General features: G+C 62.5%; 63 protein-coding genes and 1 pseudogene (1 of these 64 cut by a window edge). 32 read left to right on the top strand and 32 right to left on the bottom strand.

Going from position 1 to position 53941, the window contains the following annotated elements:
- The 6 genes from rsmG to hemE form a co-directional block, all read right to left on the bottom strand.
- Positions 1–151, bottom strand: the 5' end (the start) of a protein-coding gene (gene rsmG / locus DDE76_RS11900) for a 16S rRNA (guanine(527)-N(7))-methyltransferase RsmG (RefSeq protein WP_104892703.1). It extends 497 nt beyond the left edge of the window; 151 of the gene's 648 nt are visible here — the first part of the coding sequence; it begins with the start codon at positions 149–151; the stop codon falls past the left edge of the window.
- Positions 152–2014, bottom strand: a complete 1863-nt coding sequence (gene mnmG / locus DDE76_RS11895) for a tRNA uridine-5-carboxymethylaminomethyl(34) synthesis enzyme MnmG (RefSeq protein ID WP_104894836.1) — start codon at positions 2012–2014, stop codon at positions 152–154.
- A gap of 241 nt (positions 2015–2255) precedes the next feature.
- On the bottom strand, positions 2256–3548 hold the full coding sequence (gene mnmE / locus DDE76_RS11890; protein WP_104892702.1) for a tRNA uridine-5-carboxymethylaminomethyl(34) synthesis GTPase MnmE: 1293 nt from the start codon (positions 3546–3548) through the stop codon (positions 2256–2258).
- 23 nt (positions 3549–3571) lie between these two features.
- Positions 3572–4837 carry a transcription termination factor Rho gene (rho, locus tag DDE76_RS11885; RefSeq protein WP_104892701.1) on the bottom strand — a complete coding sequence of 422 codons (1266 nt, stop codon included), beginning with the start codon at positions 4835–4837 and terminating at the stop codon, positions 3572–3574.
- A gap of 281 nt (positions 4838–5118) precedes the next feature.
- Positions 5119–5547, bottom strand: coding sequence for a protoporphyrinogen oxidase HemJ (hemJ, locus tag DDE76_RS11880; RefSeq protein WP_104892700.1), 429 nt, complete (start codon positions 5545–5547; stop codon positions 5119–5121).
- A gap of 31 nt (positions 5548–5578) precedes the next feature.
- Positions 5579–6613 (bottom strand): uroporphyrinogen decarboxylase, encoded by a 1035-nt coding sequence (gene hemE, locus DDE76_RS11875; protein ID WP_104892699.1) that lies wholly within the window; start codon positions 6611–6613, stop codon positions 5579–5581.
- Positions 6614–7036: 423 nt separating this feature from the next.
- On the opposite strand from hemE, the gene DDE76_RS11870 reads away from it, so the two are divergent.
- The 4 genes from DDE76_RS11870 to dnaQ are packed head-to-tail and all read left to right on the top strand — an operon-like array spanning position 7037 to position 9810.
- A complete protein-coding gene (locus tag DDE76_RS11870; RefSeq protein WP_342748377.1) occupies positions 7037–7657 on the top strand; it encodes a Maf family protein in 621 nt (206 codons plus the stop codon).
- A 15-nt stretch (positions 7658–7672) separates the two neighbouring features.
- Positions 7673–8503, top strand: coding sequence for a shikimate dehydrogenase (locus tag DDE76_RS11865; protein WP_104892698.1), 831 nt, complete (start codon positions 7673–7675; stop codon positions 8501–8503).
- Between the two features lie 3 nt (positions 8504–8506).
- Positions 8507–9103 (top strand): dephospho-CoA kinase, encoded by a 597-nt coding sequence (gene coaE, locus DDE76_RS11860; RefSeq protein ID WP_104892697.1) that lies wholly within the window; start codon positions 8507–8509, stop codon positions 9101–9103.
- Positions 9103–9810, top strand: coding sequence for a DNA polymerase III subunit epsilon (gene dnaQ, locus DDE76_RS11855; protein ID WP_104894834.1), 708 nt, complete (start codon positions 9103–9105; stop codon positions 9808–9810). Before coaE ends, dnaQ begins: the two co-directional genes overlap by 1 nt.
- 73 nt (positions 9811–9883) lie before the next feature.
- Here the strand turns inward: dnaQ and secB are convergent, their stop codons facing one another.
- Both secB and DDE76_RS11845 read right to left on the bottom strand, forming a co-directional pair.
- A complete protein-coding gene (secB, locus tag DDE76_RS11850; RefSeq protein WP_104892696.1) occupies positions 9884–10405 on the bottom strand; it encodes a protein-export chaperone SecB in 522 nt (173 codons plus the stop codon).
- A gap of 84 nt (positions 10406–10489) precedes the next feature.
- Positions 10490–10954: an FxsA family protein gene (locus DDE76_RS11845; protein WP_157955774.1), complete on the bottom strand. Its 465-nt coding sequence runs from the start codon at positions 10952–10954 to the stop codon at positions 10490–10492.
- A gap of 172 nt (positions 10955–11126) precedes the next feature.
- Here DDE76_RS11845 and DDE76_RS11840 point away from each other — a divergent pair, with 172 nt between their 5' ends.
- Genes DDE76_RS11840 through DDE76_RS11830 form a run of 3 tightly spaced genes read left to right on the top strand, consistent with a single transcriptional unit; the run spans position 11127 to position 12817 of the window.
- A complete protein-coding gene (locus DDE76_RS11840; RefSeq protein WP_104892694.1) occupies positions 11127–11849 on the top strand; it encodes a Tim44/TimA family putative adaptor protein in 723 nt (240 codons plus the stop codon).
- 21 nt (positions 11850–11870) lie between these two features.
- Complete coding sequence (locus DDE76_RS11835; protein ID WP_104892693.1) at positions 11871–12452, top strand: Smr/MutS family protein; 582 nt, start codon at positions 11871–11873, stop codon at positions 12450–12452.
- On the top strand, positions 12449–12817 hold the full coding sequence (locus DDE76_RS11830; RefSeq protein ID WP_104892692.1) for a helix-turn-helix domain-containing protein: 369 nt from the start codon (positions 12449–12451) through the stop codon (positions 12815–12817). The genes DDE76_RS11835 and DDE76_RS11830 overlap by 4 nt, the downstream gene beginning before the upstream one ends.
- Positions 12818–12871: 54 nt before the next feature.
- On the opposite strand, the gene hslU is transcribed toward DDE76_RS11830, so the two are convergent.
- Genes hslU through hslV form a run of 3 tightly spaced genes read right to left on the bottom strand, consistent with a single transcriptional unit; the run spans position 12872 to position 15260 of the window.
- Positions 12872–14182 carry an ATP-dependent protease ATPase subunit HslU gene (hslU, locus tag DDE76_RS11825; RefSeq protein ID WP_104892691.1) on the bottom strand — a complete coding sequence of 437 codons (1311 nt, stop codon included), beginning with the start codon at positions 14180–14182 and terminating at the stop codon, positions 12872–12874.
- On the bottom strand, positions 14179–14703 hold the full coding sequence (locus tag DDE76_RS11820; RefSeq protein WP_157955773.1) for a GNAT family N-acetyltransferase: 525 nt from the start codon (positions 14701–14703) through the stop codon (positions 14179–14181). Before DDE76_RS11820 ends, hslU begins: the two co-directional genes overlap by 4 nt.
- A complete protein-coding gene (gene hslV / locus DDE76_RS11815; RefSeq protein WP_104892689.1) occupies positions 14700–15260 on the bottom strand; it encodes an ATP-dependent protease subunit HslV in 561 nt (186 codons plus the stop codon). The genes DDE76_RS11820 and hslV overlap by 4 nt, the downstream gene beginning before the upstream one ends.
- A gap of 439 nt (positions 15261–15699) precedes the next feature.
- Between hslV and hisB the strand changes: the two genes are divergently transcribed.
- From hisB to coaA, 8 genes are all read left to right on the top strand, one after another.
- On the top strand, positions 15700–16287 hold the full coding sequence (gene hisB, locus DDE76_RS11810) for an imidazoleglycerol-phosphate dehydratase HisB (RefSeq protein ID WP_104892688.1): 588 nt from the start codon (positions 15700–15702) through the stop codon (positions 16285–16287).
- Positions 16288–16478: 191 nt separating this feature from the next.
- The gene (locus DDE76_RS11805) at positions 16479–16829 is read left to right on the top strand and encodes a DUF2628 domain-containing protein (RefSeq protein ID WP_104892687.1); all 351 of its coding nucleotides are present in this window, start codon (positions 16479–16481) and stop codon (positions 16827–16829) included.
- Entirely contained in the window at positions 16826–17479 is a 654-nt protein-coding gene (gene hisH, locus DDE76_RS11800; RefSeq protein ID WP_104892686.1) for an imidazole glycerol phosphate synthase subunit HisH, read from the top strand. The genes DDE76_RS11805 and hisH overlap by 4 nt, the downstream gene beginning before the upstream one ends.
- Positions 17476–18204 (top strand): 1-(5-phosphoribosyl)-5-[(5-phosphoribosylamino)methylideneamino]imidazole-4-carboxamide isomerase, encoded by a 729-nt coding sequence (gene hisA, locus DDE76_RS11795; RefSeq protein ID WP_104894833.1) that lies wholly within the window; start codon positions 17476–17478, stop codon positions 18202–18204. The genes hisH and hisA overlap by 4 nt, the downstream gene beginning before the upstream one ends.
- Entirely contained in the window at positions 18201–18530 is a 330-nt protein-coding gene (locus DDE76_RS11790; RefSeq protein ID WP_104892685.1) for a hypothetical protein, read from the top strand. The genes hisA and DDE76_RS11790 overlap by 4 nt, the downstream gene beginning before the upstream one ends.
- A 94-nt stretch (positions 18531–18624) precedes the next feature.
- On the top strand, positions 18625–19422 hold the full coding sequence (gene hisF / locus DDE76_RS11785) for an imidazole glycerol phosphate synthase subunit HisF (protein ID WP_104894832.1): 798 nt from the start codon (positions 18625–18627) through the stop codon (positions 19420–19422).
- A 59-nt stretch (positions 19423–19481) separates the two neighbouring features.
- The gene (locus DDE76_RS11780; protein ID WP_104892684.1) at positions 19482–19799 is read left to right on the top strand and encodes a phosphoribosyl-ATP diphosphatase; all 318 of its coding nucleotides are present in this window, start codon (positions 19482–19484) and stop codon (positions 19797–19799) included.
- Positions 19799–20749, top strand: coding sequence for a type I pantothenate kinase (coaA, locus tag DDE76_RS11775; protein WP_104892683.1), 951 nt, complete (start codon positions 19799–19801; stop codon positions 20747–20749). Before DDE76_RS11780 ends, coaA begins: the two co-directional genes overlap by 1 nt.
- 10 nt (positions 20750–20759) lie before the next feature.
- Here the strand turns inward: coaA and DDE76_RS11770 are convergent, their stop codons facing one another.
- The gene (locus tag DDE76_RS11770) at positions 20760–21152 is read right to left on the bottom strand and encodes a VOC family protein (RefSeq protein ID WP_198650901.1); all 393 of its coding nucleotides are present in this window, start codon (positions 21150–21152) and stop codon (positions 20760–20762) included.
- Positions 21153–21220: 68 nt separating this feature from the next.
- Complete coding sequence (locus DDE76_RS11765; RefSeq protein ID WP_104892682.1) at positions 21221–21571, bottom strand: VOC family protein; 351 nt, start codon at positions 21569–21571, stop codon at positions 21221–21223.
- A 125-nt stretch (positions 21572–21696) separates the two neighbouring features.
- On the opposite strand from DDE76_RS11765, the gene dapB reads away from it, so the two are divergent.
- Both dapB and DDE76_RS11755 read left to right on the top strand, forming a co-directional pair.
- On the top strand, positions 21697–22509 hold the full coding sequence (gene dapB / locus DDE76_RS11760; protein ID WP_104892681.1) for a 4-hydroxy-tetrahydrodipicolinate reductase: 813 nt from the start codon (positions 21697–21699) through the stop codon (positions 22507–22509).
- A 61-nt stretch (positions 22510–22570) separates the two neighbouring features.
- A complete protein-coding gene (locus DDE76_RS11755; RefSeq protein ID WP_104892680.1) occupies positions 22571–23185 on the top strand; it encodes a 2,3-bisphosphoglycerate-dependent phosphoglycerate mutase in 615 nt (204 codons plus the stop codon).
- Here DDE76_RS11755 and DDE76_RS11750 read toward each other — a convergent pair.
- From DDE76_RS11750 to DDE76_RS11740, 3 genes are all read right to left on the bottom strand, one after another.
- Entirely contained in the window at positions 23175–24209 is a 1035-nt protein-coding gene (locus tag DDE76_RS11750) for an AI-2E family transporter (protein ID WP_104892679.1), read from the bottom strand. The two genes, DDE76_RS11755 and DDE76_RS11750, sit on opposite strands and share 11 nt — an antisense overlap.
- A gap of 322 nt (positions 24210–24531) precedes the next feature.
- Entirely contained in the window at positions 24532–25401 is an 870-nt protein-coding gene (locus tag DDE76_RS11745) for a methylated-DNA--[protein]-cysteine S-methyltransferase (RefSeq protein ID WP_104892678.1), read from the bottom strand.
- 87 nt (positions 25402–25488) lie between these two features.
- Positions 25489–25968 (bottom strand): DUF2244 domain-containing protein, encoded by a 480-nt coding sequence (locus tag DDE76_RS11740; RefSeq protein WP_157955772.1) that lies wholly within the window; start codon positions 25966–25968, stop codon positions 25489–25491.
- A gap of 48 nt (positions 25969–26016) precedes the next feature.
- On the opposite strand from DDE76_RS11740, the gene nth reads away from it, so the two are divergent.
- The gene (nth, locus tag DDE76_RS11735) at positions 26017–26691 is read left to right on the top strand and encodes an endonuclease III (protein WP_104892677.1); all 675 of its coding nucleotides are present in this window, start codon (positions 26017–26019) and stop codon (positions 26689–26691) included.
- A 58-nt stretch (positions 26692–26749) separates the two neighbouring features.
- Here the strand turns inward: nth and DDE76_RS11730 are convergent, their stop codons facing one another.
- Positions 26750–27199, bottom strand: coding sequence for a DUF2214 family protein (locus tag DDE76_RS11730; protein ID WP_104892676.1), 450 nt, complete (start codon positions 27197–27199; stop codon positions 26750–26752).
- Positions 27200–27258: 59 nt separating this feature from the next.
- On the opposite strand from DDE76_RS11730, the gene DDE76_RS11725 reads away from it, so the two are divergent.
- The gene (locus DDE76_RS11725; RefSeq protein ID WP_104892675.1) at positions 27259–27819 is read left to right on the top strand and encodes a TetR/AcrR family transcriptional regulator; all 561 of its coding nucleotides are present in this window, start codon (positions 27259–27261) and stop codon (positions 27817–27819) included.
- Positions 27820–27947: 128 nt separating this feature from the next.
- Positions 27948–28952: an adenosine kinase gene (locus tag DDE76_RS11720; RefSeq protein WP_104892674.1), complete on the top strand. Its 1005-nt coding sequence runs from the start codon at positions 27948–27950 to the stop codon at positions 28950–28952.
- 103 nt (positions 28953–29055) lie between these two features.
- Here DDE76_RS11720 and pyrF read toward each other — a convergent pair whose 3' ends face one another.
- Complete coding sequence (pyrF, locus tag DDE76_RS11715; protein WP_104892673.1) at positions 29056–29757, bottom strand: orotidine-5'-phosphate decarboxylase; 702 nt, start codon at positions 29755–29757, stop codon at positions 29056–29058.
- Positions 29758–29912: 155 nt separating this feature from the next.
- Between pyrF and DDE76_RS11710 the strand changes: the two genes are divergently transcribed.
- A complete protein-coding gene (locus DDE76_RS11710; RefSeq protein WP_157955771.1) occupies positions 29913–30350 on the top strand; it encodes a MarR family transcriptional regulator in 438 nt (145 codons plus the stop codon).
- Between the two features lie 6 nt (positions 30351–30356).
- On the opposite strand, the gene DDE76_RS11705 is transcribed toward DDE76_RS11710, so the two are convergent.
- Entirely contained in the window at positions 30357–30962 is a 606-nt protein-coding gene (locus tag DDE76_RS11705) for a histidine phosphatase family protein (RefSeq protein ID WP_104892671.1), read from the bottom strand.
- A 2-nt stretch (positions 30963–30964) separates the two neighbouring features.
- Positions 30965–31510: an NADPH-dependent FMN reductase gene (locus DDE76_RS11700; protein ID WP_104892670.1), complete on the bottom strand. Its 546-nt coding sequence runs from the start codon at positions 31508–31510 to the stop codon at positions 30965–30967.
- A gap of 117 nt (positions 31511–31627) precedes the next feature.
- Here DDE76_RS11700 and DDE76_RS11695 point away from each other — a divergent pair, with 117 nt between their 5' ends.
- Both DDE76_RS11695 and DDE76_RS11690 read left to right on the top strand, forming a co-directional pair.
- The gene (locus DDE76_RS11695; protein WP_104892669.1) at positions 31628–32035 is read left to right on the top strand and encodes a VOC family protein; all 408 of its coding nucleotides are present in this window, start codon (positions 31628–31630) and stop codon (positions 32033–32035) included.
- A gap of 68 nt (positions 32036–32103) precedes the next feature.
- Positions 32104–32313, top strand: a complete 210-nt coding sequence (locus DDE76_RS11690; protein WP_104892668.1) for a hypothetical protein — start codon at positions 32104–32106, stop codon at positions 32311–32313.
- A gap of 100 nt (positions 32314–32413) precedes the next feature.
- On the opposite strand, the gene DDE76_RS11685 is transcribed toward DDE76_RS11690, so the two are convergent.
- The 3 genes from DDE76_RS11685 to dnaK form a co-directional block, all read right to left on the bottom strand.
- Positions 32414–33268: a glycosyltransferase family 8 protein gene (locus DDE76_RS11685; protein ID WP_104892667.1), complete on the bottom strand. Its 855-nt coding sequence runs from the start codon at positions 33266–33268 to the stop codon at positions 32414–32416.
- Between the two features lie 129 nt (positions 33269–33397).
- Complete coding sequence (gene dnaJ / locus DDE76_RS11680; RefSeq protein WP_104892666.1) at positions 33398–34537, bottom strand: molecular chaperone DnaJ; 1140 nt, start codon at positions 34535–34537, stop codon at positions 33398–33400.
- A gap of 646 nt (positions 34538–35183) precedes the next feature.
- A complete protein-coding gene (dnaK, locus tag DDE76_RS11675; RefSeq protein ID WP_104892665.1) occupies positions 35184–37100 on the bottom strand; it encodes a molecular chaperone DnaK in 1917 nt (638 codons plus the stop codon).
- 243 nt (positions 37101–37343) lie between these two features.
- Here dnaK and pabB point away from each other — a divergent pair, with 243 nt between their 5' ends.
- Together pabB and pncA are read left to right on the top strand one after the other, a co-directional pair.
- The gene (gene pabB, locus DDE76_RS11670; protein ID WP_104892664.1) at positions 37344–39128 is read left to right on the top strand and encodes an aminodeoxychorismate synthase component I; all 1785 of its coding nucleotides are present in this window, start codon (positions 37344–37346) and stop codon (positions 39126–39128) included.
- Complete coding sequence (pncA, locus tag DDE76_RS11665) at positions 39125–39760, top strand: bifunctional nicotinamidase/pyrazinamidase (protein WP_104892663.1); 636 nt, start codon at positions 39125–39127, stop codon at positions 39758–39760. The genes pabB and pncA overlap by 4 nt, the downstream gene beginning before the upstream one ends.
- On the opposite strand, the gene DDE76_RS11660 is transcribed toward pncA, so the two are convergent.
- On the bottom strand, positions 39757–40941 hold the full coding sequence (locus DDE76_RS11660) for a penicillin-binding protein activator (protein WP_157955770.1): 1185 nt from the start codon (positions 40939–40941) through the stop codon (positions 39757–39759). The genes pncA and DDE76_RS11660 overlap by 4 nt on opposite strands.
- Before the next feature lie 103 nt (positions 40942–41044).
- Here DDE76_RS11660 and rsmI point away from each other — a divergent pair, with 103 nt between their 5' ends.
- Genes rsmI through DDE76_RS11635 form a run of 5 tightly spaced genes read left to right on the top strand, consistent with a single transcriptional unit; the run spans position 41045 to position 44179 of the window.
- Complete coding sequence (gene rsmI / locus DDE76_RS11655; protein WP_245891893.1) at positions 41045–41959, top strand: 16S rRNA (cytidine(1402)-2'-O)-methyltransferase; 915 nt, start codon at positions 41045–41047, stop codon at positions 41957–41959.
- The gene (locus tag DDE76_RS11650) at positions 41928–42314 is read left to right on the top strand and encodes a YraN family protein (RefSeq protein ID WP_198650900.1); all 387 of its coding nucleotides are present in this window, start codon (positions 41928–41930) and stop codon (positions 42312–42314) included. The genes rsmI and DDE76_RS11650 overlap by 32 nt, the downstream gene beginning before the upstream one ends.
- 8 nt (positions 42315–42322) lie before the next feature.
- Positions 42323–43273, top strand: coding sequence for a glutathione synthase (gene gshB / locus DDE76_RS11645; protein WP_104892660.1), 951 nt, complete (start codon positions 42323–42325; stop codon positions 43271–43273).
- Positions 43270–43494, top strand: coding sequence for a DUF2283 domain-containing protein (locus tag DDE76_RS11640; protein WP_104892659.1), 225 nt, complete (start codon positions 43270–43272; stop codon positions 43492–43494). Before gshB ends, DDE76_RS11640 begins: the two co-directional genes overlap by 4 nt.
- A gap of 58 nt (positions 43495–43552) precedes the next feature.
- Complete coding sequence (locus DDE76_RS11635) at positions 43553–44179, top strand: MarC family protein (protein WP_104892658.1); 627 nt, start codon at positions 43553–43555, stop codon at positions 44177–44179.
- 231 nt (positions 44180–44410) lie between these two features.
- Here DDE76_RS11635 and DDE76_RS11630 read toward each other — a convergent pair whose 3' ends face one another.
- The 3 genes from DDE76_RS11630 to galE all read right to left on the bottom strand — a co-directional run bounded on the left by DDE76_RS11630 (position 44411) and on the right by galE (position 47864).
- The gene (locus DDE76_RS11630) at positions 44411–45589 is read right to left on the bottom strand and encodes an SGNH/GDSL hydrolase family protein (protein WP_157955769.1); all 1179 of its coding nucleotides are present in this window, start codon (positions 45587–45589) and stop codon (positions 44411–44413) included.
- 75 nt (positions 45590–45664) lie between these two features.
- Positions 45665–46867: a lytic murein transglycosylase gene (locus DDE76_RS11625; RefSeq protein ID WP_104892656.1), complete on the bottom strand. Its 1203-nt coding sequence runs from the start codon at positions 46865–46867 to the stop codon at positions 45665–45667.
- A 10-nt stretch (positions 46868–46877) separates the two neighbouring features.
- Positions 46878–47864: a UDP-glucose 4-epimerase GalE gene (galE, locus tag DDE76_RS11620; protein ID WP_104892655.1), complete on the bottom strand. Its 987-nt coding sequence runs from the start codon at positions 47862–47864 to the stop codon at positions 46878–46880.
- A gap of 110 nt (positions 47865–47974) precedes the next feature.
- On the opposite strand from galE, the gene galU reads away from it, so the two are divergent.
- Positions 47975–48859, top strand: a complete 885-nt coding sequence (gene galU / locus DDE76_RS11615; protein WP_104892654.1) for a UTP--glucose-1-phosphate uridylyltransferase GalU — start codon at positions 47975–47977, stop codon at positions 48857–48859.
- 9 nt (positions 48860–48868) lie between these two features.
- Here the strand turns inward: galU and DDE76_RS11610 are convergent, their stop codons facing one another.
- The 4 genes from DDE76_RS11610 to DDE76_RS11595 all read right to left on the bottom strand — a co-directional run bounded on the left by DDE76_RS11610 (position 48869) and on the right by DDE76_RS11595 (position 52636).
- Positions 48869–50134: an outer membrane beta-barrel protein gene (locus tag DDE76_RS11610; RefSeq protein WP_104892653.1), complete on the bottom strand. Its 1266-nt coding sequence runs from the start codon at positions 50132–50134 to the stop codon at positions 48869–48871.
- Between the two features lie 109 nt (positions 50135–50243).
- Positions 50244–50693, bottom strand: a complete 450-nt coding sequence (locus DDE76_RS11605; RefSeq protein ID WP_104892652.1) for an NfeD family protein — start codon at positions 50691–50693, stop codon at positions 50244–50246.
- Between the two features lie 12 nt (positions 50694–50705).
- Positions 50706–51722 (bottom strand): SPFH domain-containing protein, encoded by a 1017-nt coding sequence (locus tag DDE76_RS11600; protein WP_104892651.1) that lies wholly within the window; start codon positions 51720–51722, stop codon positions 50706–50708.
- Positions 51723–51799: 77 nt separating this feature from the next.
- The gene (locus DDE76_RS11595; protein ID WP_104892650.1) at positions 51800–52636 is read right to left on the bottom strand and encodes a glycoside hydrolase family 25 protein; all 837 of its coding nucleotides are present in this window, start codon (positions 52634–52636) and stop codon (positions 51800–51802) included.
- Between the two features lie 187 nt (positions 52637–52823).
- Between DDE76_RS11595 and DDE76_RS11590 the strand changes: the two are divergent.
- Positions 52824–53468, top strand: a pseudogene (locus DDE76_RS11590) (magnesium chelatase domain-containing protein); the annotation flags it as partial.
- 74 nt (positions 53469–53542) lie between these two features.
- Here DDE76_RS11590 and DDE76_RS11585 read toward each other — a convergent pair.
- Complete coding sequence (locus DDE76_RS11585) at positions 53543–53875, bottom strand: thermonuclease family protein (RefSeq protein ID WP_158672389.1); 333 nt, start codon at positions 53873–53875, stop codon at positions 53543–53545.
- Positions 53876–53941 lie beyond the last annotated feature (66 nt).

The following is a 53941-nucleotide window of genomic DNA, read 5'->3' as shown; positions in this document are numbered from 1 at the left end:
AGATCTGAGCCAATGTTTCACGTGAAACCAGATTCTGCACTGACTGCCATTTGGTCAGCAACTTGGCATAGGATTCTAGGTCGCGTACGACCGCGTCAACAGGGCGTGACAGAACGGACGCATAGCGCGCAACGGCTTGAACGTCCTGCATTCAGCCGACCTTGGACAGTTGACCGCGACGGATTACCGCGAGCAGAAGTGTGATGGCGGCCGGCGTCATGCCGTCCAATGCCTGTGCTTGTGCAATGGTTTGCGGGCGCGCATTGGCCAATTTGTGCCGCAGTTCCATAGAAAGACCTGGAATAGCCATATAGTCCAGCGTAGCCGGAATAGCGCGCTGCTCATCCCGTCGCACTGCCTCAATGTCCGACTTCTGGCGGTCCAGATAGACTGCATACTGGGCATCGATCGAGACTTGCTCGACGATAGCCGAATCCATCGAGGACAGTTCGGGCCAAAGCCCTGCCAGATCAGCCGCTTCCAAGTCGGGGTAGGACAACAGCTCAAACGCCGTCCGCCGCTTGCCATCCTCATTTACCGCCAGGCCAGCCTTGCGCGCCTCATTGGGAGAAACAGACAGTTTATGTAGCAAGCTGCGCGCCTGGATCAGCGCCGACTGACGTTTGGAGAAGACATCGCTGCGTTCTGTACCAACCAGCCCACGCTCCAACCCCAAGGGCGTCAGGCGCTGATCCGCATTGTCCGCCCGCAAATGCAGACGGAACTCGGCGCGCGAGGTAAACATCCGGTAAGGCTCGCTGACACCACGCGTGACCAAATCATCGACCATGACGCCGAGATAGCTTTCCGTCCGTGACAGCACCAGGGCCACTTCGCCCTTAACGGCCAGTGCGGCATTGGCGCCGGCCAGTAGGCCTTGGGCGCCGGCTTCCTCATACCCGGTGGTACCGTTGATCTGACCCGCCAAATAGAGGCCCGGCTGCTTTTTGACCTCCAAAGTTGGCTTCAACTCTCTTGGATCGACATAGTCATATTCAATGGCATAGCCCGGCCGGATGATCCGGACCGACTCAAGACCGGGCATGGATTGCAGGAACGCCATCTGCACCTCTGCCGGCAATGAGGTCGACAGCCCATTGGGGTAGACCGTCTGATCATCCAATCCTTCGGGTTCGAGAAAAATCTGGTGGCTGTCCCGGTCGGCAAAGCGGACCACCTTGTCCTCGATCGAGGGGCAATAGCGTGGACCGCGCGATTGAATGCGGCCCGAGTACATCGCCGAACGATGCAAGTTGTCCTGGATGATGCGGTGTGTTTCGGCCGTTGTCCGCGTGATGTGGCAGGAAACCTGCGGCGTTGTGATGCCGGTGGTCAGTGCCGAAAAGGCTTCTGGCGGAGTATCACCCGGCTGCTCCTCAAGGACGGCATAGTCGATGCTTGTGGCGTCCAGGCGCGCCGGCGTTCCGGTCTTCAGCCGGCCAAGCTGCAAACCCAGTCCTTCCAGCCGCGTCGAGAGGCCCAGCACTGGCTTTTCCCCGAGCCTGCCGGCCGGCACCGTTTCTTCGCCACGATGGATCAGACCGCGCAGGAATGTGCCCGTAGTGAGCACCACGGCCTTGGTCCCAATCCGGCGACCATCAAGCAGCACGACGCCACTGATCCGGCCGTTTGTGACCTCAAGGTCGTCGACCTCCCCTTCAATGACGTCCAGATTGTCCTGCGCAGAGATTGCGGCCTGCATGGCCTGGCGATAAAGCTTGCGATCGGCCTGGGCGCGTGGGCCTCGCACCGCTGGACCCTTGCGGCGATTGAGCACCCGAAACTGAATACCAGCGGCATCAGCCACGCGGCCCATCAGCCCGTCCAAGGCGTCGATCTCGCGCACAAGATGACCCTTACCCAATCCGCCGATAGCCGGATTGCAACTCATTTCGCCAATGGTGTCAAAGCGATGGGTAATCAGCGCAGTGGGAACGCCGAGGCGCGCCGAGGCTGCTGCGGCTTCCGTGCCTGCATGGCCCCCGCCGACGATAATGACGGCATAGTCAGTCATGGCAATTTCTCCAAGGCGCCTGACATAGGCCAATGTTTCACGTGAATCAATTGTCCGCTTGCTTGCCGGTCTCACCGAGCATGTTTCACGTGAATCAATTTCGATACCTGGGTAGGGTAGTATCGCAACTGTGTAACGACGGACATGTTTATCAATAGGGTCTGGTTCTTGTGATCGTCTTGGTTTGGTCCGGGCCACCGTGCCGTTTTTGGCTGAACCACTGCTACACGTTTCACGTGAATCACTTGCCGATGCAGAAGCTGGAAAACAGCCGATCCAACACCTTTTCCGCGTCTATCCGGCCAACCAGACGCTCCAAGGATGCCGACGCCCTGCGCAGCGACTCTGCAGCTAGCTCCCAGTCACCGAGATTGCGTCGGGTCTCTTCGAGCGCCGCTACGGCACCGCCAAGGGCGAGGCGGTCTCTTTCGTGACTGATGAGGCTGGGTTCTCCGCCCGTCATGCCGTCAGCCAATCTATCAAGGCGCCGGCGCAGTTCAATCAGATCATCCGGCGACTGCGTCGAGATACTGACATCCACCCCTGGCAAGTATCCTAGATCCGATTTGGTGCCGATGCGCAGCACTTGGCCAGTGACATCAGGGGCAGGGATATCGGGCACATCAGGGGCAGATAGCCACAGCACTATGTCCGCCATCTCAATGGCCTGATGTGCCCGGCGTACGCCTTCGGTCTCCGCCTTGCTGTCACTGTCGCGCAATCCGGCGAGATCGAGCAGAATGAAGAGCTGCCCATTAATATCCAGGGGCACCTCCCGGACGTCACGCGTCGTGCCTGCTTCGTCCGATACGATGGCAATGTCAGACTTTGCCAGGGCATTGATCAGGCTGGATTTTCCGGCATTGGGGGCGCCCGCCAGCGCCACCCTGATGCCTTCGCGGACGATCCGGCCGCTTTCAAGAGAACCCAATGCTGCCTGGAGCGCTGTTTCCAGTGCCTCAAGCTGGTTATGCCAGTGATGTGGCAACGCCTCGGGCACATCGCCTTCATCGGAGAAGTCGAGCCGGGCCTCGATTTCTGCACGCAGATCCAGCAGGCTCTCGCGCCATTGCGCGATTTTTTCCGTCAGGCGGCCATCAAAACGCGCCAGGGCCTGCTGGCGCTGCTTCTCCGTCTCGGCGCTCAGCAGATCGCCCAGCCCTTCGATTTCAACGAGATCAAGCTTGCCATTTTCAAAGGCGCGGCGGGTAAACTCTCCAGCTTCCGCAAGGCGCAGGCCGAGACCACCAAGCTCGGCCAGGATGGCTTTGACACCAGCAGGCGAGCCATGCACCTGCAGCTCGGCGCAATCTTCTCCAGTGAAGCTGTGGGGCGCGGGGAACCAGGCGACCAGACCCTGATCGAGCATTTGGCCTGCACCAATCTTACGCAGCGCCAGTTGCCGCGGCCTGGGTGTGCCCCCGGCCATCTTGTCCAGGGCTTCCTGCACGCGTGGACCGGAGAGGCGAATGACCGCAACACCTGCCGGCAATACGCCGGAGGAGAGCGCCATTATGGTGTCGCCCGCCTGCATGATCCGGCTCCCGGCCCGAGGCCCTAGGTGTTCATCGAATCGAAGAAATCTGAATTGGTTTTGGTCTGACGCACCTTGTCGGTCAGGAACTCCATGGCGTCGATCGTGCCCATTGGATTGAGAATGCGGCGCAGGACATACATTTTACGCAGGATATCGGACTCGACGAGCAGTTCTTCCTTACGGGTGCCCGACTTGTTGATGTCGATCGCCGGGAAGACGCGCTTGTCCGCGACTTTACGGTCCAGCACGATTTCAGAATTGCCGGTGCCCTTGAATTCTTCAAAGATCACTTCATCCATGCGGCTGCCGGTATCAATCAGCGCCGTGGAGATAATGGTCAGCGAGCCGCCATCCTCGATATTGCGGGCTGCGCCGAAGAAGCGCTTGGGACGCTGCAGGGCATTGGCGTCGACACCACCGGTCAGCACCTTGCCGGAACTTGGAACAACAGTGTTGTAGGCGCGACCGAGACGGGTGATCGAATCGAGCAGGATAACGACGTCCCGCTTGTGTTCGACCAGGCGCTTGGCCTTTTCGATCACCATTTCGGCGACCTGAACGTGGCGCGAAGCCGGTTCATCGAAGGTCGAGGAGATGACTTCGCCGCGCACGGAGCGCTGCATGTCGGTCACTTCTTCAGGACGCTCATCGATCAGCAGGACGATGAGATAGCATTCAGGATGATTGGTGGCGATAGATTGTGCAATATTTTGCAACAATACGGTCTTACCAGTACGCGGAGGCGCAACAATCAATGCGCGCTGGCCCTTGCCGAGCGGCGCGACGAGATCGAGCAATCGCGCCGAGCGATCCTTTGTTGTCGGATCCGGCAACTCCATGCGCAGCCGTTCTTCGGGATAGAGCGGGGTAAGATTGTCGAAATTGACCTTATGGCGGACGGCCTCGGGGTCTTCGAAATTGATGGTAGAAACCTTGAGCAGCGCGAAATAACGCTCGCCTTCCTTGGGAGAGCGGATTTCGCCCTCGACCGTATCGCCGGTCCTCAGGCCAAAGCGGCGAATCTGGCTGGGACTGACATAGATATCATCAGGCCCGGGTAGGTAATTTGCATCGGGCGAGCGCAGGAAGCCGAACCCATCGGGGAGCACCTCGACCACGCCTTCGCCAACGATATTGATGTCCTGGGCAGCCAGCTCCTTGAGGATGGCGAACATCAACTCCTGCTTGCGCATGGTCGATGCGTTCTCGACCTCGAGTTCCTCGGCAAATGCCAAGAGTTCAGCCGGGGACTTGGCCTTGAGCTCACTGAGCTTGATATTCTGCATGTAGCGAAACGACCCTAGAGGGATATCGGTAAGACTGGACAGTCGAATAAGGGGAAATTTCGGCACCGCGCAGCAACCGGGGTGGTCGCGCAATCAGGGGATGCCTTGTCCCCATGTAGCGTGATCCGCGGCCCGTTTCAAGTTCAAAGCAAATTGTCAAAATCGATTCACGTGAAACTTCGGGCGGTCCCGCCTGGCAAATCTCTCCGATGGAAAGATTTGAGGCGAGAAGGCCATGAGAGCTATGCCCGTATGGCAAGACAGCAAGTTTAGCCGATCCCTCAGAACGGCTTCACAATCACCGCGATGACGATGACGATCGCCATGACGAAGGGGATCTCGTTGATAGCGCGGTAAAATGTATGCGGCCGCGTGTTGCGATCGTCCTTGAAGGCCCGCAGCATCGACCCGTACCAGCCATGCACAGCGCTGAGCGCGATGACCATCGCCGCCTTGAGCCACATCCACCCCTGAGAAAAATCAACAATGCCGAAGCCGAAGGCCAGCCACAGTCCGAACAGCCAGGTGGCGAGCATTGCCGGGGTGATGATGCCACGATAAAGCCGGCGCTCCATGATTTTGAAGGTCTCGGCCTTGTCCGAACCCACCGCTGCTTCGGCGTGATAGACGAATAGGCGCGGCAGATACATCATTCCTGCCATCCAGGCGATAACCGAGACGACATGCAGCGCCTTGACCCATTCATACATGGCGAACTCCTCACCAGTTCAGCAGCGCCTGTCAGCCGCACTTGACCAATTCAACCAGCCGTTCGACATGCGCGATCGGGGTCTCGGGGACAATGCCGTGTCCCAGATTGAAGATATGCGGCCGATTCGCGAAGCCCTCGATAATGGCGCGGGCCTGGCTTTCCATGGCCTCACCACCGACCACCAGCCGCAGCGGATCAAGATTGCCCTGCACAGCAAGCTCGGGCGGCAGATGCGTATTGACGAAATCGATCGGCGTGGCGAAGTCGATCCCCAGCGCATTGATCCCGGTGGCCTCCGCATAGCGCCGGAGATTGCCTGCCGCGCCGCGCGGAAACCCGATCACCGGTGCATTGGGGACCCGCTGACGCAGGCCTTCGACAATCCGCCGGTTGGGTTCCATGACCTGACGGACAAAACTGGCATCGTCCAGATTGAGCGCCCAGCTTTCGAAAAGCTGCACCACATCGGCGCCCGCCTCGAACTGTCCCGCGAGATAGTCGATGGAGGTGTCCACCAGAGTATCGATCAGCTTGTCAAAAGCCTTTGGGTGCTCCAGCGCAAACCGGCGCGCCGTCCATTGATCCGGCGAGCCTCGACCGCCCAGCATATAGGTCGCCACCGTCCAGGGGGCACCACAGAAGCCAATCAAGGTCTTCTGGGCGGGCAGTGTAGCGCGAAGTCGGCGCAGCGTTTCAAATACCGGTGCCAGATGGCTCATCGCCCGATCCCGATCGAGGCCATCAATGCCTTTTTCGTCGAGCGGCTCGAGCAAGGGGCCCTCGCCTGTCGCAAAGCGCACGCTCTGTCCCAGGGCGTCCGGGATCACCAGAATGTCGGAAAACAGAATGGCTGCGTCCAGATCGAAGCGCCGTAGCGGCTGCAGTGTAACTTCGACGGCCAGTTCGGGCGTGTAACACAGTTCGAGGAAACCGTCGGTCTGTGCCCGGGTCTGCCGATATTCGGGCAGATAGCGTCCGGCCTGGCGCATGATCCAGATCGGGGGGCGTTCCTGACGCTGTCCCAACACCGTGGCAAGCAATGGTTTGTGCGTCACCGGAGCCATGGGTTCATCCCTTCCAAAACCCTATAAAGAGTCTTTCTTGCTTCGCTTCTTTATCTTTATGGCGGTGTTTAGCTGCAATTCCTCGTCACCCACAATCGAGCGATGAAGTGACACTTGCGCGCAGGGGATGGTTAACGGGGTGTGAATCAAGTTCAAACTCTTACTGAAGTCTTAACGCGCCCAATTCATTAACGAGAGGTTAATCCGGCCTTTGCCGAGTCAATGATTCGATTCCGGGTGTGGATGAGCCTGCGCATATCTTTCTATCGCCCGAGCTAGCTTTCCCCAGACCTTTCCACGCCCCTGCTTCGCCGGGCTCCGAATTCAACTGTTAACAAATTCTTAGCCAAGGGGGACAAGTTTGGTCCCGGGCCAGACTTGCACGACCAGATCACAGATCGGCCTTGAGCTGGGGATGACAGTGTGGAAAAACTGCTCTCCATGCTGATCCTTGCTTCCGCCAGTGCCACCCGCAAAGCCTTGCTGGACAAGGCCGGATTGCGCTTTGCCGCCATGCCGGCAGAACTTGACGAGCGGCAGGTCGAAAACCAGGCGCTCGAGGCCGGCGGCGATGCCCGTGATGTTGCCTTGCTGCTGGCGCGGCACAAGGCCGAAGCGGTTTCCCGGGACCGGCCCGGCGATCTGGTGATCGGCGCCGATCAGACGCTGGCGCTGGGTCTTGAACTTTTACACAAGCCGGTTTCGCGAGTGGATGCTGTCACGCAACTCGAGCATCTGCGTGGCAAGACCCACCGGCTGCACGCTGCTGTCACCCTGGTGCGGGACGGGCATCTTCTCTGGTCCGATCTCCAGACGGCGGAGCTGACCATGCGGGATTTTTCTGCCGAGGAGCGCGATCACGTGCTCGATCTGGAAGGAGAGGCAAGTCTTGCCTCGGTCGGCAGCTATCGCCTGGAAGGTCCCTCCATTCGCCTGTTCGAAACCGTGGCCGGCGACTATTTCACCATTCTGGGCCTGCCGCTGCTTCCGCTGCTGGCCGCATTGCGCGACATCGCGCCTGAGCTCTTGTACGCTCGGGATTGAACCAAGGATCCAGCATTGACCACCAGGGCATTTGTTATCGGGCACCCCATTGCCCATTCCCGTTCGCCCTTGATCCATGGAAGCTGGCTGGCTGAACACAATATTGCAGGTACCTACGAGGCTATCGATGTCGACCCGGTCGCATTGTCTGATTTTTTCGCCCGCCTGCGCGCCGGGGAATTTGCCGGCGGCAATGTGACCATTCCCCACAAGGAAGCGGTCTTTGCCCTTTGCGACAGCGTTGATGCGTTGGCGCGGGTCATCGGCGCGGTCAACACGCTGGTGGTGCAGGACGGCAAGGTGCGTGGCACCAATACCGACTATCTCGGCTTTCTGGGCAATCTTGACGCCAATGCACCCGGGTGGTCCGACGGCTCCAAAGACGCCGTCGTCATTGGGGCCGGCGGCGCGGCGCGTGCCGTACTGGTTGCCCTGCGGCGCCGCTATGGCGGCAAGGTCCATGTGCTCAACCGCACGCTGGCCAATGCCCAGGCGCTGATTGAGGAAATTGACGGGCCATTCGAAGCCCATGGCTTTGATGCCTATGCCGAATTGGCCCCGAGCACGGACCTGGTTGTCAATACCAGCTCCATCGGCATGCATGGCACGCGCTTTGACTGGCTCGATATGAGCCTTCTGTCCAAATCGGCATTGGTGACTGACATTGTCTATACCCCGCTCGAAACCCCTCTTCTGGCTGCGGCCAGGGCCGAGGGATTGCGCACTGTGGACGGGCTGGGCATGCTGCTGCATCAGGCCGTGCCGGGCTTTGCTGCCTGGTTCGGGGTCGAACCAGAGGTGACACCGGCCTTGCGGGCGCGGATCGAAGCAACACTGGATCATTGAACCATGCGGCGGATCGGCATCACCGGATCGATCGCGACCGGCAAGTCGACCTTGCTCGGTGCCTTTGCCAAATGTGGCGTGCCCGTCTTCTCGGCAGACGAGGCGGTAGCGCAGCTCTATGCCGGTGCGGCCGTCGCGCCTGTCGAGGCGCTGTTCCCCGGTGTTGCGGACAACGGCGTCATCGACCGCGCCGAACTGGCGCGGCGCCTAGCCGCCGATCCCTCCGGTTTCCTGCGTCTTGAAGCCATTGTCCACCCGCTGGTGCGCAACGCAATCGCTAACTTTCTTGATGAAGCAGAAGCGCATGGTCATGCCCTGGCGGCCGTCGAGGTGCCGTTACTGTTTGAAAGCGGCCATGATTATGGTTTCGATACCATCGCGGTGACCCACGTGGACGAGGTGGTACAGCGCGAGCGGATTCTCGCCCGGCCCGGCATGACCGTGGAAAAGATGGAGACCCTGCTTGCCCGCCAGATGCCACAGGCCGAAAAGAAGGAACGCGCTGACTGGCTCTTTGACACCACCGTGCCGATCCCGATGATCGAGGCAGAAGTGGCAGAGCTGGTGCGCAAATTGCGTGCAGAACGGCAGGACGGATGATCAGGGAAATCGTGCTCGATACCGAAACCACGGGCCTCTCGCCGCAGGGCGGCGATCGGTTGGTGGAAATCGGCTGTGTCGAGCTCATCAATCACATCCCGACCGGCAAGAATTTTCACGTCTATATCAATCCTGAACGCTCAATGCCCGAAGAGGCATTTCGCGTGCATGGTCTGGGCGACGCCTTTCTGGCCGACAAGCCGCTTTTCAAGGCGGTGGCGGAGGATTTCCGCGCCTTTATCGGCGATGCCACGCTGGTCATCCACAATGCGCCCTTTGACATGGGCTTTCTCAACGCCGAAATGGAATGGGCCGGACTACCGCGCCTTGCCAATGCGGTGATCGACACTGTCATGGTCGCCCGGCAGAAGCATCCGGGTGCCCGCGTCAGCCTTGATGCGCTGTGCAAGCATTACGGGATCGACAATTCCCGACGCACCCTGCATGGCGCGCTGCTCGATAGCGAGATCCTGGCCGAAGTCTATCTCGAGCTAATCGGTGGCAAGCAGGTGAGCCTGGCCCTGGTGGCCGAGGTGGAAACGGCATCCAGCGGCATGGGCCAGACCCGCATTGCGGTAGCCCAGCGCCCCAATCCATTGCCCGGCCGGCTCAGCGCGGCTGAAGCGCATGCCCACGAGGCCTTCATTGAACAGATGGGTGAGAACGCCATCTGGGCCAGATATGAGCAAAGCGCTGCCGCTGAATAGGATCAGCCACTCGACATGATAAGGCCCCGGCGGGAGACCGGGGCCCATATTTTGTTCGCAATGCTGTTTGCGATCAGTTCGGCTTGGGTGCCTCGGCGGCGGCGTCGGCAGCCTGAGCGCCACCCTGCTGCTGGGCCAGCTTCGCCAAGTTCTGGCGATAGATCGCCGAGAAATCCACCGGCTCCATCATCAGCGGCGGGAAGCCGCCCTGCTGCGTCACGCTGGCCAGCACCTGGCGTGCAAACGGGAAGATCAGCCGCGGGCATTCAATCATCAGCAGTGGGGAAAGCTGGTTTTCCGGCACGTTCTTGATGCGGAAAATGCCGCCATAGACCAGCTCGACATTGAACAGCACGGTCTCTTCGCGATTGGCCTTGGCATTGAGCGTGAGCTCGATGGCATAGATCTCGTCGCTCTGCTTCTTGACGCCGACCGAGATCGACACATTGAACGCCGGATTGGCACCGCCGCCCAGAAGCGTTGCGGGCGCGCCGGGGTTTTCGAAGGAGAGGTCACGAATGTACTGACCCACGAGGTTCATGCTGGGGGCAGTGCCGGGCTGCGGCGCTGCCGCGCCCTGGGTGTCATCGGCCATTATTTGGTCCTTCTAGATGGCTAGGTTCGAGGCAATTATGGCGGTGTGGCTAGCACTTTTGGCCGACGCGAACAAGCTTGCCCCCTATTCGCGGCGATCCCGCCAGTCATCATCCTTAAGCTCGATGGCGCGCGTTTCGTCGTCCTGTTCGTCCCGGGACGCGTCATGGCGGCGATAGCTGGTGGTGGTTTCAACCACCCGCACCCGGCCCGCCAGGGCCGAAAACAGCCAGCCCCTGACCGGTGGTATCAGCAGGGAAAGCGCCATCACATCGCTAAGAAAGCCCGGCAGCACCAGAAGGATGGCCGCCAGCCCGATTAGCATGGCGTCGAACATGGTGCGCCCGGGAATGGTGCCTGCATTGACATTGTTGCGCAGCCGCGAAAGCGTGCTCAGGCCCTGCTGGCGCAACAGCAACCCGCCGGCAAGTGCTGCCAGGATCACCAGTGCGAGTGTCGGGAACAGGCCGATGGCGCGGCCGACAATGATGAACACGGCGATTTCCAGAAGCGGCAAAGCCAGGAAGGAAAGGGCAATCAGGCGGGCCAATTTCGGCTCCTCGCAGGAGTTTTGTTCACCTCGGACGCGGCAAAAACGCAACTCGCCCCATCGTGAACTGGTTTCGGGCTAAAGCTTTGCCTATATATAGGCCAGATATGGCGCACAACGAGCGCCAGCGAACAGTTTTTTGTCGACGCCTCATATTCAAGGTGCCCGCTACATGGCCGAATTCCTCGATCTGCCGACCCTGATTGCCATCGCCGTTGCTGTCTTTGTGCTGTTCCGGCTGCGCTCTGTGCTGGGCACGCGCACCGGCAATGAGCGCCCGCCCATCGACCGGAGCCGTTCGACCCCGACGGAAAAACAGGCTGCGGCCAATGAAGAAACGGTGGTGCCGTTGCGGCCCCGTGCGGCCCAGCCCGATCTTGACGATGAGCGCCGCGCCCGCAAGCTCGAAGCCGAGATCGAACAGGCGGCCGCCGGCAACGCACCGCTCGCGGCTGGTCTCAAGGCGGTGGCCGAAGTCGATCCGGGCTTCTCGCCCAAGAGCTTCCTTGAGGGCGCCAAGCAGGCCTATGAAATGATCGTTACGGCCTTCGCCGAGGGCGATCGCCAGACGCTCAAGAACCTGCTCGACAAGCCCATTTTCGAGAGTTTCCAGCGCGCCATTGTCGATCGCGAGGCCGAGGGCAAGACGGTGGACTTCACCTTTGTCGGCCTGCCCAAGGTGTCGATTGTCGACGCTGAATTCGACAAGAAGGACGTCAATGTGACGGTCGACTTCCATGCCGAGGTCGTCTCGGCCACGCGCGACAAGGACGGCAATCTGGTCGAGGGCAATGCCGATCAGGTCCAGACCATTGCCGATGAATGGACCTTCTCGCGCAATCCCAAATCCCGCGACCCCAACTGGAAGGTGATCGCCACCAGCCAGCTCGATTGATCGCAGTCGGCAGGCTGAACCATGTCCAAACGCGGCTCCAGGCGCCTGCCGCATGACTTTCATCTCTGGACCACCGTGGCCGCCACGGTCGAGCCGCTGCGGCGCAAGGGCCTGTTGAAAATGGGAGCCGGTCCCTTGCCGGTGCCTGAAGCTGATCCCGAGCCGGTCGTCAAGGCGCCGCCCGGACCGCGCAAACCCGCCAAGCCGTTTCTGCCGCCCTATCAGGCGCCCGCCTCCGGCACGCCGGCGGCCGAACGGGCCGTCGACCCGGCCATCCACAAGAAGGTGCGGCGCGGACGCATTGAGATCGATGGCAAGATCGATCTGCACGGTATGACCCAGACTGAAGCCCGCGAGGTGCTGCGGCGCTATATCGGGGCGCGGGCGGCACGGGGGGACCGGACCATCTTGGTCATCACCGGCAAGGGCGCAAAGACCGACAATGACTATATCGCGGCCATGACCGAGCGCGGCATTTTGCGTACCATGCTGCCCATCTGGCTGAGCGAACCAGGCCTGTCGCATCTGGTATCCGGCTGGAGTGTCGCCGCGCGCGGTCATGGCGGAGAGGGGGCGTGGTATGTGCGCCTGCGGCGCCAATGACGCCGCTGGGCGCCAAATTGCGGGCCATGCGCGAAGCCCGCGGCATTTCGCTCAAGGAAATGGCGGCGGCCCTCAACGTCTCAAGCGCCTATCTTTCGGCGCTGGAACACGGCAAGCGTGGCCAGCCCACATCCTTCCTGCTCCACCGCATCATCGCCTTCTTCAACGTTATCTGGGACGAGGCCGAGGAACTCCAGCGCCTGGCCGAGATTTCCGACCCCAAGGTGACGATCAATACCGGGGGCCTGGCGCCAGAGGCGACCGAACTGACCAATCGTCTGCGCGATGATATCAGCCGGCTGGAGGCCGAGGATTTGAAATTCCTGCGCGATGAAGTGGTCAAGCGGGCCAACAGGAAGCGGTAGGCCGACCTTTTCCCTTCTCCCGCAAGGGGAGAAGGGTGATCGAGTTCGTGGCCGCTACAACACGAACTTGCTCAGATCCGTATCGCCAGCCAGGGCGCCGACCTTGTCGCGGACAAAGGCGGCGTCGATGGTGACCGTCTCCCCGGACTTGTCCGGCGCGTCAAAGGAGATTTCCTCCACCAGCCGCTCCATGACCGTCTGCAGGCGCCGCGCACCGATATTCTCAACCGAGGAATTGACCAGCACGGCCGCATCGGCAATCGCCTCGATGGCGTCCTTGGTGATGCTGAGCGTCACCCCTTCAGTGCCCATCAGCGCCACATATTGCTTGATCAGGCTCGCCTCGGTGTCCGAGAGAATGCCAATGAAGTCCTCACGCGTGAGCGCCTTCAGTTCCACCCGGATCGGCAGGCGGCCCTGCAGTTCGGGCAGCAGGTCACTGGGCTTGGAGACGTGGAAAGCGCCCGAGGCAATGAACAAGATATGGTCGGTCTGGACCGGCCCATATTTTGTGGCAACGGTGGTGCCTTCGATCAGCGGCAGCAGATCGCGCTGCACACCTTCGCGGGACGGCCCGCCCTGTGCGCCGCCTTCGCGGTGGGCGACCTTGTCGATCTCGTCGATAAAGACAATGCCGTGGTTCTCCACCAGCTCGATAGCCTCGGCCTTGAGCTGATCCTGGTCGAGCAGTTTGTCAGCCTCCTCGGCCACCAGCGGCTCATAGGCATCCTGGACCTTGATCTTGCGCTTGACCCCGCGCCCGCCCATGGCCTGCTTGAACATGTCGGAAAGGTTGATCATGCCGATGCCGCCATTGGGCATGCCGGGGATTTCGAATCCGCCGCTGCTGGCCGAGGGCTGCATCTCGATCTCGATTTCCTTGTCGTCGAGCTCATTGCCGCGCAGCTTGGCGCGGAAGCTTTCGCGCGTGGACGGCGTAGCCGAGGTGCCGACCAGCGCATCGAGCACGCGCTCTTCGGCATTGTGGTGGGCCTGGGCCTGCACATCGCGGCGGCGCCGATCCCTGAGGACAGTGATGCCCGCCTCGACAAGGTCGCGAACAATCTGCTCGACATCGCGGCCGACATAGCCGACCTCGGTGAACTTGGTGGCCTCCACCTTGACGAAGGGAGCCTGGGCCAACCGGGCAAGACGGCGCGAAATCTCGGTCTTGCCCACGCCGGTCGGCCCGATCATCAGAATATTCTTGGGCGTCACCTCGCGCCTGAGATCGGGCGAAAGCTGCTGCCGGCGCCAGCGATTGCGCAAGGCAACGGCAACGGCACGCTTGGCATCGGCCTGGCCGACAATATGACGGTCAAGCTCGGAGACGATCTCGCGCGGGGAGAAGTTGGTTTCACTCATTTTGGGTCACTTTCGATCGGTGCCTTGTCCAGGAAGCGCACCATCAGGTGTTCGTCGATAAATCGACCGTTCACGAAGAGATAGCGGGGCTCGGTGCCATAGGTTTCAAAGCCCAGCCGCTTGTAGAGCTTGATGGCCGGAATGTTCTCAGACCAGACGCCGAGATGAATCTGCAGCACATGGTGCCGTGCATGATCCACCAGATGCTCGACCAGGGCCTGCGCCATGCCCGAACCGCGATGTTCGGGCCGCACATAGACCTGAATCATCCAGCCGCGATGCTGCTCCTTGGCGCCCTCATTGCGCAAGAAGGCATTGATGCCGCCCAGACGGCCATCGGGCAGGACGGCGCCGAAGATTGTCAGTGTTTCCAGCGTCTGAACGATTTCAGCATCGGACTTTTGCGCAAAGCCCTCGGCCGTCGAGACAAAAGCCTCGGGATGGTTGGCCAGCGCCTCGTGGCGGATGGCGCGATAGGCCGCCGCATCCTCCATGCCCAGACGCTTAACAACAAAGCTCACGCGTCGAGCTCGATGGTTTCGACCGTCACATTGCCATTGGTATAGACGCAGATTTCCTCGGCGATCTTCATGGCGCGGCGGGCGATATCCTCGGCATCAAGCTCTGTGGCCTGATGCAGGGCAAGCGCCGCCGAGTGCGCGTAATTGCCGCCCGAGCCAATGGCGATGACGCCGTGATCGGGGGTCAGCACATCACCCGTCCCGGTCAGTACCAGCGTATCGGTCTTGTCGGCTACGATCATCATGGCTTCGAGCTTGCGCAGATAGCGGTCGGTGCGCCAATCCTTGGCCAGTTCCACGGCGGCGCGCATCAACTGGTCGGGATATTGCTCGAGCTTGGTTTCGAGCCGCTCGAACAGGGTGAAGGCATCCGCGGTGGAGCCGGCAAAACCGCCGATCACCTTGCCATCGGCCAGCCGCCGCACCTTCTTGGCGCTGTGCTTCATCACCGTCTGGCCCATCGAGACCTGGCCGTCGCCGGCCACCACCACCTTGTTGCCCTTGCGGACCGAAACGATGGTCGTGCCGTGCCAGCCGGGAAAATTATTGTCACTCATTGGAAAAGATACTCCGAACTGTTGGCTGATATTTAGGGGTGCGAACCCAGATTGCAACAGACGTGCCCAAGCGCCGCACGGTCCCTGGACCTGCGGATATCAAGACAGAGCGGTGTCCCGAGACGGCATATCGTCCCTGAAACTAAAAAACTGAGACGAAAGCCGCCTCGGGAACGCTTGCCATTCGCGCATAGCGCTCAAGGCCTTCTGGACTGGCCCGGCTCCACCGGAGCCGCGCCTTCGCTGCGCGAACCGTCTGCGAAGTTTCTCGATAGAGGGTAACTTGGAAGGCTGTCCGGCACGGCCGCGCTGACGCGAGAGCAATGGGTGGGAGTATGCGGCAGGTTTTGGGCGCGGGGATAAGTGGCGGGCTAACCCAATCTTCACGCGAACCTGCCTATCTGCTAGTCAAGCCCCGAATGACCGGAGACCCTAGCCGATGCGTACCGCAATGATCGCCCGCAAGACCAACGAGACCGAGATCGCCGTCTCGATCAATCTCGATGGCACCGGTGCGCACCGGATGCAGACCGGCATCGGCTTTTTCGATCACATGCTGGACCAGCTCAGCCGCCATTCGCTGATCGACATGGATGTGAGCTGCAAGGGCGATCTGCATATCGACTTCCACCACACGGTCGAAGATGTCGGCATTGCGCTGGGCCAGGCGGTCAAAGAGGCCCTTGGCGATAAGAAGGGTATACGCCGCTATGCGAGCTGTGACCTGCCCATGGACGGCACGCTGACCCGCGCGGCGCTGGATGTGTCCGGCCGCGCTTTCCTGGTGTTCAAGGCGGAATTCAGCCAGAACAAGATCGGCGAGATCGACACCGAACTGTTCCGCGAGTTTTTCCAGGCGCTGGCGATCAATGCCGGGATCACGCTGCATGTCGAGAATTTCTACTTCGATAACAACCACCATCTGGCCGAGTCGATGTTCAAGGGGGTGGCGCGCGCCCTGCGCGAGGCGGTCGAGATCGATCCGCGCACAGCCGACCGGGTGCCCAGCACCAAGGGCGTGCTTTAGCTTTGGTGAAAGCCGTCCGCGTGGCTCGAGGCTTTGCTACGCAAAGCGTCTCACCATGAGGGCTTCGAACGATCAGCATTCTCGGTAGTCCTCCTCCTGAGGTGCCGCGAAGGGTGAGGACGACCGTCACCGCCCTTCCCCCTCTGCGCATTTTGCACTAAGGGGACCCCATCTTGCCCTTGGAGTGTCCCGTGACCCTCTACGCCATTCTCAGATCCGATACCGGTGCCCTGCCCCAGGCGGTGCCCGAGAAATTCTCCTGGTATGCCGCGCTGCTGCCGCCCGTGCATGCACTGGCCCATCGGCTCTGGGGACAGCTTGTGCTGTTCGTACTGTGGATCGTGGCGCTGGTTTTCGCCGCCCCCTATATCGGCGCCGATGCGGTAATCTGGCTTTATATCCTGCTCGCCATCGCCTGCGGCTTTGCTGCGCCGGGCGCGCAACAGCGGGCGCTCAAGCGGCGCGGCTATGCTGCCGCCGGCTATCGCTATGCCACGGATGCTGATCTGGCGCGGGTCGCCAGCCTGGAGAACAATCCATGAGCACAATCGCCATCATCGATTATGGCGCGGGCAATCTGCACTCGGCCGCCAAAGCCTTTGAGCGTGTGGCTGCCGAGCGGGGCCAGGGCGATGTGATCAACGTGACCTCTGATCCGCAAATCGTGCGGCTGGCCGATCGCATCATGCTGCCCGGCGTTGGCGCCTTTGCCGATTGCAAGGCAGGTCTCGATGCCGTCACCGGCATGGTCGAGGTGTTGGAAGAGCGCGTCATCAAGGGCGGTGTGCCATTTCTGGGCGTCTGCGTCGGCATGCAATTGCTGGCCAGTGAGGGCCGGGAAAAGACGGTGACCCAGGGCCTGGGCTGGATTCCCGGCGCGGTGGAAAAAATCACGCCCGCCGACCCGACCCTCAAGATCCCCCATATGGGCTGGAACACCATCACGGTGACGCGCCCGCATGCGCTGCTCGACGGGATCGAAACGGGCCCCAATGGGCTGCACGCCTATTTCGTCCATTCCTATCACCTCAAGACCGACCGCGCCGAAACGCTGATCGCCACCACCGATTATGGCGGGGCGCTGACCGCCTGCGTTGGCCGCGACAATATATTCGGCACCCAGTTCCACCCGGAAAAAAGCCAGGCGCTGGGTTTGAAACTGATCGAGAATTTCCTGGGATGGACACCATGATCCTCTTCCCCGCCATCGACCTCAAGGACGGCCAGTGCGTGCGCCTGAAACTTGGCGACATGAACGAAGCCACGGTCTTCAACGACGATCCGGCCGCGCAGGCCAAGAGCTTTGAGGACCAGGGCTTTGAATATCTGCACGTGGTCGATCTCAACGGCGCCTTTGCCGGCGAGAGCGTCAATGGCGCGGCGGTCGAAGCCATCCTCAAGACGGTGAATTTTCCCGTCCAGCTCGGTGGCGGCATCCGCAATCTGGGGCATATTGAAGCCTGGCTCGACAAGGGTCTCAGCCGGGTCATTCTCGGCACCGTCGCGGTGCGCGATCCGGCGCTGGTGAAAGAGGCGGCCCAAAAATGGCCCGGCCAGGTCGCCGTCGGCATTGATGCGCGTAAGGGCATGGTGGCCGTCGAGGGCTGGGCCGAGACCTCCGAGCTTTCGGTGATCGAACTGGCCAGGCGCTTCGAGGGCGCTGGTGTAGCCGCGATTATCTACACCGATATTGATCGCGACGGCGTCCTGGCCGGGATCAATTGGGACTCCACGCTTGAGCTGGCGCGGGCAACCTCGGTCCCGGTCATCGCTTCGGGCGGTCTTGCCTCGATGGACGATATCGAGCGCATGACGCATCCCGACTATCAGGTGCTTGAAGGCGCCATTTCCGGCCGGGCGCTCTATGACGGGCGCATTGATTCACGTGAAGCATTGGCGAAGTTGAGGGCGGCATGAGCACGGAACAGCCGGTAAACTTTCCCTGGCGGGTCTACTGGCTGCTGTTTGGCGTGATCGTTCTGTTCGCCCTGGCCCCCATCTTTTCTGCTCTGTTTTCCGGCCTGCTGGCCGAGGTCAATGGCTGCACCCTGACCGAGCACGACATGCATCCCTGCATGATTGGGGATTTCGAATTTGGCGGGGTCATCAGCTTCTTCTTTGTGCTGGGCCTGTTCGCCCTGGCCACCCTGCCGCTGGGCGGGGGTGCACTGATCGTCTGGCTGGCCACACTCATCATCCATCGCATCGCCTGGGGGCGGATGCAGAAGGGTTCGACACCATGAGCCTCAAGACCCGTATCATTCCCTGTCTCGACGTGGCCGGCCCGCGACGCCCGCAGCGCAGCCAGGACGCGCAAAACGAAAAAGGATGCCGCCGGTGACCCTCAAGACACGTATCATCCCCTGCCTCGATGTGGCCGGCGGCCGCGTGGTGAAGGGTGTCAATTTTGTCGATCTGATCGATGCCGGCGATCCGGTGGAAGCCGCCATGGCTTATGACGCGGCCGGGGCGGACGAGCTGACCTTTCTCGACATCACCGCGAGCCATGAAGGCCGCGACACGATTTTCGACGTGGTGGCGCGCACCGCAGAGCATTGCTTCATGCCGGTGACGGTGGGTGGCGGCGTTCGGAGCATCGAGGATATCCGCAAGCTGCTCCTGGCCGGGGCCGACAAGGTGGCGATCAATTCCGCGGCCGTGAACGATCCCGATTTCATCGCGCGGGCCGCCGACAAGTTCGGCAATCAGTGCATTGTGGTTTCGGTCGATGCCAAGCAGCGGCTGGGCCAGCGCGCGGGTGGTGACAACCGGTCCGAATGGGAGATCCATACCCATGGCGGGCGCAAGCCGACCGGCATCGACGCGGTCGAATTTGCTGCTCGCATGGTCGAGCGCGGCGCCGGCGAATTGCTGGTGACCTCGATGGACCGGGACGGCACCAAGTCCGGTTTCGATCTCGAACTGACCCGGTCCATTGCCGACAGCGTCGAAGTGCCGGTGATCGCCTCGGGCGGCGTCGGGACGCTGCAGCACCTGGTCGATGGGGTCAAGCAAGGCCATGCCAGCGCCGTGCTGGCCGCCTCGATCTTTCACTTCGGCACCTTCACCATCCCCGAGGCCAAGCGCTACATGGCCGAGCATGGCATCGCGATGCGCCTCGACAGCGCGGCTTAAGTTCAATTGCAGGCGGTCCGATTTCCGCCAATGGTCCGCACTGAGGAGACCAGCCCGACATGACCCTTGAAGACCTCGAAGCGCGCATTGCCCAACGCGCCGCTGCCTCGCCGGAAGACAGCTACACCGCCAAGCTGATTGCCCGCGGCACCAACAAGGCCGCCCAGAAGCTGGGCGAGGAAGCCACCGAGGCGGTGATTGCCGCGGTCACCCATGATCGCGCCGAGCTGGTCAAGGAAAGCGCCGATCTGCTCTATCATCTGCTGGTGGTGCTCAAGGCCGAAGGCGTGCCGCTGTCCGAAGTGATGGCCGAACTCGACAGCCGCACCGCCCAGTCGGGCCTGGCCGAAAAGGCCGCCCGCAAGGACAATACCTGATGGCCAAGCGTCTCCCGGGGCTCGACCCCTATCGCAGCTTCACCAAGGACCAGTGGAGCGATCTGCGCAACGGCCAGCCCATGACCCTGAATGCCGACGACATCGATCGGCTGCGCGCCCTGACCGACCCCATCTCGCTGGCCGAGGCCGAAGAAATCTATCTGCCGCTCTCCCGCCTGCTCGCCTATTATGTCGAGGCGATCCAGGGCCTGCACGATGTCTCCTCGCGCTTTCTCAACACGCCGGGCGACAAGGTGCCCTTCATCATCGGCGTGGCCGGCTCGGTGGCGGTGGGCAAGTCGACCACCTCGCGCATCTTGCGCGCTTTGCTCAGCCGCTGGCCGTCGAGCCCCAAGGTCGACCTGGTGACCACCGACGGGTTCCTCTATCCCAACAAGGTGCTCGAAGCGCGCGGACTGATGCAGCGCAAGGGCTTTCCGGAAAGCTATGACCGGGCCCGCTTCGTCAATTTTCTGGGCGACATCAAATCGGGCAAGGCCAAGGTCTCGGTGCCGGTCTATTCGCACCTGGTCTATGACGTGGTGCCGGGCGAAGAGGTGATCATCGAGCGCCCCGATATTCTGATTGTCGAGGGGCTCAATATTCTCCAGCCCGGCGAATTGCCGCGCGACGGCAAGCCGATCCTGTTCGCCTCGGACTTTATCGATTTCTCGATCTATATCGACGCCGATGTAAATGATCTGCGCGATTGGTACCTCACCCGCTTCTTCCGTCTGCGCGAAACCGCCTTCCGCGATCCAACCTCGTTTTTCCGGAAATTCTCGGAAATGAGCGAGGAGGAGGCGGGTGCGTTCGGTCGCAATGTGTGGGAGACGATCAACCTGCCCAATCTGCTCGAAAACGTGCTGCCGACGCGTGGCCGCGCCGATCTGATCCTCAAAAAGGGCAAGGACCACCGGGTCGAGGAGGTCAAGCTCAAGCGGCTTTAGCGCGTCGTTGCTATTGGCTCTTGGCGATCACGCAAAACCCGTTTCCGAAGGGATCGGCACAAAAGGCCACCGGCCTTGGGCCCATATCAAGCAGCAATTGCTCGATCTGCCCGCCGGCCTCTTTGATCTTTTGGACCATCGGCATCAGGCGTTCGACATGGAAGTCGAGATGGACCGGAGTCCAGTGCCGCGCGTAACGCCGGGTCTCGCCTTTTGTGGGTGAGCTTTCGGTGCCCTCGGCCTTGCCGTGGATACACATGCTGACATTGCCCGCATTGAGCACGGCCATCGTGGCAAAGGGCCGCGCGACCTCCTCGAACCCGAACACGACTTGATAGAAGGCCAAGCCTGCATCGAGCGATGGCACATCGATGCTAACATTGACGGTGATGTCCTGCGTCATTCTGTTCCCTCGTTTGCAGTTCTATACCGGTACAACGAAGGGCTTTGGGCCATATCGACAGCGAGCGCTTAATACGTCCCGTGTTGGGGTTGGCTCAGGATGATCAGGTTTCCATCCGGATCGCGCAGCTTGGCGGTCTTGAAGAAATCCCCGATCGCCTTGGCCACCGGCTTGATGCCATGCAATTCGAGCCGCGCCAGCTCGTCGGCAATGTCATCCACGATCAGCATGCAGACGCTGGCTCCGGCCCGGTCCTCATCGGTCATCACATGCACCCAGCCGCCGCCGGGCAGTTTCCATTCGGCCACATCGACCATGGTGCGCGCGTCGGCTGGGCGGCCGAACAGATATTCATACCAGACCAGGGAATGCCCGAGATCTTCGACAGCAATTCCGGCCAGCACATTGGTGAGGCTCATGGACAGGTCCACTTTCTCTTCTTGCTTTTACCGAATCCTAGCACAGGCAGATGGTTCCGGGCATCCCGGTTGGCGGGGCGGCAACGCGCTGCTATAGGGCAAGACAATTGCAGGGAGTTCTTGGCATGACCAGATTGCGCATTATCGTGGCCGGAGCCGGTGGGCGCATGGGCATTGCCAATATTGCCGCCGTCGCCGCCCATGACGGGGTGGAGCTGGTCGGCGCGCTGGACCGGTCCGGCTCGGCCGCTATCGGCAAGGACGCCGGAACGCTTGCCGGCCTTGATGCGCTGGGCGTGCCGGTCAGCGATGACGCTGCGGCACTTCTTGACCAGGCCGATGCCATTATCGATTTTACCGCGCCGGCCGCCAGCGTGGCGCTGGCCCAACAGGCGGCAGCACACGGCTTGATCCACATCATCGGCACGACGGGCTGCACCGAAACCGACGATGCTGCGATCGCTGCAGCGGGCGCCGCCGGGGCGCGGATCGTCAAGTCGGGTAATTTTTCCCCCGGCATGGTGGCGCTGACCGTGCTGGTCGAAAAGGCCGCAAGGGCACTCAGTGACTATGATGTCGAAGTGCTCGAAATGCACCACAACAAAAAGGTCGATGCCCCCTCGGGCACAGCCCTGATGCTGGGCGAGGCCGCGGCGCGGGGCCGCAATATTAGTCTGAAAGATCATTCGGTGCGTGTGCGCGACGGCCATACCGGACCGCGTGAAGCCGGCACGATCGGCTTTGCCACGCTGCGCGGCGGCAATGTCATTGGCGATCACATGGTGATCCTGGCCGGGCAGTCCGAGCGCATCGAACTCAACCACCGGGCGCAGGACCGCACCATCTATGCCAATGGCGCAGTGAAAGCGGCGCTCTGGGCCGCCGGGCAGCAGCCGGGGCTGTATTCCATGGCCGACGTCCTCGGCCTTGCCGACTGAGTTTTTTGCGCCCTGTGTGCAGGGCCTTCCACGAAACATAAATACAAGGGACCAAAAAAACATGAGCGGAACACTGATCCTGGTGCGTCATGGCCAGAGCGAATGGAACCTCAAGAACCTCTTTACCGGCTGGCGCAATCCGGGCCTGACCGAAAAGGGGATCGATGAAGCCCGCGCGACCGGCAAGGGCCTCAAAGCGGCCGGCATCGAACCGGACTTCTACTACACTTCCGCCCTGCGCCGGGCGCAGCACACGCTGGACCTGATGCTCGAGGAGATGGGCATCCAGAACGTCACCATCACTCGCAATATTGCGCTTAACGAGCGCGACTATGGCGATCTGGCGGGCCTGAACAAGGACGATGCGCGCGAGAAATGGGGCGAGGAGCAGGTCCATATCTGGCGCCGCTCGTTCGACGTGCCCCCGCCGGGCGGCGAATCGCTCAAGGACACCGCTGCACGCACCCTGCCCTACTACGAGGCCGAAATCCTGCCGCTGCTCAAATCGGGCAAGACCGTGCTGGTGGCCGCCCATGGCAATTCGCTGCGTGCGCTGGTAATGGCCATTGAAGGACTGACGCCGGACGAAATCCTCGCTCGCGAAATCGGCACGGGTGAACCGACGATCTACAAGATCGGCCCGGACGGCAAGCTGGTGGAGCGGGTCACGCTCTAGGGATTGTGCCCTGCCCGGTTTCGCCCGCATCTCGGGGTTCGATATAGAGCTTCTGGGTCAATGTACGGCTGACGGCGAAAAGGGGTGTGGCCAGGGCCACGCCCATGGGGCCGAACAGTACGCCCATCACCGCCATGATGGTCAGGGACCAGGCCGGCGGTAACTCGATGATGCGCTGCTGCAGCAGCGGCGTGATGACATAGCCCTCGATATTCTGGATCAGCAGCAAACCCAGCGCACCGATCCAGAGGGCAGTCATGTCCTGGCCGGCCAGGGTCAATAGCACCGGCACGGCGGAAATGACCGGCCCGAGATAGGGGATGAAATTGAGAAAGCCGGCCAGCAGGCCGAGCAACAGGGCATCTGGCGAGCCCAGCAGCGTCAGCAGCGTGAAGACCAGGCACCCGATCAGAATCATCACCGCCAGTTGCGTGACCAGCCAACCCCGCAGCGTTTGCCCGGTGTGGTCGAACGCGTCTTTCCAGCGCAGGCGATGGCGTGCTGGTATCAGCACCAGCACGCCATCGCGGTAGCCCGCCGGGTTGATCGCGAAGAACAGGCCGAGAAAGCCGATAATCACGATATTGCCGAGCACGCCCAGGGTCAGCCCAAAAATGGACCCGGCCTGGCTGAACAGGTCCGCAGGGTTGGGCAGGAGGTCCTGCATGAGTGAATTGCCCTCGCTCGAGAGCTGGTCACCCAGATCCTCGCCGAAACGCTCATAGAGCTCGGTGGCCCGTTTGCTGATCATCGACCAGAGCTCGTCGAAGCCCTGCCACAGACTGATCCCGCCCCAGGACAGGCCAGCGGCGGTCAGACTGGCAATCAGCAGCGTAACCAGAACGACGATCAGCGCGCGCGGCAGCGGCACGAGTTTGTCGAGCGGCCGGACGGCGGCATCGAGCAGGGCGGCCACAAGCATGCCGGCAAAGACCAGCAGCAGGATCGCGGATAGCTGCCAGGCGATCATCAGCGTGACAATGGCCAGGATGCCGATCAGAATGGCGCGGGTGAGGTCCGTCATGCTGTCCTTGCTTTGTGAACAAGGGGGCAAAGCCCCAGCATGCCGGAAGTTCCCCAACCTTTCGATTCACGTGAAACTTCGAGCCGTCCCGTCAGGGCAAATCTCCCCAGTGGGGAGATTTGAGGCGAGAAGGCCATGAGAGCTATGCTCGAATGGCAGGAGCCGCAGGCCATGAGAGCTATGCTCGAATGGCAGGAGCCGCAGGCCATGAGAGCTACGCTCGAATGGCAGGAGCCGCAGGCCATGAGAGCTATGCTCGAACGGCGCGGGCTAACGCGGTGATACCGATGGCATGCAGGGCAGTGCCGGCGGCGACAGGCGGCTAGTGCGCCGCCGAGATCACACCAGCTTCCCAGCCCAGGATCGCCCGCTTGCGCGGCACGCCCCAGTGGTAGCCGGTCAGCGCGCCCGAACTGCCCACCACGCGGTGGCAGGGCACGACGAAGCTGATCGGGTTCTTGCCCACCGCCGCCCCGACCGCGCGTGAGGCGCTGGGCCGGCCGATGGTCCGGGCCACATCCGAATAGGTCGTCGCCTGTCCACAGGGTATCTTGAGCAGCGTCTCCCAGACCTTGACCTCGAAATCGGTGCCGATCAGCACGACGCGCACTGGCCGATCAGGTGACCACCGCGTAGGTTCGAATATGCCGGCAACCAGCGCGGCAATGCGCTGATCGTCGCGCCGGAAGCGTGCCTTGGGCCAGCGATTGGCCAGATCGGCAAAGGCGTCATCGACGCTGGTTTGCGCATCGGCAAAGCCGAGCCCGGAAATGCCGTAATCGGTGGCGGTGACCACGGCCAGGCCAAAGGGCGACGGGGCCACGCCCCAGATCATGTCGATACCGGCACCGCCGGCGCGGAACACGCCGGGCGGCATGGCCTCATAGGTGACGAACAGATCATGCAGGCGCGAGGTGGATGACAGGCCAACCTCATAGGTGGCGTCGAGCACGCTGGCCTTGTCGCGCAAAAGACTCTTGGCGTGGTCGAGCGCCACGGCCTGGGCAAAGCTCTTGGGGGACAGGCCGCACCAGCGCCGGAACAGATCGGTCAATTGCCGCTCGGTGAGGCCGAGCGCGCGGGCGAAGCGATCAAGGTCGGTGGTATCTGGACCGTTCTCGCTCAGATAGCGGATGGCGGCGCGGATGGTGTCGTAATCGCTGTCCGGCGTCAGCGTCAGATGCTGGTTCATGTCCGGGTCTTTCACTGGAAAACTCCGGATGGTCATAGCGCTTGATGGGGGGCAGCACGACCCGGATTTGACCGCAACGAGACCCTGCTAGCGGGCGCGGCGCGCCTTGCGCAGGGCCGCGCCGAAGGCCTTGGCAAAGCTCGACTTGTCGGCGGTGGAGAGAAAAGGCCCGAGCACGATTTCACGGTCCGCGGCGCGCAGATAGATACCGGTGGTGCGCTCGAAGCCGTCGCGCTCAAGGCGCAAACGTGCCTCTGCCGGGTCGAAGCGCTCAAGCGTCTTTTCCACGCCTGGCCGGGTCGTGGTGATTTCGATCTGGTCGGCCCAGAGCGTAACCTGCTGGCTGACGTGGCGTTGCCGCGCCTGCCGCACGCTCATGGCCGCCAGACAAGCGGTGCCGATGGCAAAGGCCGACAGGCCTGGTACGACAAATTCGGGCAAGGCGAGCAGAAACGGGGCTGCCACAATCGTGGCCAGCACCAGGGCCAGCCAGCCGCCAGCCATGCGCAGCGACCGGTCCGGTCGCAGGGTTGCCGCAAACAGTGGGGTGGTCGTGGTGACTTGCATCGCAGATCCTCTTGGCCGAAATACTGGCAGAGAAATGAGGCCGAGAGAATGGCGACTGCCAAAAAAGTGAAGAAACTGGGCCGGGCCGATGCCGAGGCGATTTTCGCCCGTTTCCATGAGATCGAGCCCGAACCCAAGGGCGAACTCGATTACCTCAATGCCTTCACCCTCCTGGTGGCTGTGGTGCTATCGGCCCAGGCCACCGATGTGGGGGTCAACAAGGCCACCAAGCGCTTGTTCGAGCTGGCCCCCACGCCGGCGGCCATGGTGGCGCTGGGGGTCGAGCAGATCACCGAACTGATCAAGACCATCGGGCTCTATCGCGGCAAGGCCAAGAATGTCTTCGCGCTTTCCCAGATCCTGATCGAAAAACATGGTGGCGAGGTGCCGCCGGACCGCGCAGCCCTCGAGGCTCTGCCCGGGGTCGGACGCAAGACCGCCAATGTGGTGCTCAATATCTATTTCAAGCAGCCCACCATTGCGGTCGACACGCACCTGTTCCGGGTCAGCAATCGCACGGGTCTGGCGCCGGGCAAGACCCCGCTCGATGTCGAAAAGGCGCTGACCCGGCAGGTGCCCGAGCGCTTCATGCTGCACGCGCATCACTGGCTGATCCTGCATGGCCGCTATATCTGCAAGGCCAGAAAGCCCGAATGCTGGCGCTGCCCGATTGCGGAGTGGTGCCGGTTCGAGCCCAAGACCCCGCTGCCGGTTGGGCGATAGGCGCCCTCACCCGCACTGCTGATTTTGACCTCTCCCCCGGAGCGAGAGGTCAAAAGGGTCACCCTCCATAGCCCCGGGCCATGGCGGCGGCAAAGATCGGGATCAGCAGCAGCACGCCAGCCTGCAAATGGATGAAGCGGCGATTTGCCGAAATTTCGCTGGCCGGCGGAGCATAGTCGGCGTGGTCGGCGCCCGCCCTGGCCCAGCGACGGAAGGCCAGCGTCGGCGGGATCGTCAGCAGTCCCATTATGACGAAGGCCGCCATCTTGCCCCAGAAGGCGTGGTTGCCGATGTAGTATTCATAGCCCACCGCACCGAAGATGACGCGGATAATGCCCACGATAATGACAAGACCGGCAACTGCGCCATAAGCCGCGTCGATGCGGGTCAATTGTTTGAGGCGTGGCCCCGACAGGCCGGGGCGCACCAACGCGAATTCAGCGGCAAACAAGGCCACCAAGGCGAAGACGGCCAGGTGGTGGGCCGAGGCCAGGATCAGGTCGAGCATTTGCGCTTTGCCCCATTCTATGTAATCAGTGCATACATATCTGCTTTACTATGTGATCAATGTCAACATCTACCAACAGTCCCTATCATCACGGCAATCTGCGCCAGGCCCTGCTTGAGGCGGCGCTGGTCATTCTCGAACAGCAGGGCGAGGCCGGGCTGGGCCTGCGCGATCTGGCGCGGGCGGTGGGGGTCTCGCCGGCAGCCCCCTATCGGCATTTCGACAGTCGCGCTGCCCTGCTCGAAGCCCTGGCAGTAACCGGATTCCAGCGCTTTGCCGCGCGCATGGAGGCGGTGGCGGCGAGCGGGCCGGATGACCCCATGGCGGCCATGGGCAAGACCTATGTGGTCTTTGCGCTGCAGAACGCGAACCTGTTCCGCCTGATGTTCTCGCCGCAATTGAAAAAGGATAGCCGGCCTGGCCTGCGCATGGCGGCCGATGCGGCCTTTGATACGCTGCGCCATCTGGTGGGCGGCGATCTCGACAAGGGCCGGATACGCGCGCTGGCGGCCTGGGCCAAAGTGCATGGCCTGGCCGTATTGCTGCTCGACGGGCAAATCGCCATACGCTCGGGTGAAGATACCGAGGCGCTGGTGGAAGAGATTATTTCCTCGCTTTAGGGTGGCGTCCGGCTGGTCGTTGCAGCACGGGCCCGCCCCGGAGCACAGCGGCCAAAACAATTGCCCCGGTCGCCATCATGCTCTAAACCGGCCCACGGCCTTTTCCCCAACGCCGGACACGCCCGCACATGACCCAGACCCGCTTCGACGTGCTGACCATCGGCAACGCGATTGTAGATATCATCGCCCCGGTGGAGCCCGGCTTCATCGAGCGCGAGGGCATGAAAGAGGGCATCATGCACCTGATCGATACTGATCGGGCCGAAGACCTCTATGCCAAGATGCCGCTGGGCCGCGAACAGATTTCGGGCGGCTCGGCTGCCAACACCGCCGCCGGCGTCGCCTCGCTAGGCGGGCGCGCTGCCTTTGTCGGCAAGGTGGCCGATGATCCGCTGGGCGATGTATTCGAAGCCGATCTCACCGAAATCGGCGTGCACTACAACACCTCGCGCCTCAAGAACGGCGCGCTGACCGCCCGCTCGATGATCTTCGTGTCGCCTGATGGCGAGCGGACCATGAATACCTATCTGGGCGCCTGCCACGAACTGACCGAGCGCGATATCCATCCCGATGAAATCGGCGGCGCGGCGATCACCTATATGGAAGGGTTCCTGTGGGATCCGGTGGAAGCCAAGAAGGCCTTCGTGCTGGCCGCGCATTATGCCCACAAGAACGAACGCGCTGCGGCTTTCACCCTGTCGGACCCGTTCTGCGTCGATCGCTACCGCGCCGAATTTCTCGACCTGATCCGCTCCAAGACCATCGACTATGTCTTTGCCAATGTGAATGAGATCAAATCGCTCTATCAAACCGATGATCTGGGCGAAGCGGTGCGCGAAATCGCCAAGGATGCTGAAGTCGCCGCCATCACCATGGGTGCCGAGGGCGCCATGGCCGTGTTCAACGGCGAAGTGGTTTCGGTCCCCGCCTTCCCGGTCGACAAGGTGGTGGACGCCACCGGCGCCGGCGATCTGTTTGCCTCCGGGTTCCTGCTCGGCCTGGCGCGCGGCCAGACCATGGACGCAGCGCTCAAGACCGGGTGCCTGGCCGCCTCCGAAGTCATCACCCATATCGGCGCCCGCCCCCAGCTCGATCTCGAAGAGCTGAGCCAGAGGCATGGGCTGGCGGGGTAACGACCGTTCGCCGATAGGCGAGCATTTGCGCCAGTGGCGCGATTGAAGGGAGGAACGCCCGGGGCGCTATGCGCGCCGGGCCGGGCCGTAACCGGCCTGGCCTCTAAGCCACGCTTACCCGTTTCCCGTCCATCTCCGCCAGGATCGCCCGCGCCGCTGCGGCCGGGTCGGGTGCAGCGATGATCGGGCGGGCAACGACCAGATGGCTGGCGCCGGCGCCGAGGGCGTCGGCGGGGGTCGTGGTGCGTTTCTGGTCGCCGGGCTCGGAGCCGGCGGGGCGGATGCCAGGGGTGACGATGGCCATTTTGCTGCCCACAATGGTGCGGACCATTTCGGCCTCATGGGCCGAAGCGACCACGCCGCCAATGCCCGCCTCGCGGGCCTGCTGGGCGCGCAGGGCGACGAGCCCGGCCGCATCGCGGGCATAGCCGGCGTCCTTGACATCATTGTCGTCCATCGAGGTGAGGACGGTGACGCCGAGCACGCAAAGGCCCGAGCCCTCCGCGCCCTTCTGGGCGGCGCGCATGGCCTTGGGATAGGCGTGCACGGTCAGCATGGTGGCGCCGGTTTCGGCAATGGCCGCCACGCCCTTTTCGACCGTATTGTCGATATCGAGCAGTTTGAGATCGAAGAACACCTTCTTGCCGGCCGCGAGCAGGGCCTTGCCCAGATTGTAGCCATCGGCGCCATAAAAGCACTGATAGCCGATCTTGTAGAAATCGACGCTGTCGCCGAGCAGCGAAACGATCTCTTCGGCGCGCGCGCGTGAAGACACGTCGAGACCCACGATCAACTGGCCAGACATGGTCTTTCTCCCGATTTGTGATTTGCCCTTCGCCTCGCACAGGAGCGGACCCAGAGCAAGCCTTCTCTTGATGCTATGGCACCATAACAGGCTTGCAGGGCAATGCTATGGCATCATATCAAGCCGCTTTCTGCTCGTGTTTTCCGGATTTTCTCATGCAGCAACAAGCATTGGCGGCCATGGTAGCCTGGATGCGGCTCGATACCGCGCTCAAGACTTTTGAAGCCGCGCTCAAGCGCGACCACAAGATCACCACGCTGCAATTGGCGGTGCTGCATATCGTCTCCGAACGCCCCCATATTCCGCTGGCGGCCCTGCGCAAGGCGCTCTTGGCTCATCCCGCCACGCTTGGCCAGGCGATTGACGATCTGCGCCGCAAGGGGCTGTGCCTGGTGCGCACCAATCCCGAGGACCGGCGGGCCCGCAATGTGTTCCTGAGCGAAGCGGGGGCCGCGCTGGTCGCCGCCGTGCCAATGGCCGGCCCGATGCGGCTGCGCGACGTCGTGGGAGAGAACGAGCGGCTGGACCGGCTGACCCCGGCGCTCAACGATGCGCTGGAGCTGTTCGGGCTGGAGGACTGGACCGGTCGGTAGGCTTCATCACGCAAACCAGTCCGGCGTGATTTCTTCCATCGGTGTCCAGTCGGTCAGCAATTGCTTGGCGGCAAGGTCGAAGACAAAGCCATTGCCACCGCCGGGCGCGCCGATATGGCCCTGGTCTTCCTCGCGCGAAATGCGGCGATTGCCCAGCCGGCATTTGAGCAGGGTGCCGACCGCACCATGGCCGCAAAACACCGCCACACCATCGGCGGACACAGCAGCACAAGCGGTCCGAATGGTCGAGACGATACGCGCCTGGGCGTCAATGGCGCGCTCCCAGCCCTCGATGCTCTGCTGGGGAAAGGCGAAAAAACGGTCCGCCGTTTCCTCGAACAGGGCCGGTGGCAGGAAGCCGGTGGCGGAGCGGTCATTCTCGCCCATCTGGTGATCGGCCAGCACCGGTGTGCCGGCCGCTGCCGCGATCAGCTCGGCCATTTGCAGCGCCTTGGTTTCGCGGCTCGAAAAGATGATCGCCCCTTCGGGCACCACGCCGCGCGTCACAAAGGCCTCGACCCGCGCCCGGCCCAGATCCGACAGGCCCCAGAGCGGTACCGGGATAGCCGCATCGATCCGGACCTGTGGGTGGGTGAGGTAGAGCGCGCGCAATTCTATCCCCGGCTGAAATGGGTCAGTTCGGTGACCATCTGGTCAACCTTGCGGATGATCGCCGGTTCCACCGGGTCGCCATTCTCGTCGAATGCGGTCTCGGCCGGGCCGATGCCAAGCAGCGTCGGCACGATCAGCGTGCCCACCTTGGTCAGGCTGTCGCGCAGATGGCTCAAGGACCATATGGTGCCATACTTTCCCGATGAGACCCCGCCAATGCCGAACACGGCATGGCGAAACACGCTCGGCTTCTGGCGCGACAGCCAGGTGATGGTGTTGACCAAAAGCGGCGGCACTCCGCCATTATATTCGGGGCTTGCGATGAACACGATGTCGTGGCTGCGCCACATCTCGGCCAGTTTCACCGCCGCCTCGGGCACGTGGTCGGGCTCAAGGTCTTCATTGAAGATCGGCATGTCGAAATCAGCCAGGCTGATTTCGGTCACCGCAACCCCGGCCTGGGTAAGCTTGCGGCCCATATGCTGTTGCAGAATGCGGTTATAGGACCCCTTGCGGATTGACCCGGACAGGGTAAGCGCCGTCTTCATATTGCCTCCGGAATAATCAAGAATGTCGAAAGTGACGTGACCAGTTCGTCGGTGCAAGGAAATAGCTTGGTATAGGCGCGATTGTCGGGCCTGGAGCACATTTCAAGGAGACCGCTTATGACCACCTCGATTTTCGTCAACGTGCCGGTTCGCGACCTCGCCGCCGCCATGGCCTATTACAAGGCGCTCGGTTTCGAGCACAATCCGCAGTTCACCGACGAGACCGCGGCCTCGATCGTGATCTCGGACACCATCTATGTGATGCTGCTGACCTACGAGAAATTCCAGGGTTTTTCCAAGAAACCGATCCCCGATTTCAACAATGAGATCGGCGCGCTCTATGCCCTGTCGCGTGACAGCCGTGAGGCCGTGGATGCCATTGCCGCGGCCGCGCTCAAGGCGGGCGGCACCGAGCAGCGCGATCCGGATGATTATGGCTTCATGTATTCGCGCGCCATTGCCGATTTAGACGGCCATGTCTGGGAATATGTCTATATGGACATGGCCCAGTTCCCGTCCGAATAATCGCTATAGTCTCCGGGCGCGGCCGCCATCGGCCCGCCCGTCCCCGCCAGACCATGAGGACAGCCGCCATGGCCAAGACGATGACCATCACCCATCTCAGCCACGACATCGCGCAGAAAAAGAGCTTTGTGTCCTTTGTCTGGGCCGATGATCCATCCAAGCGGTTGGGCCTGGAAGTGCCCTATGGAACGGCGCTGGAGGATATCGAGGCGGCAGCGGAAACCGCCATTGCCGATCTCGTCGGCGAGCTGCAGGCCGCCGAGCGCCGCCTGCCCTAGAGCCGCGCGCAAACGGACGAAATCGGTTCGCCGGCCCTAAGTTTTTTGTTGTCGCATCGCGTTCTGCCGAAAACCGGCACCCACTTTTCGGCGCGAAGCTTTAGCCCAACCTCAAAAGGCGCCGGACCAGCCGCCAATATTGCTCGCGCTGGTAGCGGTAGTAATGCGCATTGGTCATCAGGTGCCGATAGGTCTGCTTGAAGGCCACGCGCGCCCAGGGCCACCAGGGGCGGCTGTCGGATGAATAGTGCAGGATATGGGGATCGAACACCTCGTGCGCCGGCTCGGGGTTCTGCATGTTCCAGCGCGGGTCGAGCTCCAGGAACTGCCCTTTCAGCACATAGTTGAGAATGTCCTGGTCGTAATAGAACTGCTCAAGTTCGCCGGGTGGCAGATCCTTGAGGCCGGCGATGAAATCGACCTGGGCGTAGCGCTCGAGATCGATCAGCATCACCCCGGCATTGTAATAGGGCTCGGCCATGGAAAAGCTCGACCGGGCCGCAAGGTCGCGCCCGGCAATGCAATGCATGCGGTCCGGCTGCAGCACGGCGGCAATCACCTTGCCTTCCATGTCGATGGCGAACAGCTTTTCGATCGGATTGCGCACAAAGGTGTCGGCGTCGACATAAAGCGCCCGCTTCGTCCCGGCCGGCAGCAGTTCGCTCAGGAACAGGCGCACATAGACGATCGGGTTGAGCCGCTTCATGCGAATGCGTGGGAAGGCGGCAATGCGCGCGCCCAGAATATCGCTCTGCTTGAGGTCGGCCAGATGCAGGGCGGCGCCGTAGTCGCGTGCAATGGTTTGGATGATCGCCAGATTGTCCGGCTTGAGCCCGGTGTGAAAGACATGGAACCGCAGCGCGGTGGGGTCGGTGCTGGTCAGGCAGAGCGAGCGCATGGTCGCATAGGCCGGGCCCCAGAAATTGTCGTCAAAGGTCAGGACGATATCATGCACGGCGTGTGGCCCTCAGACCTGCGGAGAAGGTGCTGAGCATGCCGCACCTTCGTGCCACTCGGCCATAGGCCTCGTGGCCTTGAGCCCTCAAATCACGCCACCGGCGTGATTTGGCGCGAAGCGCCGGGCTCAAGCCTCAAACATTTTCTTGAGCTTGTCGAAGAAACCGTCCGATGTCGGGCTGGTTTCGCCGGTTTCGAGACGGGCAAATTCCTCGAGCAGTTCGCGCTGCCTGCGGCTCAGATTTTGCGGTGTCTCGATGTCGAGCTGCACATAGAGGTCGCCGACATCCTTGCTCCGCAGCACCGGCATGCCCTTGCCCTTGAGGCGCACACGCTGGCCCGGCTGGGTGCCAGCCGGCACTTTCACCTTGGCGCGGGCATTGTCCAGCGTGGGCACCTCGAACTCGCCACCCAAAGCGGCAGTGGTCATCGAGATGGGCACGCGCGCATAGAGATCGGCGCCGTCGCGCTGGAACAATTGGTGCGGCTTGATCGAGACGAAAATATACAGATCGCCCGGCGGGCCGCCGCGCAATCCGGCCTCGCCCTCATTGGCCAGGCGGATGCGGGTGCCGTCTTCGATGCCCTGGGGCACGTCGACGCTGAGCTTGCGATTCTGCTGCCGCCGGCCCTGGCCACCGCAATCGGTGCAGGGCTGGTCCATCATCTGGCCGCGGCCCTGGCAGACCGGGCAAGTGCGTTCGATGGTGAAAAAGCCCTGGGCGGCCCGCACCTTGCCATGACCATTGCACTGCCGGCAGGTATGGGTGCCGGTGCCCGGCTTGGCCCCGGCCCCGTCGCAGGTTTCGCAGGTGGCCAGGGTCGGCACGTCGATCTCGACGGTGCGCCCTTCAAAGCTCTCTTCGAGCGTGATCTCGAGATTGTAGCGCAGGTCCGAGCCGCGCATGCGCGCCGCCCCGCCACCGCCCCTTCGACCGGCGCCACCGCCCATGAAATCGCCGAAGATGTCCTCGAAGATGTCGGACATGGAGGACGCAAATTCCGGCCCGAAGCCCGGACCACCACGCGGCCCGCCGCCATTTTCAAAGGCGGCATGCCCAAACCGGTCATAGGCCGCGCGCTTTTGCGGGTCCTTGAGGGTGTCGTAGGCCTCGTTGATTTCCTTGAACTTGTGCTCGGCCTCTTCATTGCCCGGATTGCGGTCGGGGTGAAACTGCATGGCGAGCTTGCGATAGGCGCTCTTGAGAGCACCATCATCAGCGCCCTTCTGGCAGCCAAGCACCTCATAGAAATCGCGTTTGGCCAAGTTGAACTCTCTTTGTCGGTCGCGCCGGTCTGGTCGTCGCGCTGGATTGAAATCAAGAAAGGCCGGCTGGGCCGGCGCTCAAACCCGCATATGGGCAGGCGTGCGCCTCTTAGCAAGGGCGGGCCGGTGGATCAACAGCACTTGGATTCACGTGAAACGCCGCGCCGTCCCGAAGGGCCGACCCTGCCTGTGACGCACTTGCAGGCGGAGGACCATGTCATGGCAAACTCTAAACAAGCGCGTCTGCCGCCTGGCCTTGCAGCGACGCGGTTGCGGAAGTGGACGTGTTCCGAGGCGCGTGCGTCTCAGTAAACTAGAGTAAATAGAGACGTCGCCGCCTCGGAACACCGGGTTTCTCCTGCTGTCGTGGCCCCTATTGATCGCTCGTCGCAAGGTGACCCAACGAGCAGGCAGGCCCTGGAGCGACCCAGCACCCAACCGGCTCCCCCCGCAAAAGTTCGCTGCAGTCCGTCCGCGCGGGAGTGATGGGGGGATTATGACGCACGTTTTGGACCCGAGGATAAGTCTGTGTCCATTCTGGTGGATGGCCGATCCCCATCCGTCACTACCGGACTCATCCTGCTTGGACCCAAAACAAAAGCCCCGGCGTCTCCACCGGGGCTTTGTCATTTCAGTCTAGCCAGCCTTACGCCGACTTCTTGTCGTCGTCGCCGTCCTTGACCTCTTCGAAGTCGGCGTCGACCACGTCGTCATCGCCATCATCATCGGTCCCATTGGCCTTGGCTTCAGCTTCGGCCTGGCTGGCCTTGTACATGGCCTCGCCCAGCTTCATCGAGGCTTCTGCCAGGGTTGCGGTCTTTTCCTTGATGGCTTCGGCATCGTCGCCTTCCAGCACCGATTTGAGATCGGCAATGGCGGTTTCGATGGCGGCCTTGTCCTCGGCCGAGACCTTGTCGCCATAATCGGCCAGCGACTTCTCGGTCGAGTGGACCAGCGACTCGCCCTGGTTCTTGGCTTCGACGGCCTCGCGCTTCTTCTTGTCCGCCTCGGCATTGGCCTCGGCGTCCTTGACCATCTGCTCGATATCGGCGTCCGAAAGACCACCCGAGGCCTGGATGCGGATCTGCTGCTCCTTGCCGGTGCCCTTGTCCTTGGCCGAGACATTGACGATGCCGTTGGCGTCGATGTCGAAGGTCACCTCGATCTGCGGCACGCCACGCGGCGCGGGCGGAATGCCGGCCAGGTCGAAATTGCCCAGGAGCTTGTTGTCCGCAGCCATTTCGCGCTCGCCCTGGAAGACGCGGATGGTCACCGCGTTCTGATTGTCCTCGGCGGTCGAGAAGGTCTGGCTCTTCTTGGTCGGGATGGTGGTATTGCGATCGATCAGGCGGGTGAACACGCCACCCAGCGTTTCGATGCCCAGCGAGAGCGGGGTTACGTCGAGCAGCAGCACGTCCTTGACGTCGCCCTGCAGCACGCCGCCCTGAATGGCAGCGCCCAGCGCCACCACTTCGTCCGGGTTGACGCCCTTGTGCGGCTCCTTGCCGAAGAGCTGCTTGACCGCTTCCTGCACCTTGGGCATGCGGCTCATGCCGCCGACCAGCACGACTTCGTCGATCTGGCTGGCCGAGACGCCGGCATCCTTCATCGCCTGCTTGCACGGCTCGATGGTGCGGGTGATCAGGTCATCGACCAGCGATTCGAGCTTGGAGCGGCTGAGCTTGAGCGTCAGGTGCTTGGGGCCAGACGCGTCGGCGGTGATGAAGGGCAGGTTGATTTCGGTCTGGGTCGAGCTCGAAAGTTCGATCTTGGCCTTTTCGGCCGCTTCCTTGAGGCGCTGCAGCGCCAGCTTGTCCGAGCGCAGGTCGATGCCCTGCTCTTTCTTGAACTCGTCGGCCAGGTAGTCGACCAGGCGCATGTCGAAGTCTTCACCACCCAGGAACGTGTCGCCATTGGTGGATTTCACTTCGAACACGCCATCGCCGATCTCGAGGATCGACACGTCGAAGGTACCGCCGCCAAGGTCATAGACCGCGATGGTGCCGCTATTCTTTTTGTCGAGGCCATAGGCGAGCGCCGCTGCGGTGGGCTCGTTGATGATGCGCAGCACTTCGAGGCCGGCAATCTTGCCTGCGTCCTTGGTGGCCTGGCGCTGGCTGTCGTTGAAATAGGCCGGAACGGTGATGACGGCCTGCGTGACGGTCTCACCGAGATAGCTCTCGGCGGTTTCCTTCATCTTCTGCAGCACCATGGCGGAAATCTGCGAGGGCGAATATTTCTCGCCCGAGGCTTCCACCCAGGCATCGCCATTGTCGGCCTTGGTGATCTTGAAGGGCACCAGGTCCTTGTCCTTGGCCACGACCGAATCATCGTAGCGGCGGCCGATCAGGCGCTTGACGGCAAAAAGGGTATTTTCCGGATTGGTGACGGCCTGGCGCTTGGCCGGCTGGCCGACGAGACGCTCGCCATCCTTGGAAAAGGCGACCATGGACGGGGTGGTCCGGGCGCCTTCAGCGTTCTCGATCACCTTGGGGTTGGTGCCGTCCATGACGGCAACGCAGCTATTGGTGGTACCCAGGTCGATACCGATGACTTTAGCCATTACTCTGCCTCTTTCTCAGCGAACCCGCGATTAAAGCCCTCTCAAGGAAAGCAGCTTCCTGGCCCGATGGGCCGGGGTCCCTCATAGGTTGTGAAGTCGCCCCTTGCGGGGCCTCGGGGCGTATATAGGGGGGTGTCATGAACGCTTCAAGCGCGCGTATTGGGGAATTTCCTGCTTCCTCGACAAAGCACCGGCCTGCATTGGATGATTCCCCAAGGCGAACAAACAGCCTAAGAGCGCAGCATGATGACGCCCGGCACCCTTTTGCTGCATGACAATCTGAACCCTGATGGCCAGAACCTGCTGTTTCGCGCCCCGCGCGCGGTGCTGGTCGCCCATACGGCTGCGGAGGCCAGGGCCGCCCTGACACGGATCGCCAAGGCCGGCCGGGACGGGCTGTGGGCCGCCGGCTACCTGGCCTATGAGCTAGGCCATATTTTCGAGGAACGGCTTGAAGCGCTGCTCCCTGCGCGGAGCAAGACCCCGCTGCTCTGGTTCGGACTCTATCAGGCACCAGAGCGGCTTGGGGCCGACCAGCTATGGCGGCTTCTGGCCGAGGCGCCCGATGGCCGTGCCATTTCGGTCAACCCCGTTTCCGGCTTTGCGGACTATGAAAAACCCTTCGAGCAGGTCAAGGCGCTGATTGCCGCCGGCGACAGCTACCAGGTCAATCTGACCTTCAAGGCCCGCTTCATGCTTGAGGGGCATGCGCTGGGCCTCTATCGCCGCCTGGCGCAGAGCCAGCAGACGGCCTATGGCGCCTATCTCGATGCCGGGGATCACCAGGTGCTCTCCCGCTCGCCCGAACTGTTTGTCTCCTTGGTTGCCGATGCGCTCAGCGCCCGGCCGATGAAGGGCACGCTTCGGCGCGGGCCAACCCTTGCCCAGGACGCGGCCGGGCGGGCCGCCCTGGCCGCCGATGAAAAGAACCGCGCGGAAAACCTGATGATCGTTGACCTGCTGCGCAACGATCTGGGCCGCATTGCCCGAACCGGCTCGGTTGCGGTGACGGACCTCTTTACCGTTGAGACCTATCGCAGCCTCCATACCATGACCTCGGGAATAAAGGCGCAAATCCGCCCGGGTGTGGGTTTCGTCGAGGTGCTGGAAAATCTCTTTCCCTGCGGCTCGATCACGGGCGCACCAAAACTGCGGGCGATGGAAATCATCCACGCCCTCGAGGCGATCCCGCGCGGGCTCTATACCGGCTCGATCGGCTATCTCGCCCCGAACGGCGATTTTGCCTTCAACGTGGCTATCCGCACGGCGGTGATCGATAGCGAAGGGCGCGGCGAGATTGGCATTGGCGGCGGCATCGTCGCGGATTCGGAAGCGCGCGATGAATATGAGGAGGCCCTGCTCAAATTGAGTTTCCTGTCTGACCCGGCCCCGCCGGTCACCCTGATCGAAACCTTCAAATGGACGCCGGAGGACGGCTATGCGCTGCTGGATCGGCATCTTGATCGCCTGATCGCCTCGGCGGCCTATTTTGGCCTGACGGCGACGCGCGAGGGGGCCCTGGCCTGCCTGGCCGCGCATGCCCTGGACTGGACCGGACCCATGCGGGTGCGGCTCACCTTGTCCGACGACGGCTTCGACCTCGGCGCCGTGCCGCTGCCGCCCACCCCGGACAAATTCCGCTTCGCCATTGCCACAGAGGCGTTGGATTCTGCCAGCATCTGGCTGGCGCACAAGACCACCAATCGTGCCTTTTATGACGCGCCGCGCCAGCGGGCCCATGAGGCGCATGGCCTGGATGAGCTGGTGTTCACCAATGAACGCGGCGAAGTAACCGAGGGCTCGTTTACCAACCTGTTCATCAAGCGCGGGGACCGGCTCTTCACCCCGCCGCTGACCTCCGGCGTGCTGCCCGGCACGCTGCGTGCCGAGCTGCTCGCCACCGGCCAGGCAGAAGAGCGCGTGCTCGGGCTTGCCGATCTGCGCGCCGCCGATGCAATCTGGCTGGGCAATTCGGTGCGCGGACTGGTCCGGGCCGAATGGGTAGAGCTGGAGAATCCTGACGCATGACCACTGCCATTACGCCCCAAGACGTGCTTGTCGTTGTCGATGTGCAATATGATTTCCTGCCTGGCGGCAGCCTGGCGGTGGCGGGGGGCGACGAGATCGTGCCGCTGGTCAACAAGCTGGCGGGCCGGTTCAGCAATGTCGTGCTCACCCAGGACTGGCACCCGGTCGACCATATTTCCTTTGCCAGCCAGCATGCGGGCAAGGCGCCCTTCGAGACAATCGAACTCGACTATGGCACCCAGGTGCTCTGGCCGGACCATTGCGTGTGGCAGACCAAGGGTGCCGAGCTCAGCCGGGATCTCAACATACCCCATGCCCAGCTCATCATCCGCAAGGGCTACAACCGGGCCATTGACAGCTATTCGGGCTTCCAGGAGGCGGACCGCGAAACCTTGACCGGCCTGGCCGGCTATCTCAACGAACGCGATGTGGGACGGTTGTTCGTGGTGGGGCTGGCCACCGATTTCTGTGTCGCCTGGACGGCGCTGGACGGGGCCGCCGGGGGCTTTGACGTCACCGTCATCGAAGACGCCACCCGCGCCATCGATGCCAACGGGTCTCTGGAACAGGCCTGGGCCGATATGGAAGCGGCAGGGGTCAGCCGCATCCAGAGCCGGGATATCCTCGGCTAAAGCTTCGCCCCATCCACCGGGCGCGTCACCCCGCCCGCACTGATCTGCCGGATCACCAGCGCATAGTCGCTCCGCCCATTGGCATAGAGCCGGAACAGGCCGTCGCGCCCGGCAAAACCGGCGGGGTTGGTGAGCAGGCTCGCCTCGTAAGGCGGGGTGGCCAGCGAGAGGGTGTTCACATTGGCCAGGATCGTGGCGGTATAGGCAATGGTGGCCATTTGCGGCGGATTGCCGCCAAAGCGCGCCGCATAATCGGCGCGAATGGCATTGAGCCCGGCCTCGTCCACCGCCGGGAAGATCGCTCCGGCCAGCGCCGGATTGCCCAGCAATGCGGGGTCATTGGCCCAATCGGCCGAGCCGACCAATTGCACCGTTTCAGGGGTGGCGCCGGCCTGTGCCAACAAGCTGGCAAAGGTCGGGGCGCTGGCCCGGTCGGGCATGACGAGGGCATCGATCGCGCCGCGTTCGATCAGCGGCCTGGCCTGGTCGACGATCTGCTGGGCTTCGCTGATATTGGAAAAGGTATAGACCGCGCCGGGATTGAACCCGGCGGCAATGGCCTGTTGCCGGAAGGCCGTGGCCAGGGCCTCGCCATAGGGCGTTGCCGGAAAAATGCCCGCTGGCCCGCGCCGCCCCTGATCGCGCAGATAGCGCACTGCGCGCTTCATTTCGGTTTCGGGCAGCACGTTGAGCACATAGACGCCCGGCATGGCGACCGCGCTGTTATTGGCAAAACCGATCAGCGGAATATTGGCCGCCCGCGCTGCCGCCCCGGCGGCGCTCACCTGTTCGGCCGTCACCGGCCCCAGGATCAGCTTGGCGCCATCGGCCACGGCGGCATTGGCGGCGCTGGTGGCCCCCGCCGCGCTGTCGCCAGTATCGCGCAGCGAGATGGTGATGTTCTCGCCGATATTGGGATTGGCCTCGATGAACCCAATAGCGAGCTTTGACGCATTGGCCAGCGCCGTGCCCAACTGGCTCAGCGCCGCATTGCCCGAGAGCGGCAGCAAGAGCGCCACATTGACGCGACCGCGCCCGAACTGTTCCTTGGGGGCACTGGCGATCGGGGACAGGCCGCCAGTGTTGGCGCCATCACCGGCCCAGGGCAGCGAGAAGGAGCGCGACCCCCATTGCAGCGAACCCGGAGAACAGGCGGCCAGCGCCGAGGCCAGACCCGCCAAGGCCGCGCGGCGGCTCCATCTTGCCCCTTTGTCCCCCATTTCCATGCGATGCCGTTTCAAATCCTCACAATGTGTTAACAAGGTCGCCGCATATGGTTAACCAATGTTTGAGATGCGTATGGGGCAGGCGATGAGTGAGGCGCATAGGGACTATTTCATTGCCGGCACCAGGTTCGAAGCCCCGCCCTTGGCGCCGGGCCTTTATGTCGTGGCGACGCCCATCGGCAATCTGCGTGACATCACCCTGCGTGCGCTCGAAACCCTGGCCGGCGCCGAGCTGGTGCTGTGCGAAGACACGCGCACTTCGGCCAAATTGCTCGACCATTACGGCATCAAGGGCCGGCGCCAGGCGTTGCATGAGCACAATGAGCGCGACAAGGCAGAGGCGATCGCATCGCGCGTGGCGGCCGGGGCGGCCATTGCCCTGATTTCCGATGCCGGCACCCCGCTGCTCTCCGATCCCGGTTTCCCGCTCATCCGGGCGCTGGCCGAACAGGCCCTGCCGGTCTTTCCCATCCCCGGCGCATCGGCGCTGCTCTCGGCGCTGGTGGTGGCCGGCCTGCCCACCGATGCCTTCACCTTTCACGGCTTCCTGCCGCCCAAGGGCGGGGCCCGCACCAATGCACTGGAAAAACTCAAGGATTCACGTGAAACGCTGGTGTTCTACGAATCACCCCGTCGCCTCGCCGCCTGCCTTGCCGGCATGCACGACGTGCTGGGCAACCGGCAGGCGGCCGTCTCGCTTGAACTGACCAAGCGCTTTGAACGCACCTTTCGCGGGTCGCTTGCCGACTTGGCCGGCCAATTCAGCGAGGAGAGCACCAAGGGCGAGGCGGTCATTATCGTGGCAGGCGCCGCCGAACCCAGTGCGCCATCTGCCGAGGATTGGCAGGCTGCCCTCTCCGAGGCCATGGCCGGACAGCCGCTGCGCGCTGCGGTCGACGAGATCGCAACGCGGTTCGGCCTCAAGCGCAAGGAAGTCTATGATGCCGCGCTCGCCCTCAAAAACGCCCAGTGAGCGGCGCATTGCCGCCGAACGGGCTGGCCATCGCGGCGAAATGCTGGCCGCCCTGTTCCTGCAATTGAAATTCTATCGCCTGCGCCAGCGCCGCTTCAAAACCCCGATGGGCGAGATCGACCTGGTGGTCGAGCGGGCCGGCACCATCGTTTTTGTCGAGGTCAAGGCGCGGGCCCGCAACGCTGATGAGCATGTGACCCATGCTGCGATCAATCGCCGCCGCATCACCCGCGCTGCCCAATATTGGCAGGCGCGCCACCCGGCCGAATCTGGCAAGGACTTCCGTTTCGACGTGATTTTCCTTGCACCCTGGCGCTGGCCACGCCATCTCATCAACGCCTTTCCCGCAGCGTGAGTCTTGCCATGTCGCTCAAAGTCGCCGTCCAGATGGACCATATTGCCACCATCAACCCGACCGGCGATTCCACCTTCGCCATGATGCTCGAAGCCCAGGCGCGCGGGCATGAACTGCTGCACTACACCCCCGATACGCTGTCGCTGAATGGCAACGTGGTGAGCGCCCTCTGCCAGAAAGTCACGGTGAGCGACGCGCAAAAGGGTGAGCACTTCACCCTGGGCGAAGCCGCACGGGTGGACCTGTCCACCCAGGACGTGGTGCTGATGCGCCAGGACCCGCCCTTTGACATGAACTATATCACGCTCACCCATCTGCTCGAGCGCATTCATCCCAACACCCTGGTGGTCAATCCGCCTGCCGCGGTGCGCAATGCGCCCGAAAAGATCCTGGTGACGGAGTTCCCCGAATTGATGCCGCCGACCCTGGTGACGCGCGACCGGGCTGAGATCCGGGCGTTCCGAAAGGAACACGGCAATATCATCGTCAAGCCGCTTTACGGCAATGGCGGGGCCGGCGTGTTCTTCATCCAGGAGGGCGACCACAATCTGGCCAGCCTGCTCGAGCTGTTCGAGGCCAATTATCGCGAACCCTTCATGGTGCAGCGCTACCTGCCCGATGTGCGCCAGGGCGACAAGCGCATCATCATCATTGATGGCGAGCCGGTGATGGGTCTCAACCGCATTCCCGCCGATGGCGAGGCGCGCTCCAACATGCATGTGGGCGGACGCCCCGAGCTCTCGCCGCTGACCGAGCGCGAAAAGGAAATCTGCGCCACCATTGCCCCGGCGCTGAAAGAGCGCGACATGATCTTTGTCGGCATCGACGTCATCGGTGGCTATCTCACCGAGATCAACGTCACCTCCCCCACCGGCATCCGCGAAATCAAACGCTTCGGCGGACCCGATATTGCGGTGCTGATCTGGGACGCGATCGAGAAGCGGCGGAGGCCAAAGTGAGCGGACCAATTGTTACCTACGACCCCGAGGCCGACGCAGCCTATATCTATTTCTCGACGGGGCCTGTGCAGGAAAGTGAAGAAGTCTCACGCGGTGTGGTTTTTGACTACGACAGGGACGGGTGTATTATTGGGATGGAAGTTCTAGGGGCGAACAAGAAGCTTCCTGCCGCTTTGCTCGCACAGAGTCTCCCGCCCAATCGTCCGGAGCGACGCCGCTGACAGGGTTGGCGCGGCTGCGCAAATGCCCTAGTGCTGTGGCTTGGGCTGGGGAGCTTGCATGAACACTTTTCTCGTCGCGTTTGCCACGCTGTTCGCCACTGTCGGTGTGGCCGATATCGCCTTCATCTTTGCCGCGCTGACCAAGGACAATACGCCGGCCCAGCGCCGCACCTTTGCCACGCGCGGCGTGCTGATCGCGCTGGCGATCCTGTTGTTCTTTGCCGTGTTGGGCAATGCGATTCTGGATGTGTTCGGCATCACCATTCCTGCCCTGCGCACCGCTGGTGGCGTCCTGCTGCTGCTGATTGCCATCGACATGGTGTTTGCCCGCCATTCTGGCGGCACCGGGACAACGGACGAAGAAGAGCTCGAAGCGCGCCAGAGCCAGGACATTTCGGTGTTTCCCCTGGCCATGCCGCTGATGGCTGGACCCGGCGCAATCTCCGCCGTTATCCTGCTCACCACCGGGGCGACCACCGATCTCGAATTCTGGCTGGTGCTGGCGGCCATCGTGGTGATCCTGGCCCTGTGCTGGCTGACCCTTCTCATCGCGATCCCGATCCAGCGCCTGCTCGGCCTTACCGGACTGTCGGTGGTCTCGCGCGTTGTCGGCATTCTGCTCGCCGCTCTTGCGGTGCAATTCGTCTTCGATGGCATCAAGGCCAGCGGCCTGTTGGGCGGCTAGGCGGCCAATGCCGCTAATTTGCTGAAAATTGTCGGCGTTAAGCAAGTCTTAACGCTGTGATTGCACCGTGACGTATCCGGACGCAGGAATAGCGCAGGTCTACGGATAGGGATTTTTCCATATGCGTCTCGCTGCTGCCCTGGCTTTGCTGATCTTTGCCATCATGGCCACAAGCGTGGCCGGAACCGGTGCCGTCCGCTCCGAAATGCTCACCCCGATTACCGCCACGCTTTAGCGCGCGCTGTTGACCGGCTCGGCTTCGCTTGCGGGTGAAACACCGACACCGAAGGCATCGACACGGCCGACCGGTGCCTCAAGCAGGCTCTCAAGCGGAAATGCGGCCGGCGTACTGATCGGCGCACCGGCCGTCAGCAGGTCGCCGGCCCGTTCCGGCGCCCGGCCCAGCGGCATCACCGTGCCGGCCACTTCAAGCAGTCGGATCTGCCCCAGACCCTGGAAGGGCGGGCGCAGCATGGCCGCCGCATCGGTCCCTTGCAGCGGATCGACCACGGCCACGCTCACCCGGCCGCCGCGATAAAAGCTGCGCATCGCCTGGCTGATATAGAAAGCCAGCTTGTCCGAGCCGGCCGACGAAAAATGAATGCCGTCATCCTTGCGCATGCGCGCATTCTGCCCGTTCACATCTGGACCATGGGAGGTGTATTTCCCCTCCTCATCGGCAAAGCGATCAAAAATGTCGAGATACTCAGCGCCCCCGGAAAACGCTGCCAGCCGGTGCAAGGCGCTGATCTGGCTGATCGCCGCCGAATACTGGCTGCGCGACATGGGCGGCATGCCCATCCAGATCACCGGTTTGCGCGCCGCCCGCAACTGCTCGAGAAACGTGTTGAGCCGGGCCTGATAGGCACTGGTCCAGCCTTCGCTCAGCGGCTCGTAGGATTGGCCGCCGGTGTTGAGATCCTGATTGTCATTGATGCCGATAATCACCACCGCCAGATCAAAACTGTCTGCAGCAATCTGCTCGGCCAGCGCCGCGTTCCAATCGAAATAATCATCGCGCACGAAACCTGATGCACTGACCCCCTGTTCGACGACCACCAGATTGGGGTCTTCGGCGTAAAAGCGCTCCAGCGCTCTGGCCAGGTCAATGGCCAGCGAATCGCCGAATACCGCAAGGCGCGTGGCGTCCTCTGCCTTGTCGATGGCGGGCTTGGGTGGCGGCAGGGCAGCGGCCGGTGCCGGCGCGGCCTGCTGGCGTGGCTGGGTCTGGCGCACCTGCGGGGCGGGTTCGGGCTCTTCGCCAAACAGCAGGTCGAACAGCGTGCGGCGGCGCGGCTGCTCGGCCTGGGCCACCAGCATGCGGTCATCCGTGAGCGGCTGCGCCCAGGCCGGGCCGAAATCGGCCAGGACAACGAGGCTAACCAGACAACACAGGACGAACCGTTTCATAGCCATTTCCGCAAGGCTGCAATTGCCGCCTTTTACCACCAGCGCCCGGTCCTGACCACGCCGCTCGCCACCCCGTTACCGGACCGCTGCGCTCAAGGCGTCAAATGCGGCGCGGGTGACGAAGCCATCGGCAATCTCGCCGCGCTGCGCCTGGAACCGGGCATAGGCCGCCTGGGTGATCGGGCCGATGCGGCCATCCACCGCCCCGTCATAAAGACCCAATTGCTTGAGCGCCTGCTGAATGGCCTGGCGCTGCGCCAGATCGGGGAATTGCGTATCGCGCGGCCATGGCGTGACGAACGGCCCGCTGCCCTTGAGACGGTCGGTCAGATGCGCCACCGCCATGGCGTAGCTGTCGGAGAAATTATAGCCTTTGAACACCAGATAATTGGCGGTCATCAGGAATTTCGGTCCACTCCGGCCGGCCGGCACATACAGAAACACCGGGGTGGAGAGATCGGCAAACTGCCGATTGGCCACGCGGACAATGCCGCGCTCGGCGAAGAAGGAGACGGGCCGCAATTGGTCGCGGCTGGCCAGCAGATAATCGAAACTGTCCGGCACCACGACCTCAAAACCCCAATCGAGCCCGGGCTGATAGCCCAGCCGGCGGAGATAGACCGCGCTGGTGACCAGGGCATCGGCGAGGGAAGCGTGGAGGTCGATACGGCCGTCGCCATCCCCATCGGTGCCATGCGCCAGAACATTCGAAGGATTGACCTGCAAATGCCCTATCGCTCCGGCCCAGGAGCCCACCGGCGACATCCCGCCATTGGCCGCTGTCAGTTTCAGCGCAGCGATGAAATCGGCCTTGTCCTCGGCAAAGCGGCTGCGCCGCTGCCAGGCGACGGTGGCCAGCGAGCGCACAATGGGCCGGATCAGATTGTCATTGGACAGCACGGCACCATAATCGGTCTCCATGCCCCAGATGGCGCCGAGCACATAGGGATCGACACCATAGGCCTGGCCCACTGCCGCAAACAGCTCTGCCTGGCGCGCCATGGCGGTTTTGCCGCGCTCGATCCGGCCGGAGGAAATCCGGCTGTCGAGATAGTCCCAGATCGGCGTGGTGAACTCGGGCTGGGTCTCAACCAGGTTCGGCACCCGCGGATCGGGCGTCATGCCCGATATTATGCTGTCATAGAAAGCGCCATTGACACCGGCTGCAACCGCCTCGCTGCGAAGATCGGCCAGGAAGGCCTCAAAACGCTCCGCCGGCTGGGCAAGGACTGGCGCCACCAGCGCCAGCCAGGTCAGAACCACCAGCCGGGTGCGCATTGGGCCTCTCCTAGCGATTGCGGGTCATCAGATGCCGCTCCCAGTTGAAGGCGGTATCGACGATTTCCTCGAGGTCATCATGCTGAGGCACCCAGCCCAGCATCTGCCGCACCTTTTCGCCAGTGGCGGTAATCGAGGCCGGGTCACCGGCGCGGCGCGGGCCTTCATCGGCACGGAAATCGACCCCGGAGACCTTGCGCACCGTGTTCACCACTTCGCGCACCGAATAGCCACGGCCATAGGCGCAGTTGAGCGTGGTGCTCTCGCCCCCGCCGCGCAGATGCTTGAGCAGCAGCGCATGGGCGGCGATCAGATCGGTGACATGGATATAATCACGCACGCAAGTGCCGTCGGGCGTTTCATAATCGGTGCCGAAAATATCCATCTTTTCGCGCTGGCCCAGGGCCGCCTGGCAGGCGACCTTGATCAGGTGGGTGGCCTCGGGCGTGGACTGGCCGGAGCGCTTCTGCGGGTCTGCGCCGGCCACGTTGAAATAGCGCAACACGCCATAGGTGATGTCATGGGCCGCCGCCACATCGGCCAGCATCCATTCGGTCATCAGCTTGGACCGGCCATAGGGTGACATCGGATTGAGAGGGGTCTCTTCGACCACCGGGTCCAGCCCGGTCATGCCGTAAACAGCGGCGGTGGACGAGAAAATGAAGTGCTTCACCCCGCCCTTGACGGCCGCCTCGATCAGATTGCGCGAGGTAGCAGTGTTGTTGCCGTAATATTTCAGCGGGTTGACCACCGATTCGGGCACCACGATCGAACCGGCGAAATGAATGATCTCGGTAACAGCGTGCTTTTCGATCAATCCCAGCACATGTTCGGTGTCGCCGGCATGGCCGGTTTCAAAAATCGCGCGCCCGTCAATCGCCCAGTCGAAGCCGGTGACCAGATTGTCCAGCACGACGATTTTTTCGCCCGCATCGGCCAGATTGAGCACCATATGGCTCCCGATATAGCCGGCGCCCCCGGTAACCAATACTGTCATTTATCGCTAACTCCCGGCATCACAACGCTATTTGGTTGCAACATTATGTGGCAGATGTTGATTTAGCTTTACGCCGACTACCCTTCGAATGCCACTCAGGAGAGCATCGCGTGTCCAAACGTGTCCGTACAGCCGTCTTTCCCGTCGCAGGTCTGGGAACCCGTTTCCTGCCAGCAACCAAGGCCATGCCCAAGGAAATGCTGACGGTCGTGGACCGGCCGCTGATCCAATATGCGGTGGACGAGGCCCGCGAGGCCGGCATCGAACACTTCGTCTTCGTTACCGGCCGCAACAAGGGCGTTATCGAGGACCATTTCGACCGCCAGTTCGAACTCGAAGCGACGCTGGAAAGCCGCGGCAAGACCGAGGCGCTCCAGGAATTGCAGCAAGACCTGCCCTCGGCGGGCCGCACCAGCTTTACCCGCCAGCAGGAGCCGCTGGGCTTGGGCCACGCCGTCTGGTGCGCCCGCGACATTGTCGGCGATCAGCCCTTTGCCCTGTTGTTGCCCGACATGATCTTCCAGGCCAAGCCGGGCGTGCTCAAGCAGATGATGGATGCCTATGAGGAGCGCGCCGGCAATATCATCGGCGTGGAGGAATGCGCCTGGGAGGACGTATCCTCCTATGGTGTTGTGGTGCGCGGCGATGGGCCGGATGAGGGCTTTGCCATCAATGGCATGGTGGAAAAGCCCAAGCGCGAAGAGGCGCCCTCAAATCTGTTCATCTCCGGACGCTACATCCTGCAGCCTGAAATCTTTGACCTGCTGGCCGAGCAGACCCGCGGCGCTGGCGATGAGATCCAGCTTACCGACGCCATGCAGACCCTGATGGGCCAGCAACGCTTCACCGGGGTGAAATATGAGGGCAAGGTGTTTGATTGCGGCTCCAAGCTGGGCTTTCTGACCGCCAATGTGGTCTTTGCCCTGGACCGTCCCGATATCCGCCCCGGCTTTGTCGAGGAATTGCGCAAGCTCGATCTGGAAGACCAGCTCTAGCCGTGCCGGTCAGCGCCGCACCGTCACGCCAAGGCTGACGGTGTGGCTCTCGAGCACCCCGCTGGCACTGTTGTCGCGATGCGCATAGCCATAATCGGCCGAAACGGCGGTATGGGCATTGACCTTGTAATCCGCACCAATGCCGGCGCCATGGCGCTGTTCGGTTTCCGTGCTGCCTTCGAGCCAGGATCGGGCCCAGTCGGCTGATGCACGCAGGCGCAACCAGGAATTGACCGTATAGCCGAGGCTGGCGCTTGCGGTATGGGCGACCCTTGCCGTGCCCGTGCTGTCTGCGCCGGTGGGCTCCACCGTGGTGGCCAGTGCGGCGGTCAGGTTGAGCGTGGGGTCGGGCGTATAGGTGATACTGGCGTCGTAAAGCCGCGTGGTGATGTCATTGAGGCTGGCATTGTCGAAATCATGCTGACCGATACCCACCGATGCGCTGGCCGAGACAAGACCGTTCCACTGGCCAGCAAGGCCCGCGCGCAGGGTGCGGCTAGTGGCATCGGCCTTGACCCCGCCGGCCCCGGTCCTGTCATACCAGTCACGACCCAGCCCGGCTTCGGTGAACACCTCGATGATTGGGGTGGCCTGAAAGCCAAGACGCAAGGTCGCATCGCCCTCCCAGACATTCTGGTTCGAATTGTCGGTGACGCCGGTATCGCTGCGCGTGGTTGGTCCATAAGCGGTGCGGGCGATGGTGCCATCAAGCCCCAGATTGAACTTGCCGAACTGCCGGTCGATACCGCCGTCGAGGCGGCCGGTGACGCTGAGCGGCGGCTCGATGATGACCGGATCGAGCCCGGGCACCGACGGCAGATCACGCGACAGGTTCAGGCTGGCCCCGCCGTTCATCGTGGTGTCGCGATCAAGCCGGGTGGTGGCGGAAAAATCAAGGTCGAGCCCGGTAACGCCCAACGTGCCGTCGGTGTCGCGGGCCAGTTCGGCATCGCCTTCCAGCACCAGGTCGGTACGCACACCCTGATGGGTCGCCGAGATGGCTGGATTGAGCGTGGTGACAAAGCGCTCGCCGCTGGTGGTGCTGCTGTAACTGCCCTTGAGGCCAACCGACCAGTCGATTTCGACCGGCGGGTGACCCGGCTCGCTGGGCAACGCGAATTCCTCGGGCACCGGCGCGGCCGGATAGAGGCCTGGCGCCAGCCGGTCTTCGCGCAGGCTGGTTTCATCAATGATCAGGGGGTCAGCCAGCGCCGGACCGGCCAGAACCGTGCTGGTCAGCAAAATGCGCAAGGCTGTCAGGTCGTGCCGGGCCAAGTCCCGCTCCGCAGATCAAGCCGGCAGGCATGGGCAAGCCGGAACAGGCCCATGAGGCCGGGTCCCGATCTTTGCATTTTGTGGTTAATGAAACCTTGCGCAGAACTGCCTAGACCGGCTCGACCTGCAGCACCGCGCCCTCGGCGCCAATGATGCGCACCCGCTGTCCGGCAGGCAGGTCGGGGCCGCTGACGCGCCATTTGGTATCGCCCATGGTCAGCCGCCCGAAGCCGTCGACAATAGGCTGGTCCAGCACCACCTCCCGGCCCATGAAATGCTCGGTGCGCTGGTTGAGCAAGGGCCGGTCGGTCTGGGTGGCGCGATTTTTGGTCAGTCGCACCCAGGCATAGATGGAAACCAGCGAAAGCACCCCGAAAATCAGCCATTGCAGGGGCCAGGCCAGCGGCTGGAACAGGGTGATGATGCCGGTCAGGATGCCGGCAATGCCCATCCAGAGCAGGAAGCCGCCGGGCAGCACCAGCTCGAGCGCCAGCAGCACCAGCCCGGCCACGATCCAGCTCCAGGGTCCGTTCTCGACCAGGAAGGAAACAATCTGCATGGCCCGGATCCGTCAGTCCTGCGCCGGCGACGTCGCGCTGGGCGGCGGGCTGGCTGGCGGCCGGCTCGCCGGGCGCGGCTGTACCGGCTTTTCCGCACCAAAGGTTTCCCGGGCAATCTCGGCAATGCCGCCAATCGCCCCGATCACGCTCGACGCCTCGACCGGCAGCATCAGCAGCTTCTGGTTGGGCGAGGTGGCCACTTTTTCCAGCGCCTTGATGTAGTTGTTGGCCACGAAATAGTTGATCGCCTGCACATTGCCCGCGGCAATGGCTTCGGACACCAATTGGGTAGCCTTGGCTTCGGCCTCTGCGGCGCGTTCGCGGGCTTCGGCATCACGAAAGGCGGCTTCGCGTCGACCCTCGGCCTCCAGCACCTGGGCCTGTTTCTCGCCCTCTGCCTTGAGAATGGCGGCCTGTCGCCGGCCTTCGGCTTCCAGAATCGTGGCGCGTTTCTCACGCTCGGCCTTCATCTGCCGGCCCATCGAATCCACCAGATCACTGGGCGGGTCGATATCCTTGATTTCGATGCGGGTGATCTTGACACCCCAGGGCGAGACGGCCGCATCGACCACCCGCAATACGCGGTCATTGATCTCGTCGCGATTGGAGAGCAGGGAATCAAGGTCCATTGAGCCCATCACCGAGCGGATATTGGTCATGGTGAGGTTCAGAATGGCGTGTTCGAGATTGGTCACCTCATAGGCGGCCGAGGCGGCATCCAGGATCTGGTAGAACGTCACCCCATTGGCCGTCACCGTCGCATTGTCGCGGGTGATAACCTCCTGGTGGGGAACGTCCAGCACTTGCTCCATGACGTTGATCTTCTTGCCGATCACATCGATGAACGGCACGATCAGATTGAGGCCGGGCGAGAGCGTGCGGGTATATTTGCCGAACCGCTCAATGGTGAAATTATAGCCCTGCGGTACGGTCTTGGCGCCGGCAAACAGCACCAGCACCAGCAATATGCCCAGCCCGATCAGCGTGATGCTGAGACCATCCAGTCCCAAATCGTTGAGAAAGCCCATCGGCCCTGCCCTCCTTGCCCAACTCGCCGCACAACTTTATGCGGCGGCAGGCCGGTTGGGTAGCGCCAAATGGCAGTCTATTTGGCAGGCAGGCAGCGGCCGGTTGCCTGCAGCGCGGCAATGGCGCGCGGATCGCAGCCGGTATGCAGGAACATCAGCCAGTCCTCGGTGGTGCCGTAGAACACATTGCGGTCGACTTCCCCGCGCACGCCCGGCACTACGCCCGTCTGGGTATATTGCCAGAATGTCCAGGGCCGGTTGTCGTAGCGTTCATGCGGCTCGGCGGCGGTCGAGCGCAGCCAGAAGGCATTGGGGAAATATTCGCCGGCCAGAATGTCACGATGGAAATTCATGTCGGTATAGATGATCGGCAGCTTGCCGCTATGGCGCTCCATGACGTCGAGCATCAGCCGGATTTTTTCGAGCGCGTCAGCCTTGTTCGGTTTGACCTTGCAGCTCGAATGATTGTTCCATTCCAGATCCAGCACCGGCGGCAGGGCGCTCGGATCATAGGGCACGTTCTGGGTGAACCAGGCTGCCTGCTCGGACGCCAGCGAACACCAGGTCATGAAATGATAGGCGCCGCGCGGCATGCCCGCATCGCGCGCCCGCTGCCAGTTGAGGCGGAAATTGGGGTCGATATAGTCCTTGCCCTCGGTGGCTTTCATGAACACGAAATGCGTGCCAGCCGCGCGCGCCCGGGCAAAATCCACATTCTCCTGATAGCGCGCCACGTCGATCCCCTGGATCGGCATGGACCGCGCCCGGTCGACGCCCGAATGCGGCCGGTTGTCACCGGGAATGGCGTTATACAGACCACCCATGCTGCCACAGGCGGCCAGGGCCACCACGGCAAGGCTCATCACGGCGCCACGCAACGCGGCGGAGGCAGAGCGGGACAGGGACAGCATCATTATGGAAAACACCCAAACGCAACGAGGACAATTCCATCTTGATTCAACATGGGCCGGTTAATGGAGTTTTAGGGTAACCAGTGTGGCAGCGCGCATGGTTAACAGGCCATCTTTCGTTCGCTCTTCGTTCTTGCTGGGCGATGAACGATCTGCTAGCGTCAGGCCCGGCAATTGGGGGCAAGAGCCGATGGTCACCCGCGTAACGACTGTGGCGTTTCAGGGCATAGAGGCCGTTCCGGTCGATGTGCAGGCCCATATTGCGCCCGGCCTGGCCGCGTTGGTGCTGGTCGGCCTGCCCGACAAGGCGGTGCGCGAAAGCGGCGAGCGGGTGCGCGCGGCCCTCACCGCGTCCGGACTCGGCCTGCCGCCCAAGCGCATCACGATCAATCTGGCGCCCGCCGATCTTCCCAAGGAGGGCAGCCACTATGATTTGCCCATTGCGTTGGCCCTGATGGGCGCGCTGGGCGCCATCCCGCAGGATGCGCTCGAGGGCTATATGGCGCTGGGCGAACTGGGGCTCGACGGGCGCCTTGCCCATGTCGGCGGGGTTCTTCCCGCGGCCATGGCTGCCAGCGCCAAGGGCATGGGGATTATCTGTCCGCGGGCCTCCGGGTCGGAAGCGGCCTGGGCCGGCGAGGATGTCGACATCATTGCCGTGGATAGCCTGATCGCACTGGCCAATCACCTGACCGGCCATCAATTGCAGGCGCGTCCCCAGCCGGCCCGCCAATTGATCGCGCCCGGCGACCTGCCCGATCTTGCCGATGTGCGCGGCCAGGCCGTGGCGCGGCGCGCGCTCGAAGTGGCCGCGGCCGGCGGGCACAACATGCTTAGGTTGTGTTGACTATTGTCTACCGTGACAAATGTCTGCTTCTAGCCCAAACCGATGATGAACGCCCGATACCTTCAGCACCAGAACTCCTCGCCATCTGGCCAGCGTCGGGCCAGCCCTTCCTCTATCAGGAAGTCGCCAACGTCGCGGCCGGCGATACGAATGGTGGCCAATGTCCGCTCGCCGGTTCCGTCGATGCCGAATGTCTCCACGGTAAACGGGTTCGTGTTCAGCAATTGCAGCAGCCGGGCGCTGGCCCGATTGGCGAGCGCGATCTCGGCGCCGCCGCCGCAGATGCCATCATGGGGTTCGGGGGTATCGTAGGACTGCAGGCGCAGGTTCTGCCTGAACCGCGCCGGGACTGTCGGAGGCTCTAACTCCCAATTAGGATAGAGCCTGATGAGCAAGACAACGAACAAGTTTTCCCCTGAGGTGCGAACCCGAGCGGTGCGGATGGTGCTGGAGCATGGCGG

This window comes from Devosia indica (genome assembly GCF_003056405.1).
GTDB lineage: Bacteria > Pseudomonadota > Alphaproteobacteria > Rhizobiales > Devosiaceae > Devosia > Devosia indica.
This window is presented reverse-complemented; position numbering and strand designations above follow the sequence as displayed.

What these genes read in the sequence shown, in the direction of transcription:
- mnmG (WP_104894836.1), bottom strand. Translation starts at nt 2,014, where the DNA reads ATGACTGACTATGCCGTCATTATCGTCGGCGGGGGCCATGCAGGCACG.
- mnmE (WP_104892702.1), bottom strand. Translation starts at nt 3,548, where the DNA reads ATGCAGGCGGGCGACACCATAATGGCGCTCTCCTCCGGCGTATTGCCG.
- rho (WP_104892701.1), bottom strand. Translation starts at nt 4,837, where the DNA reads ATGCAGAATATCAAGCTCAGTGAGCTCAAGGCCAAGTCCCCGGCTGAA.
- hemJ (WP_104892700.1), bottom strand. Translation starts at nt 5,547, where the DNA reads ATGTATGAATGGGTCAAGGCGCTGCATGTCGTCTCGGTTATCGCCTGG.
- hemE (WP_104892699.1), bottom strand. Translation starts at nt 6,613, where the DNA reads ATGGCTCCGGTGACGCACAAACCATTGCTTGCCACGGTGTTGGGACAG.
- coaE (WP_104892697.1), top strand. Translation starts at nt 8,507, where the DNA reads ATGCGGCGGATCGGCATCACCGGATCGATCGCGACCGGCAAGTCGACC.
- secB (WP_104892696.1), bottom strand. Translation starts at nt 10,405, where the DNA reads ATGGCCGATGACACCCAGGGCGCGGCAGCGCCGCAGCCCGGCACTGCC.
- DDE76_RS11840 (WP_104892694.1), top strand. Translation starts at nt 11,127, where the DNA reads ATGGCCGAATTCCTCGATCTGCCGACCCTGATTGCCATCGCCGTTGCT.
- DDE76_RS11835 (WP_104892693.1), top strand. Translation starts at nt 11,871, where the DNA reads ATGTCCAAACGCGGCTCCAGGCGCCTGCCGCATGACTTTCATCTCTGG.
- DDE76_RS11830 (WP_104892692.1), top strand. Translation starts at nt 12,449, where the DNA reads ATGACGCCGCTGGGCGCCAAATTGCGGGCCATGCGCGAAGCCCGCGGC.
- hslU (WP_104892691.1), bottom strand. Translation starts at nt 14,182, where the DNA reads ATGAGTGAAACCAACTTCTCCCCGCGCGAGATCGTCTCCGAGCTTGAC.
- hslV (WP_104892689.1), bottom strand. Translation starts at nt 15,260, where the DNA reads ATGAGTGACAATAATTTTCCCGGCTGGCACGGCACGACCATCGTTTCG.
- hisB (WP_104892688.1), top strand. Translation starts at nt 15,700, where the DNA reads ATGCGTACCGCAATGATCGCCCGCAAGACCAACGAGACCGAGATCGCC.
- hisH (WP_104892686.1), top strand. Translation starts at nt 16,826, where the DNA reads ATGAGCACAATCGCCATCATCGATTATGGCGCGGGCAATCTGCACTCG.
- hisA (WP_104894833.1), top strand. Translation starts at nt 17,476, where the DNA reads ATGATCCTCTTCCCCGCCATCGACCTCAAGGACGGCCAGTGCGTGCGC.
- DDE76_RS11790 (WP_104892685.1), top strand. Translation starts at nt 18,201, where the DNA reads ATGAGCACGGAACAGCCGGTAAACTTTCCCTGGCGGGTCTACTGGCTG.
- DDE76_RS11780 (WP_104892684.1), top strand. Translation starts at nt 19,482, where the DNA reads ATGACCCTTGAAGACCTCGAAGCGCGCATTGCCCAACGCGCCGCTGCC.
- coaA (WP_104892683.1), top strand. Translation starts at nt 19,799, where the DNA reads ATGGCCAAGCGTCTCCCGGGGCTCGACCCCTATCGCAGCTTCACCAAG.
- DDE76_RS11770 (WP_198650901.1), bottom strand. Translation starts at nt 21,152, where the DNA reads ATGACGCAGGACATCACCGTCAATGTTAGCATCGATGTGCCATCGCTC.
- DDE76_RS11765 (WP_104892682.1), bottom strand. Translation starts at nt 21,571, where the DNA reads ATGAGCCTCACCAATGTGCTGGCCGGAATTGCTGTCGAAGATCTCGGG.
- dapB (WP_104892681.1), top strand. Translation starts at nt 21,697, where the DNA reads ATGACCAGATTGCGCATTATCGTGGCCGGAGCCGGTGGGCGCATGGGC.
- DDE76_RS11755 (WP_104892680.1), top strand. Translation starts at nt 22,571, where the DNA reads ATGAGCGGAACACTGATCCTGGTGCGTCATGGCCAGAGCGAATGGAAC.
- DDE76_RS11750 (WP_104892679.1), bottom strand. Translation starts at nt 24,209, where the DNA reads ATGACGGACCTCACCCGCGCCATTCTGATCGGCATCCTGGCCATTGTC.
- DDE76_RS11745 (WP_104892678.1), bottom strand. Translation starts at nt 25,401, where the DNA reads ATGAACCAGCATCTGACGCTGACGCCGGACAGCGATTACGACACCATC.
- DDE76_RS11740 (WP_157955772.1), bottom strand. Translation starts at nt 25,968, where the DNA reads ATGCAAGTCACCACGACCACCCCACTGTTTGCGGCAACCCTGCGACCG.
- nth (WP_104892677.1), top strand. Translation starts at nt 26,017, where the DNA reads ATGGCGACTGCCAAAAAAGTGAAGAAACTGGGCCGGGCCGATGCCGAG.
- DDE76_RS11730 (WP_104892676.1), bottom strand. Translation starts at nt 27,199, where the DNA reads ATGCTCGACCTGATCCTGGCCTCGGCCCACCACCTGGCCGTCTTCGCC.
- DDE76_RS11725 (WP_104892675.1), top strand. Translation starts at nt 27,259, where the DNA reads ATGTCAACATCTACCAACAGTCCCTATCATCACGGCAATCTGCGCCAG.
- DDE76_RS11720 (WP_104892674.1), top strand. Translation starts at nt 27,948, where the DNA reads ATGACCCAGACCCGCTTCGACGTGCTGACCATCGGCAACGCGATTGTA.
- pyrF (WP_104892673.1), bottom strand. Translation starts at nt 29,757, where the DNA reads ATGTCTGGCCAGTTGATCGTGGGTCTCGACGTGTCTTCACGCGCGCGC.
- DDE76_RS11710 (WP_157955771.1), top strand. Translation starts at nt 29,913, where the DNA reads ATGCAGCAACAAGCATTGGCGGCCATGGTAGCCTGGATGCGGCTCGAT.
- DDE76_RS11700 (WP_104892670.1), bottom strand. Translation starts at nt 31,510, where the DNA reads ATGAAGACGGCGCTTACCCTGTCCGGGTCAATCCGCAAGGGGTCCTAT.
- DDE76_RS11695 (WP_104892669.1), top strand. Translation starts at nt 31,628, where the DNA reads ATGACCACCTCGATTTTCGTCAACGTGCCGGTTCGCGACCTCGCCGCC.
- DDE76_RS11690 (WP_104892668.1), top strand. Translation starts at nt 32,104, where the DNA reads ATGGCCAAGACGATGACCATCACCCATCTCAGCCACGACATCGCGCAG.
- dnaK (WP_104892665.1), bottom strand. Translation starts at nt 37,100, where the DNA reads ATGGCTAAAGTCATCGGTATCGACCTGGGTACCACCAATAGCTGCGTT.
- pabB (WP_104892664.1), top strand. Translation starts at nt 37,344, where the DNA reads ATGATGACGCCCGGCACCCTTTTGCTGCATGACAATCTGAACCCTGAT.
- pncA (WP_104892663.1), top strand. Translation starts at nt 39,125, where the DNA reads ATGACCACTGCCATTACGCCCCAAGACGTGCTTGTCGTTGTCGATGTG.
- rsmI (WP_245891893.1), top strand. Translation starts at nt 41,045, where the DNA reads ATGTTTGAGATGCGTATGGGGCAGGCGATGAGTGAGGCGCATAGGGAC.
- DDE76_RS11650 (WP_198650900.1), top strand. Translation starts at nt 41,928, where the DNA reads ATGCCGCGCTCGCCCTCAAAAACGCCCAGTGAGCGGCGCATTGCCGCC.
- gshB (WP_104892660.1), top strand. Translation starts at nt 42,323, where the DNA reads ATGTCGCTCAAAGTCGCCGTCCAGATGGACCATATTGCCACCATCAAC.
- DDE76_RS11635 (WP_104892658.1), top strand. Translation starts at nt 43,553, where the DNA reads ATGAACACTTTTCTCGTCGCGTTTGCCACGCTGTTCGCCACTGTCGGT.
- DDE76_RS11630 (WP_157955769.1), bottom strand. Translation starts at nt 45,589, where the DNA reads ATGAAACGGTTCGTCCTGTGTTGTCTGGTTAGCCTCGTTGTCCTGGCC.
- DDE76_RS11625 (WP_104892656.1), bottom strand. Translation starts at nt 46,867, where the DNA reads ATGCGCACCCGGCTGGTGGTTCTGACCTGGCTGGCGCTGGTGGCGCCA.
- galE (WP_104892655.1), bottom strand. Translation starts at nt 47,864, where the DNA reads ATGACAGTATTGGTTACCGGGGGCGCCGGCTATATCGGGAGCCATATG.
- DDE76_RS11605 (WP_104892652.1), bottom strand. Translation starts at nt 50,693, where the DNA reads ATGCAGATTGTTTCCTTCCTGGTCGAGAACGGACCCTGGAGCTGGATC.
- DDE76_RS11600 (WP_104892651.1), bottom strand. Translation starts at nt 51,722, where the DNA reads ATGGGCTTTCTCAACGATTTGGGACTGGATGGTCTCAGCATCACGCTG.
- DDE76_RS11595 (WP_104892650.1), bottom strand. Translation starts at nt 52,636, where the DNA reads ATGATGCTGTCCCTGTCCCGCTCTGCCTCCGCCGCGTTGCGTGGCGCC.